At 71.8% G+C, this 44171-nt stretch carries 32 protein-coding genes and 3 rRNA genes; 4 read left to right on the top strand and 31 right to left on the bottom strand.

Going from position 1 to position 44171, the window contains the following annotated elements:
* From murJ to argC, 24 genes are all read right to left on the bottom strand, one after another.
* Positions 1 to 1412 (bottom strand): murein biosynthesis integral membrane protein MurJ (murJ, locus tag ACXJKA_RS17275; RefSeq protein WP_456826441.1); only part of this gene is annotated, 1412 nt, incomplete at its 3' end.
* On the bottom strand, positions 1409 to 2299 hold the full coding sequence (locus tag ACXJKA_RS17270) for a hypothetical protein (protein ID WP_456826440.1): 891 nt from the start codon (positions 2297 to 2299) through the stop codon (positions 1409 to 1411). The genes ACXJKA_RS17270 and murJ, both read right to left, overlap by 4 nt.
* Positions 2296 to 3327, bottom strand: a complete 1032-nt coding sequence (locus tag ACXJKA_RS17265) for a copper transporter (protein WP_456826439.1) — start codon at positions 3325 to 3327, stop codon at positions 2296 to 2298. The genes ACXJKA_RS17270 and ACXJKA_RS17265 overlap by 4 nt, the downstream gene beginning before the upstream one ends.
* A gap of 67 nt (positions 3328 to 3394) precedes the next feature.
* On the bottom strand, positions 3395 to 4573 hold the full coding sequence (gene steA, locus ACXJKA_RS17260; protein WP_456826438.1) for a putative cytokinetic ring protein SteA: 1179 nt from the start codon (positions 4571 to 4573) through the stop codon (positions 3395 to 3397).
* Positions 4574 to 4579: 6 nt separating this feature from the next.
* Entirely contained in the window at positions 4580 to 6310 is a 1731-nt protein-coding gene (gene recN / locus ACXJKA_RS17255; protein WP_456826437.1) for a DNA repair protein RecN, read from the bottom strand.
* Complete coding sequence (locus ACXJKA_RS17250) at positions 6307 to 7200, bottom strand: NAD kinase (RefSeq protein WP_456826436.1); 894 nt, start codon at positions 7198 to 7200, stop codon at positions 6307 to 6309. Before ACXJKA_RS17250 ends, recN begins: the two co-directional genes overlap by 4 nt.
* Positions 7197 to 8009 carry a TlyA family RNA methyltransferase gene (locus tag ACXJKA_RS17245; RefSeq protein WP_456826435.1) on the bottom strand — a complete coding sequence of 271 codons (813 nt, stop codon included), beginning with the start codon at positions 8007 to 8009 and terminating at the stop codon, positions 7197 to 7199. The genes ACXJKA_RS17250 and ACXJKA_RS17245 overlap by 4 nt, the downstream gene beginning before the upstream one ends.
* Positions 8010 to 8015: 6 nt before the next feature.
* The gene (locus ACXJKA_RS17240; protein WP_456826434.1) at positions 8016 to 8228 is read right to left on the bottom strand and encodes a hypothetical protein; all 213 of its coding nucleotides are present in this window, start codon (positions 8226 to 8228) and stop codon (positions 8016 to 8018) included.
* A gap of 270 nt (positions 8229 to 8498) precedes the next feature.
* The gene (locus ACXJKA_RS17235) at positions 8499 to 9539 is read right to left on the bottom strand and encodes an HAD-IIA family hydrolase (RefSeq protein WP_456826433.1); all 1041 of its coding nucleotides are present in this window, start codon (positions 9537 to 9539) and stop codon (positions 8499 to 8501) included.
* Positions 9536 to 10804, bottom strand: a complete 1269-nt coding sequence (locus ACXJKA_RS17230) for a hypothetical protein (RefSeq protein WP_456826432.1) — start codon at positions 10802 to 10804, stop codon at positions 9536 to 9538. Before ACXJKA_RS17230 ends, ACXJKA_RS17235 begins: the two co-directional genes overlap by 4 nt.
* A gap of 1968 nt (positions 10805 to 12772) precedes the next feature.
* Positions 12773 to 12889 (bottom strand): 5S ribosomal RNA (gene rrf, locus ACXJKA_RS17225).
* 79 nt (positions 12890 to 12968) lie between these two features.
* Positions 12969 to 16084: ribosomal RNA gene (locus tag ACXJKA_RS17220) — 23S ribosomal RNA — on the bottom strand.
* A 449-nt stretch (positions 16085 to 16533) separates the two neighbouring features.
* Positions 16534 to 18055 (bottom strand): 16S ribosomal RNA (locus ACXJKA_RS17215).
* The 16S, 23S and 5S rRNA genes sit together here, the layout of an rRNA operon.
* A gap of 648 nt (positions 18056 to 18703) precedes the next feature.
* Entirely contained in the window at positions 18704 to 19966 is a 1263-nt protein-coding gene (tyrS, locus tag ACXJKA_RS17210; protein WP_456826431.1) for a tyrosine--tRNA ligase, read from the bottom strand.
* Positions 19967 to 20066: 100 nt separating this feature from the next.
* Positions 20067 to 20771, bottom strand: a complete 705-nt coding sequence (locus ACXJKA_RS17205) for a DNA-3-methyladenine glycosylase (RefSeq protein ID WP_456826430.1) — start codon at positions 20769 to 20771, stop codon at positions 20067 to 20069.
* Complete coding sequence (locus tag ACXJKA_RS17200; protein WP_456826429.1) at positions 20768 to 21385, bottom strand: uridine kinase family protein; 618 nt, start codon at positions 21383 to 21385, stop codon at positions 20768 to 20770. The genes ACXJKA_RS17205 and ACXJKA_RS17200 overlap by 4 nt, the downstream gene beginning before the upstream one ends.
* Positions 21370 to 22767: an argininosuccinate lyase gene (argH, locus tag ACXJKA_RS17195; RefSeq protein WP_456826443.1), complete on the bottom strand. Its 1398-nt coding sequence runs from the start codon at positions 22765 to 22767 to the stop codon at positions 21370 to 21372. The genes ACXJKA_RS17200 and argH overlap by 16 nt, the downstream gene beginning before the upstream one ends.
* 64 nt (positions 22768 to 22831) lie before the next feature.
* Positions 22832 to 24070, bottom strand: a complete 1239-nt coding sequence (locus ACXJKA_RS17190) for an argininosuccinate synthase (RefSeq protein WP_456826428.1) — start codon at positions 24068 to 24070, stop codon at positions 22832 to 22834.
* A 49-nt stretch (positions 24071 to 24119) separates the two neighbouring features.
* Entirely contained in the window at positions 24120 to 24650 is a 531-nt protein-coding gene (locus ACXJKA_RS17185; protein WP_456826427.1) for an arginine repressor, read from the bottom strand.
* Positions 24647 to 25579: an ornithine carbamoyltransferase gene (argF, locus tag ACXJKA_RS17180; RefSeq protein WP_456826426.1), complete on the bottom strand. Its 933-nt coding sequence runs from the start codon at positions 25577 to 25579 to the stop codon at positions 24647 to 24649. The genes ACXJKA_RS17185 and argF overlap by 4 nt, the downstream gene beginning before the upstream one ends.
* 105 nt (positions 25580 to 25684) lie before the next feature.
* Positions 25685 to 26974, bottom strand: coding sequence for an acetylornithine transaminase (locus tag ACXJKA_RS17175; RefSeq protein WP_456826425.1), 1290 nt, complete (start codon positions 26972 to 26974; stop codon positions 25685 to 25687).
* Positions 26971 to 27945 carry an acetylglutamate kinase gene (argB, locus tag ACXJKA_RS17170; RefSeq protein WP_456826424.1) on the bottom strand — a complete coding sequence of 325 codons (975 nt, stop codon included), beginning with the start codon at positions 27943 to 27945 and terminating at the stop codon, positions 26971 to 26973. Before argB ends, ACXJKA_RS17175 begins: the two co-directional genes overlap by 4 nt.
* Entirely contained in the window at positions 27942 to 29147 is a 1206-nt protein-coding gene (gene argJ / locus ACXJKA_RS17165; protein WP_456826423.1) for a bifunctional glutamate N-acetyltransferase/amino-acid acetyltransferase ArgJ, read from the bottom strand. Before argJ ends, argB begins: the two co-directional genes overlap by 4 nt.
* An 8-nt stretch (positions 29148 to 29155) precedes the next feature.
* Complete coding sequence (gene argC / locus ACXJKA_RS17160) at positions 29156 to 30220, bottom strand: N-acetyl-gamma-glutamyl-phosphate reductase (RefSeq protein ID WP_456826422.1); 1065 nt, start codon at positions 30218 to 30220, stop codon at positions 29156 to 29158.
* An 83-nt stretch (positions 30221 to 30303) separates the two neighbouring features.
* Between argC and ACXJKA_RS17155 the strand changes: the two genes are divergently transcribed.
* The 3 genes from ACXJKA_RS17155 to ACXJKA_RS17145 are packed head-to-tail and all read left to right on the top strand — an operon-like array spanning position 30304 to position 32515.
* A complete protein-coding gene (locus ACXJKA_RS17155) occupies positions 30304 to 31287 on the top strand; it encodes a quinone oxidoreductase family protein (protein ID WP_456826421.1) in 984 nt (327 codons plus the stop codon).
* Positions 31284 to 32030 carry a DsbA family oxidoreductase gene (locus tag ACXJKA_RS17150; protein WP_456826420.1) on the top strand — a complete coding sequence of 249 codons (747 nt, stop codon included), beginning with the start codon at positions 31284 to 31286 and terminating at the stop codon, positions 32028 to 32030. Before ACXJKA_RS17155 ends, ACXJKA_RS17150 begins: the two co-directional genes overlap by 4 nt.
* On the top strand, positions 32018 to 32515 hold the full coding sequence (locus ACXJKA_RS17145; protein WP_456826419.1) for a GNAT family N-acetyltransferase: 498 nt from the start codon (positions 32018 to 32020) through the stop codon (positions 32513 to 32515). Before ACXJKA_RS17150 ends, ACXJKA_RS17145 begins: the two co-directional genes overlap by 13 nt.
* A gap of 88 nt (positions 32516 to 32603) precedes the next feature.
* On the opposite strand, the gene ACXJKA_RS17140 is transcribed toward ACXJKA_RS17145, so the two are convergent.
* The 7 genes from ACXJKA_RS17140 to rpmI all read right to left on the bottom strand — a co-directional run bounded on the left by ACXJKA_RS17140 (position 32604) and on the right by rpmI (position 43806).
* Positions 32604 to 37517, bottom strand: coding sequence for an ExeM/NucH family extracellular endonuclease (locus ACXJKA_RS17140; RefSeq protein ID WP_456826442.1), 4914 nt, complete (start codon positions 37515 to 37517; stop codon positions 32604 to 32606).
* 207 nt (positions 37518 to 37724) lie between these two features.
* Positions 37725 to 40286 (bottom strand): phenylalanine--tRNA ligase subunit beta, encoded by a 2562-nt coding sequence (gene pheT, locus ACXJKA_RS17135; protein WP_456826418.1) that lies wholly within the window; start codon positions 40284 to 40286, stop codon positions 37725 to 37727.
* Positions 40286 to 41329: a phenylalanine--tRNA ligase subunit alpha gene (pheS, locus tag ACXJKA_RS17130; protein WP_456826417.1), complete on the bottom strand. Its 1044-nt coding sequence runs from the start codon at positions 41327 to 41329 to the stop codon at positions 40286 to 40288. The genes pheT and pheS overlap by 1 nt, the downstream gene beginning before the upstream one ends.
* Before the next feature lie 239 nt (positions 41330 to 41568).
* On the bottom strand, positions 41569 to 42210 hold the full coding sequence (gene thpR, locus ACXJKA_RS17125) for an RNA 2',3'-cyclic phosphodiesterase (RefSeq protein ID WP_456826416.1): 642 nt from the start codon (positions 42208 to 42210) through the stop codon (positions 41569 to 41571).
* The gene (locus ACXJKA_RS17120) at positions 42207 to 43031 is read right to left on the bottom strand and encodes a TrmH family RNA methyltransferase (RefSeq protein ID WP_456826415.1); all 825 of its coding nucleotides are present in this window, start codon (positions 43029 to 43031) and stop codon (positions 42207 to 42209) included. The genes thpR and ACXJKA_RS17120 overlap by 4 nt, the downstream gene beginning before the upstream one ends.
* 133 nt (positions 43032 to 43164) lie before the next feature.
* On the bottom strand, positions 43165 to 43548 hold the full coding sequence (gene rplT / locus ACXJKA_RS17115) for a 50S ribosomal protein L20 (protein ID WP_055921876.1): 384 nt from the start codon (positions 43546 to 43548) through the stop codon (positions 43165 to 43167).
* Positions 43549 to 43611: 63 nt separating this feature from the next.
* Positions 43612 to 43806 (bottom strand): 50S ribosomal protein L35, encoded by a 195-nt coding sequence (gene rpmI / locus ACXJKA_RS17110; protein ID WP_370505309.1) that lies wholly within the window; start codon positions 43804 to 43806, stop codon positions 43612 to 43614.
* An 87-nt stretch (positions 43807 to 43893) separates the two neighbouring features.
* Between rpmI and ACXJKA_RS17105 the strand changes: the two genes are divergently transcribed.
* Positions 43894 to 44171, top strand: a 278-nt coding sequence (locus ACXJKA_RS17105; RefSeq protein ID WP_456826414.1) for a hypothetical protein, incomplete at its 3' end; no start/stop codon positions are given.

Below are 44171 nucleotides of genomic sequence, written 5' to 3'. Positions count from 1 at the left end.
GCGCGCACCAGGCCGGCGGTGGCGGGCCGGCCGGCGGCGCGCCGCAGCAKGACGACCGCCACGGTCCCGCCGACGAGCATGCCGAGCGAGCTGGCCTGGGCCAGCGCGAGCAGCGTTGCGTCCGGGTCGTGACCGGCCGGGGCGAGCGCGGCCGCGATCACGGGGGTCGCCACCGCGACGGTGCCCCACCCGGCGACGTTGGCGGCGATCGCCGACCGGCCGCGCTCGAGGGCGTACAGCGCGCGCGATGCGTGGAACATGAGCGCGAAGCCGAGCAGGCCGGGCATCAACCACGTGATCGTCGCGGTCATGGCGCGCATGCCCGCCCCGCCGTCGGCGATCCCCACGAAGATGTCCGTGACTGCCGGTGCCGCCGCGACCAGGGCCGCGCTGCCCAGCGCCGCCGCCGCCAGGACCGCGCGGGTGGTCCCCGAGGCCATGCGCGCGAACCCCTCGTGCTCACCGGCCGCGGCGCGGGCCGCGAGCCGGGGGAACGTCGAGGTGGCCAGCGGCACGACGAGGACCGCGTACGGCAGCAGGTACACCTGCTGCGACCAGAGGAAGACCGACCAGGTGCCGACGTTCCCCCGGGCGCTGGCGACCACAAGGCTCACCAGCACGGAGAGCTGCTGCGCGACCAGCGAGCCGACCCCCGCGAACGCGAGAACGGCCAGGCGACGGCCGACACCCACCGGGAACCGCAGGGTCGGGCGGATCCGGACGCCGAGGCGGTGGACCGGCACGAACATCGGGAAGCACATCGCGGCGACCCCGAGCGTGGTCCCCCACCCCAGGACGGCGAGCGCCCCGCTGGTGACGGCCGCCGGGTCGTCGAGCTCGCCGTCGGCCAGCGCCGCGTAGACGAGGTACGTGGCGATGACGACGAGCGACGACAGGACGGGCGCGAAGGCTGGCCAGAAGAACCGCTTGTGCGCCTGGAGCACCGCGTAGAGCAGCACCGCGACGCCGTACATCGGCACCTGGACCGCGAAGACCGCGATGAAGTACTGCAGCAGGTCGCGCTCTGCGTCGCCGAGCTGCCCGGGCCAGGCCGAGGCGATCAGCCCGCTGCAGGCCGCGAGAGCAGCGCCCAGCGGGACGAGGACCAGGAGGGTCCAGCCGAACGTGGCCGACGTGATCGCGTCGACATCCTTGCGCAGCGCGCGGGATACCGGCAGGGCGAGCACGGGGACCAGCGCGCCCGCGAGGGCACCACCGGCAGCGACCTCGAAGAGCACGTTCGGCAGCGTGTTGGCCGTGTTGTAGACGCCGCCGATGCTCCCCGCCTGGAACGCGTGCGCCTGGACCAGGTAGCGCGCGAACCCGAGCACCCGGCTCAGGACGGTGACGGCCGCGATCATCGCGGCGGCGCCGCCGAKCCCGGCGAGGGTGCGCCGCGCGGCGGGGCTCACGCGGACCTGTCCACCGGGGTCCCGACCGGCCGCCGACCCCAGCCGTCCACCTCGCGCAGCACCGGGGTGCGCTCGATCACGCGCGTGAAGCTGACCTTCTCGCTCGCCACCGTGAGGCCGAGGACGACCGCCAGAACGGCCAGCCGCACGGGTCGCGAGGCGCTGAGCACGACCGCCGTGCCGAGCGTGGCGCCGAGCGCGTTGGCGCCGCCGTCGCCGAGCATGTCCGCCTCGGCCAGGTCCTGGTCCAGCGCGGCGCCGACCACCCCGAGCACCGAGGMCGCTCCCCCGGCGCCCCCACCCGGTCCGACGGCCAGCGGCGCGGCGACGAGCGTGGCCGCCTTGAGCGCGCGGCCGGGACGCAGGTCGAGCAGGTTCAGCAGGTTGGCGCTCGCCGCGACGAGCGCGCCGGACGCGGTGACGTCGGCGACCCAGCCGAGCCCCGACCGGCGCGTGCCGTCGGCCCGGTGCGTCGGCGTGGCCACGGCGGCCGCGACGAGCGCGCCGGCGCCGATGCCGAGCACCTTGAGGCCACCGGTCGTCAGCTCGCCGCGCGCCAGGGCGCCCAGGTGACCGCGCAGCCCCTTGCGCCGCGACGACGTGTCCTCGCCGAGGTCGTCGACCAGCCCGAACGCCGCACCGGACGCCGTCGCCACCGTGAGGGCCACCGCGCCACGCGACGACGGAGCACCGACGAGCCCGCCGGCGAGCAGGCCGGCGGCGACCGCGGGACCCTCGAGCAGGCTGATCGGCTCACCGCGGTGGTTCGTGCGCACCCAGCGGGCCTGGCCGCCGGGCGCCTGGCTGTCGAGCGCGCCACGCACGACGGCCGTCACCGTTGCGGCGACGGTCCCGGCGAGGGCGCGCCGCGGCAGGCCGACCCTCATCCCTCGGTCCCGCCCGCGTCCGCGCCCTCGAGAGCGCGGGCCGTGCGGTCCACGGGCGGCAGCACGACGGCGGCCGGGATCGGCGTCTCGCCGTCGCCGAAGCCGTAGTGCCCGTTGGTGCCCGCGATGCGGCCGGCCAGCGCGAGCGGCACGTTCACCTGACCGGTGACCAGCTCGACGCCGGAGACCGTGGTGACGGACGAGGCCAGGTCCTGGTCGGCGAGCACGGCGTCCGTGAGGCTGCCCTTGCCGCGCGGCCCGTCGGCGAGCACCGCGCCAGACGAGAGCTCCTGCGCCGCCGTGACCACGGCGAGCTGGGACGCCACGACCGAGTCGGACGGCTCGGGCTCCGGCGTCGCGTTCTCGTCGGGAATCGTCAGCGGGACCCCGACCACGACGATCGCGTCGGCGGGGACCGTGACCGGGTCCGCCACCGTGACCAGCGGGCTGTCGCTCTCGCTCGACGAGAGGAGCTCCAGGAGCACGGACGCGTCGTCGGACAGCGCGTCGGGGTTGGTCGGGTCGGGCGTGACCAGGCCCTGCACCAGGGCCGAGGCGAGCTCGCCCTCGACGCCGGCGTCGTCGGCCGGCACCGGGTCCAGGTACGTGAGGAGCTGCCCGACGAGCGCCTGGCGGAAGGTGCGCGCGTCCGGGTCGGACCAGGTGTCGGTGAGGGTGACGTGCGCCGTGACCGACGCGCCCGACTGGGCGAGCCGCGTGTCGATCGCGGTCCGGGTGGACTCGTCGACCTCGCCGAGGGTGATCACGGCGATCCGACGGTCGCGGAGCGACCCGTCGAGCAGCTGGGGCCCGGCGGCGTCGATGTACGTCTCGGCGTCCTGGAGGTCGCTCGACGTGGTGTCGAGCTCGGCGCGGAGCGCATCCTTCTCCCCGCGCAGCTGCTCGACCTGACCGGTGAGGGTGTCGCCGATCGTCTCCTTGAGCGGCCCTGCCCCCAGCGCGATGCCGACGGCCAGCGCCAGGAAGACCGAGATGAGCGAGACGATGTGGTAGCGGAAGTCGATCACGGTGCGAGGTCTCCGTCGGGTACGTCGCCGGCGGGGGCCGGGACCAGGTGCGAGGGTCGGGCGGCGGTCATCCGAAGAGTCCGCTCACCCACGAGGTGATGTCGTCGATGCGGGCGCCGAGCAGACCGATGAGCGTCTGACCGGCCGCGGTCGAGGCGAGGGCGACGCCGAGCGCCAGCAGGCCGGCGAGGACGAGCAGCGTGAGCTGCACGTTGGAGATCCGGTTGCGGTACAGCCGCGACACGCCCTTGGCGTCGACCAGCTTGCTGCCCACCCGCAGGCGCGTGAGGAACGTGCTTGCCATGCCGGACCGTCCCTTGTCCAGGAACTCCACGAGCGTGGCGTGCGTGCCGACGGCGACGATGAGCTCGGCGCCCTTGTCGTCGGCGAGCAGCATCGCGACGTCCTCGCTGGTGCCCGTGGCCGGGAACACGACGTGCTTGACGTCCAGCTGCTCCACGCGCGCGAGGCCGGGTGCGCGGCCGTCGCGGTAGGCGTGGACGACGACCTCGGCGCCGCAGGTGAGGGCGCGGTCCGAGACGGAGTCCATGTCGCCGACGATGAGGTCGGGCTTCCAGCCCGCGTCGAGGATCGCGTCCGCGCCGCCGTCGACGCCGATGAGCACCGGGCGGTACTCACGGATGTACGGGCGCAGCGTGACGAGGTCCTCCTTGTAGTGGTACCCGCGGACCACGATGAGGACCTGGCGGCCGTCGATCTCGGTCGCGATGTCGGGCACGCCCACGCCGTCGAGGAGCAGGTCACGCTCCCGGCGCAGGTAGTCCATGGTGTTGGCGGCGAACGACTCGAGCTGCACGGAGAGGCCGGCGCGGGCATCCTCCATCGCCGCCTCGACGGTCGCGGCGGTCTGCAGCACGCCCTCGGCGACGAGGGTGTCGCCCTCGTAGACGGCGCCGTCGACGACGCGCAGCCGGTGCCCCTCGGTGATCGCCATGACGTCGGCGCCGAGGTCGTCGATCAGCGGGATGCCCGCCGCGACCAGGATCTCGGGGCCGAGGTTCGGGTACCGGCCGGACGTTGACCGGGCCGAGTTGAGCACGGCGGCCGGCTGGCACGCGACGAGGGCCTCGGCCGAGACGCGATCGAGGTCCAGGTGGTCGATGACCGCGACGTCACCGGGGCGCAGCCGCTTGGTCAGCCCCTTGGTCCGAGGGTCGACACGTGCCGGGCCGGCGACGACGCCGGCTTCGGGCAGGGCGGTGCGTTTGCGTAGGGAGGCTCTCATCGCCGCTCATCGTCCCACGGCCGAGAGCTCGAGCAGCTCTGCGGCATGCGTCCGGGCGGCGTCCGAGTCCTCCTGACCGGACAGCATGCGGGCCAGCTCGCGTACGCGGTCCTCGTTCGTGACCAAGCGCACGTCGGACTCGGTGACCACGTCGACCCCGTCGGCGGTCGACTTCGTCACCACCAGGTGCCGGTCCGCGAACGCCGCGACCTGCGCGAGGTGGGTCACCACGAGCACCTGGCTCCCCTGCGCCAGGGCCGACAGGCGCCGCCCGACCTCGATCGCCGCCCGACCGCCGACGCCGGCATCGACCTCGTCGAAGACGAACGTCCCGGGCCGCGTGGCACCGGGCGCCGTCGCGAGCGCCACCTCGATGGCGAGCATCACGCGGGACAGCTCGCCGCCGGACGCGCCCTTGCCCAGCGGGCGCGCGGGCGCACCGGCGTGGGAGGCCAGCAGCATCTCGACACGGTCGGCGCCGTGCGGGCCGGGCTCGTCCGCGGGCTCGACGACGACGCTGAGCTCGGCTCCGCCCATCGCCAACCCGGACAGCTCGTCGGACACGACGGCCGACAGCCGCTGAGCGCCCTCACGCCTGCCGGTCGACAGCTGCTGTCCGAGCGTGCCGAGCTCGTCGTCCAGGCGCGTCAGCTCTGCGCGCAGGGCCTCGATCCGCTCGTCGCCGCCGTCGAGGTCGAGCAGGCGCCGCCCGGCGGTGTCCGCCCACGCGAGCACCTCCGCGACGGTCGAGCCATAGCTGCGCGTCAGGCTGCCCAGCTCGGCGCGACGACGCTGCGCCGCGTCGAGCCGAAGCGGGTCGGCCTGCAGGTCCTCGAGGTACGCGGCCAGGTCGGTCGACGCGTCGGCCAGCAGGTACCCGGCCTCGGCGACGCGCGTCGCGAGCGCGGCCAGGGCCGGGTCGTGACCGCCCTCGTGCTCGAGGAGCCGCCGCGCCTGCTCGATCGCCCCGACCGCGGCCGCGTCGTCCGTCCCGTCGTCGCTCCCGAYGAGTGCTGCGTGCGCGCTCGCCGCCGCCGTCCGAAGGTCCTCGGCGTGCGAGAGCCGGTCGACCTCCTCGGCCAGCGTGACGTCCTCGTCGGGCTGCGGGTCCACGTGCTCGACCTCGGCCAGCCCGAGCCGCAGCAGCTCCGCCTCACGGGTCCGGTCGCGCGCGCGGTCGACCAGGTCCGTCAGCTCCGCGTCCACCCGGGCACGGTCCGCCCACGCCGCCCGGTAGCGGCCGAGCAGGTCGCCGTGCTCGACCCCGACGAACTCGTCGAGCGCCTCCCGCTGCACCGCCGGCGAGCGCAGCCGCGCCTGGTCCGCCTGTCCGTGCACCGTGACCAGCTCGTCCGCCAGCTCGGCGAGCAGGCCCTGCGGCACCGAGCGACCGCCGACGTATGCGCGCGAGCGCCCCGCCGTGCCGTCGGTGCTGGCGCCGACCGTCCGCAGCAGCACCAGGGAGCCGTCGTCGTCCAGCTCCGCGCCGGCCTCCAGCGCCCGCCCGAGCGCYGGCGCGCCGGCCGCCAGGACGACCCGACCCTCGACCGCCGCCGACGCCGAGCCGACGCGGACGGTCGCGGGGTCGGCCTTTCCGCCGAGCAGCAGGTTGAGAGCCGTCAGCACCATGGTCTTGCCGGCGCCGGTCTCCCCCGTGAGGACGGTGAGCCCCGGTCCGAGCTCCACGTGCGCGGTGCCGATGACCCCGAGGTTCTTGATCCGGATCTCGTCGATCACGGTGTCGTCTCCGAGCTGTCGGGGTACGTCGGGCGCGGCGCGCTCGGCCGGCCGCGCCACCCGTCGACGGGGAGGTCGAACTTGTTGACCAGCCGCGTCGTGAACGGCGCCGGCGTCAGTCGGGCGAGACGCACGGGGACGTCGCTGCGGGTGACCTCGACGCGAGCGCCCAGCGGCACCTCGAGCTTGCGGCGCCCGTCGAGCGTGACCAGCCCCGCCGCGGGCGAGCGCTCGAGCACCTCGACCGCGAGCCGACTGCGGGGGCCGACGACCAGCGGCCGGGCGAACAGCGCGTGCGCGGAGATGGGCACCAGGATCATGCCGTCGACGTCCGGCCACACGACCGGTCCGCCGGCCGAGAACGCGTGCGCGGTCGACCCCGTCGCCGTCGCGGCGACGATCCCGTCGCACCCGAAGGACGACAGCGGGCGCCCGTCGACCTCCAGCAGCACCTCGAGCATGCGCGAGCGGTCGACCTTCTCGAGCGCGGCCTCGTTCAGGGCCCACCCGGTGCTGACGGTCCCGTCCGGTCGGATCACGCGGACGTCCAGCGTGCCGCGCTCCTCGACATCGAACTCGCCGGCGGTCAGCCGGCGCACGGCCTCGCCGACGTCGTCGCGCTCGCTCTCCGCCAGGAACCCGACGTGCCCGAGGTTCACGCCGAGCAGGGGCACACCCGTGCCGCGCGTGAGCTCGGCAGCCCGCAGGATCGTGCCGTCCCCGCCGAGCACGATCGCCAGCTCGAAGGACGGCAGGTCGGCCGCGTCGGCGTCCTCGGCCGGGAGCACGGGCTCGACGCCGGCGCGCTCGAGCTCGCGCACGACCTCGTGGGTGGCCGCCACGGCCTCCTCGCGCCACCGATGGGCGACGACGAGCGCGCGCCGGGTCATCGGTCTGCCCCGAGCACGGCCGCGGTGATCTGCTCGACCGGGACGTCGACCGCCGAGCCGCCGGCCGGACGACGGAGCCACAGGAAGAACTCGACGTTGCCGCTCGGCCCGGGCAGCGGGCTGCGCACGACGTCGAGGACGGCGAGCCCGAGGTCCGCGGCCGCCCGCGCGACGCCGACGACGGCATCAACCCAGAGCCCGGGCACCCGCACCACGCCGCCCGAGCCGAGCCGCTCCCGGCCGACCTCGAACTGCGGCTTGACCATCACCAGCAGGTCGGCGTCGACGGCGGCCACCGCGACCAGCGCGGGCAGCACCAGCGTGAGGGAGATGAACGAGAGATCGGCGACGACCAGCCCGGGCGCGGGATCGACGTCCCCGCGGCTCAGGGACCGGACGTTGACCCCCTCGCGGACGTCGACGCGCGGATCCGCCCGGAGCTCGTCGACCATCTGGTCGTGACCGACGTCGACCGCGACGACGTGCGCGGCGCCGCGGCGCAGCAGCACGTCCGTGAACCCGCCGGTGCTCGCCCCCGCGTCGAGGCAGCGCCGCCCGGCGACCTCGGGCCCGCCCGCACCCAGCGCGTCCAGCGCGCCGGCGAGCTTGTGCCCGGCGCGGGAGGCGTAGCCGGGATCGTCGAGGTCGGGCTCGACCGCGACCAGCAGCTCGTCCGTGACCTGTGCTGCGCTGCGCGAGGCGGCTGCTCCGTCGACGGTCACCCGACCGGACGCGATCAGCTCCCCCGCGTGCCGGCGCGAGCGCGCCAGTCCGCGACGCACCAGCTCGGTGTCGAGGCGTGTGGTCACCGCGGGTCAGCCCTCCGCGTCCGCGAGCCGGTCCTGCAGGGCACCGTGCACGGCGTCGAAGACGGCGACGTGCGCACGCAGCGGCTGGTCCTCGAGGCCGACGAGCCGCGAGAGCGCCTCGTCGACGGCATCGTCGGACGTCGTCGCCGCCTCGTCCGCCGTCACCGGCGTCTCGGTCTGGCGCACGGCTGCATCACCGGCGTCCGGGGTCCCGCTCACTGCACCGCCTCCACACGCTGTTCGTCGTCCTGCCAGCCGTCCGCGTCGACAGGTCGCGCGCCGACGGCCCGGCTCCGGGCATCCGGGCGGACTGCTGTGCCCGGGACCGCGCCCACGCTACCTGCCGCGGGCGGCACTGCACGGCCGCCACACACAAGCCGGTGCGAGCGCCCCCGCCGCATCACCGCAGTCGGCCCGCTGGTGCCACAACGCTTCGGCCACGACGGACGACGCCGTTGACCGACGGCAGCACGACGCCGCCGGCACACGTCATGCGGAGGCAGGTCCTGACGCCAGCTCCGGCACGGAGGCTGGGTCGATCTCGGCGCCGTCGTCCACCGCCGCCCACGCCGCGGCGCACGCGGCCCGGATGACGTCCACGTGGTCCTCCACGGACGACGGATCCCCGCGACCGATCTCCAGAGCGCCGTCGACCACCCGAGCCGACGCGTCCCGCACCGTCCACCACCCCTCCGCGCCCTGCGCGGGCTCGGGGTGCGAGACGAGCAGCGACCGCAGGTCGGCGCCGATGAGGTGCGGACGCTCCCCCGGGATCGCGAGCACGTCGTCGCGCGCCGAGCTGACGCCGGTGAGCACGTGCAGGCCGATGTACCCGCCGGCGCGCGCACCGGCCAGGTCGGTGTCGAGCCGGTCGCCGATCACGAGCGTCTCGCGGGCGCCCACGCGCTCGACGGCCATCTTGTACATCGTGGGTGAGGGCTTGCCCGCGCTGTCGGGCTCGACGCCGGTCGCGGCGCGCACGGCGCCGACGAGCGACCCGTTCCCGGGTGCGAACCCGCGAGCGGTCGGCAGGCTGAGGTCGAGGTTCGACGCGACGTGCCACGCACCGCGGCCGACGGCGTACGCCGCCTCCGCCAGCTGCGGCCACCCGACCTCGGGTGCGAAGCCCTGAGCGACGGCGGCCGGCTCGTCGTCGGCCGAGTGGACGACCTCGTACCCGGCGGCACGGACGGCCGTGACCAGCCCCGCGCCGCCGACCACGAGCACCTTCGCGCCACGCGGCAGCCGGGTCCGCAGCAGCTGCGCCGCCGCCTGCGCCGCCGTCATGACCTCCGACGCGTGCGTGACGATGCCCAGGTCCGTGAGCTGGTCAGCGACCGACTCCGGCTCCCGCGACGCGTTGTTGGTGACGAACACCAGCCGCATGCCGCGCTCCCGCGCCGACGTCAGCCCCTCGGCCGCACCGTCGATCGGGTCGTGCCCGCGGTAGGCCACCCCGTCGAGGTCGACCAGCGCGAGGTCGAACCGGTCGGCGAGCGGGGTCGAAGACCCGACGAGCCCGCCGCTCACCGACCGCCCTCCGCCTCGTCGCCGCCCGACGCCTCGACGTCCTGCCCGACAACGTCACCCGCGTCGGCGTCGGGGGCCGCAGCCTCGGGCTCGTCGCCGGGGTTCACGTCACCCGCCGACGAGTCGTCGGCATCCGCGTGCTCGGTCACGACGACGCTGTCGTCGGCAACCGCCGCGTCGCCGCTCTCGTCGTCATGGGGCCCGTCCGACTCCGCGCCGACCGCGACCTCTGACCCGTCGGCGTCGACCTTGCCCTTGGCCTCGTCCCGCGGCGCATCGTCGACAGACTCGTCCTCGCCCACCCCGGCCGAGGCGACGGGAAGGTCGTCCGACTGCTCCTCGTCTTCGTCGACCTCGGTCGAGACGGCGTGCGGCTCCTCGGGCTCGTCCTCGAGATCGTCGATCTCAGCCGAGGCAACCGGCAGGTCGTCCGTCTCGTCCTCGTCGACCTCGAGTGACGCCTGCGGCGCATCGTCCAGCTCGTCCTCGTCCGACTCGTCGACCCCGAGCGAAGCCTCCGGCGCGTCGTCCAGCTCGTCCTCGTCCGACTCGTCGACCTCGAGCGAAGCCTCCGGCGCGTCGTCCGCCACGTCCTCGTCGTACTCGCCGTCCTCGTCGAACTCACTGAGGTCGAAGGCGACGACGTCGTCCTCGACCTCGACGTCACCGGCGGCCTCGTCGAGCTGGTCCTGCGTGTACGGCGCCAGCTCGGCCGCGGCCTCGTCAGAGAGCCCCGCCGCCTCGAGGGCCGCAGCCCGCGCCTGCGCGACGCGCACGGCGACGAGCCCGGTCCCGGCCCGAACGGCCACGGTGGACAGCGCCGCCACGGCGGCCTCCGCCTGGCCGAGGTCGAGCCGCGCGCCGCTGACGACGATCGCGAGCTCGATCTTGGTCTCCGCGTCGAGAGTCTCTGCCTCCGGCTCCTGAGCCAGCGCGAGCGCGCGCTCGGGCCGGCCCAGGCCACGCTCGCAGTCCGCCATGATCGCGAGGTGCTCCGACGAGCCGTTCAGCCGCCGCACCGTGCGCAGCTCGCGCAGGGCCTCGGCGTACCGGCCCGTGCGGTAGGCGGCCAGGCCGGCAGCCTCCCGGACGACGTCGACGCGACCGGCGCGACGGACGGCCGCCTGCGCGTGCTCGTAGGCGAGCTCGGGCTGCGTGTCGAGCAGCAGCCCCACCATCACGAGGTGTCGCCCGACGCCCTCGGCGTTGTCCTTGCTCAGCGTGCGCAGGCGTCCGCGGACCGAGCGGTCGAGGTCGCTGAACACGACCTCGTCCGGGATCTCGGGCGCGGCGACGCGCTCGTCCTGCGGCGGACGGGTCAGGCGACGGTCGTCGCTGCGCTCCCCACGATCCGGAGCCGAGGAGTACCCGCCACGCGCACCGCCGTGACCGGACCCACCACCGGGGGGCCGACGATCGCCGGTGGCCGGCCGGTCGGCACGGTTGCCCCCGGCGGGCGGCCGCCCGGAACCGCTACGGGCAGGACGGTCGGCGGACGTCGGGCGCCCAGTGCGGTCACCGGACGACGGACGCGAGCCACCGCTGCGGTCGCCTCCACCCGAACGATCACCGTAGGAGGGACGGTCGCCACCGGAGCGGCTGTCGTACGAGCTTCGCTCGGGACGGTCACCGTAAGCGGGTCGCTCGCCACGGCTGCGGTCCCCACCGCCGGAGCGGTCACCGTAGGAGGGACGATCGCCAGCGGGCCGCCCGGTCGAGGGACGGTCGCCGCCGGAACGGCTGCCGTAGGAGCTGCGCTCGGCACCGGGACGATCGCCGTAGGAGGGGCGGTCACCTGAGGGCCGGCCCGACGACGGACGGTCGCCCCCGGGGCGATTGCCATAGGCACCGCGGTCGCCACCACCGGACGGACGGTCACCGTACGCGGGACGGTCGCCGGACGGGCGGTCACCGTACGAAGGTCGACCACCCTGAGGCCGGCCACCGGACGACGGACGGTCACCACCGGAGCGGTTGCCGTACGAAGAGCGCTCGCCCGACGGCCGATCACCGAAGGAGGGGCGCTCGCCCCGGCTGCGGTCGCCACCGCCAGAGCGGTCGCCGTACGAGGGACGGTCACCCGAGGGACGGTTGCCGTACGAGGGACGGTCACCACCCGGACGGTCACCGTACGAAGGGCGGTCGCCCCGGCTACCACCGGAACGCTCCCCGTACGAGGGACGGTCGCCAGAGGGACGGCTGCCGTAGGACGGACGGTCACCCGAGGGACGGTTGCCGTAGGAGGGGCGGTCGCCTGAGGGACGGCTGCCGTAGGAGCTGCCGCCGGGACGGTCGCCGTAGGAAGGACGGTCGCCACGGCTGCGGTCGCCACCACCGGAACGGTCCCCGTACGACGGACGGTCGCCGGAAGGCCGGTTGCCGTACGAGGGGCGGTCTCCACCAGAGCGGTTGCCGGACGGACGGTCGCTAGAAGATCGGTTGCCGTAGGAGCTGCGCTCGCCACCGGACCGGTCACCATACGAGGGACGGTCGCCGCGGCCGCGGTCGCCACCACCGGAACGGTCGCCGTACGACGGACGGTCCCCCGAGGGACGGTTGCCGGAGGACGGACGGTCACCGCCGGAACGGTTGCCGCCGTAGGAGCCACGCTCGCCGCCGGAACGATCGCCGTACGAAGGTCGGTCGCCGCGGCTGCGGTCGCCACCACCCGAACGGTCCCCGTACGACGGGCGATCGCCAGAAGGCCGGTTGCCGTAGGTGCTCCCGCCGGGTCGGTCGCCGTACGAAGGTCGGTCACCAGACGGTCGAGAACCCCGATCATTACCCGCGCCATAGGACGGGCGGGCACCACGCTGATCGCGAGATCCGCCACTGGAACGCGGGCGGTCGCCGGAACGGGAACCACCGTCGCGGTCGCCAGAGCCGGAACGCGGTGCATTCCCACGACCCTGCGAATCACGCGCGCCCCGGGACGAGCTGTTTCCGCGGTCGGGCCGACCACGGTCCGCTCCACCCGACCGACCACGGTCGTCAGGTGTGCCCCCGGCAGGATTCTCGCTGTTCATCTGTGTGCTCTCCTCGTCGCGATCGACCGCCCCATCGTCTCATCCCCTGCTCCGGGCGCCGAACGGCGACCGTGGGGCCGCGCCGGCGAGCGGAGCGGGGACGACACTGCGGTGAAACTGCTGATCAATACGCCCGACGCTGCGCGCAATAAATAGTCCTGGAAACAGAAGAAGCCACCCCCGTAGGGGTGGCTTCTCCTGAATGATGTCCGGCGGCGTCCTACTCTCCCACACCCTGGCGAGTGCAGTACCATCGGCGCTGAAGGGCTTAGCTTCCGGGTTCGGAATGGGACCGGGCGTTTCCCCTTCGCTATGACCGCCGTAACGTTGTCGAGTTGTCAAACGGGTTCCCGTTCGTCTCTCGGGAACCGCACAGTGGACGCGTAGCAAAGCWRTGAATGAAGTGGTGAAGTTGTCGGCTTATTAGTACCGGTCAGCTGCAAGGGTCTTGAGTCCCCTCTTCCACATCCGGCCTATCTACCCAGTGGTCTAGCTGGGAGCCTCTCACCCCTCGAGGGGGCATGGAAACCTCATCTTGAAGCAGGCTTCCCGCTTAGATGCTTTCAGCGGTTATCCCTTCCGAACGTAGCTAACCAGCCGTGCTCCTGGCGGAACAACTGGCACACCAGAGGTTCGTCCGTCCCGGTCCTCTCGTACTAGGGACAGCCCTTCTCAAGTTTCCTGCGCGCGCAGCGGATAGGGACCGAACTGTCTCACGACGTTCTAAACCCAGCTCGCGTACCGCTTTAATGGGCGAACAGCCCAACCCTTGGGACCTACTCCAGCCCCAGGATGCGACGAGCCGACATCGAGGTGCCAAACCATGCCGTCGATATGGACTCTTGGGCAAGATCAGCCTGTTATCCCCGGGGTACCTTTTATCCGTTGAGCGACGGCGCTTCCACAAGCCACCGCCGGATCACTAGTTCCGACTTTCGTCCCTGCTCGACCTGTCAGTCTCACAGTCAAGCTCCCTTGTGCACTTGCACTCGCCACCTGATTGCCAACCAGGCTGAGGGAACCTTTGAGCGCCTCCGTTACATTTTAGGAGGCAACCGCCCCAGTTAAACTACCCACCAGGCACTGTCCCTAGTCCGGATCACGGACCGAGGTTAGATATCCAGAGCGACCAGAGTGGTATTTCAACGTTGACTCCACCGACACTGGCGTGCCGGCTTCACAGTCTCCCACCTATCCTACACAAGCCGCACCGAACACCAATACCAAGCTATAGTAAAGGTCCCGGGGTCTTTCCGTCCTGCTGCGCGTAACGAGCATCTTTACTCGTAGTGCAATTTCGCCGAGTTCGCGGTTGAGACAGCGGAGAAGTCGTTACGCCATTCGTGCAGGTCGGAACTTACCCGACAAGGAATTTCGCTACCTTAGGATGGTTATAGTTACCACCGCCGTTTACTGGGGCTTAAATTCTGAGCTTCGCCTTGCGGCTGACCCGTCCTCTTAACCTTCCAGCACCGGGCAGGCGTCAGTCCGTATACATCGTCTTGCGACTTCGCACGGACCTGTGTTTTTAGTAAACAGTCGCTTCTCCCTGGTCTCTGCGGCCCTTCACGCTCCCCGAGCAAGTCGGTTCACGCTTCAGGCCCCCCTTCTCCCGAAGTTACGGGGGCATTTTGCCGAGTTCCTTAACCACGATTCTCTCGATCGCCTTGGTATTCTCTACCTGATCACCTGAGTCGGTTTGGGGTACGGGCGGCTAGAACCTCGCGTCGAGGCTTTTCTTGGCAGCATAGGATCACCAGATTCCCGCTAATGCGGTCACCGTCAGCTCTCAGGCTATGTGAGGTGCGGATTTGCCTACACCTCGCCCTACGACCTTGGACGTGGACTACCATCGCCACGCTTGGCTACCTTCCTGCGTCACCCCTGTTAATACGCTTACCTACTACCGGTTCGGGTCACGCGCTCCCTCCCGCGGTGTCCCCGAAGGGACGATGCGGGAGCTCGGGCGTTTAGCATCACCGGGCTCGGTATGGGCGGTTCTTCGCCGGTACGGGAATATCAACCCGTTGTCCATCGACTACGCCTGTCGGCCTCGCCTTAGGTCCCGACTTACCCAGGGCGGATTAGCCTGGCCCTGGAACCCTTGATCATTCGGCGGACGGGTTTCTCACCCGTCATTCGCTACTCATGCCTGCATTCTCACTCGTGTGGCGTCCACCGCTGGGTTCCCCCGCGACTTCACTCGCCACACGACGCTCCCCTACCCATCCACACGCCTGAACACACCCGRAGGTGCGCTGAGCTGATATGTGAATGCCACAGCTTCGGCGGTATACTTGAGCCCCGCTACATTGTCGGCGCGGAATCACTTGACCAGTGAGCTATTACGCACTCTTTCAAGGGTGGCTGCTTCTAAGCCAACCTCCTGGTTGTCTGTGCAACTCCACATCCTTTCCCACTTAGCATACGCTTAGGGGCCTTAGCTGGTGGTCTGGGCTGTTTCCCTCTCGACTACGGAGCTTATCCCCCGCAGTCTCACTGCCACGCTCTGGCTTACCGGCATTCGGAGTTTGGCTAACGTCAGTAACCTGGTGGGGCCCATCGGCTATCCAGTAGCTCTACCTCCGGCAAGAAACACGTGACGCTGCACCTAAATGCATTTCGGGGAGAACCAGCTATCACGGAGTTTGATTGGCCTTTCACCCCTAACCACAGGTCATCCCCCAGGTTTTCAACCCTGGTGGGTTCGGTCCTCCACGCGGTCTTACCCGCGCTTCAACCTGCCCATGGCTAGATCACTCCGCTTCGGGTCTAGAGCACGCGACTGAATCGCCCTATTCGGACTCGCTTTCGCTACGGCTTCCCCACACGGGTTAACCTCGCCACGTACCACTAACTCGCAGGCTCATTCTTCAAAAGGCACGCTGTCACCCCTGCTAGGGAGGCTCCAACGGATTGTAGGCACACGGTTTCAGGTACTATTTCACTCCCCTCCCGGGGTACTTTTCACCTTTCCCTCACGGTACTTGTCCGCTATCGGTCACTAGGTAGTATTTAGGCTTACACAGTGGTCTGTGCAGATTCACTCCAGGTTTCTCGGGCCCGGAGCTACTTGGGATCCCCTTCGGGAGGCCACGCCATTTCGTCTACGGGGGTCACACCCTCTGTGCCGGGCCTTTCAATGCCCTTCGACTATGACGCGACTTTCTGACTCCCTGCTGATTCGGCAGAACCAGCTGAAAGGTCCCACAACCCCGTGCACGCAACGCCTGCCGGCTTGAACACGTACACGGTTTGGCCTGATCCGCTTTCGCTCGCCACTACTCACGGAATATCTCTTCCTGGCGGTACTGAGATGTTTCACTTCCCGCCGTTCCCTCCACACACCCTATATATTCAGGTGCGGGTCACACGACATGACTCGTGCGGGGTTTCCCCATTCGGACATCCTCGGATCACGGTTCGTTTGCCAACTCCCCGAGGCTTATCGCAGGCTACAACGTCCTTCTTCGGCTCCTAGTGCCAAGGCATCCACCCTGTGCCCTTATAAACTTGACCACAAAAATCATTCAAAAAAGATGCTCGCGTCCACTGTGCAGTTCTCAAGCTACGACCGGTCACCAGTACCCTCACCCCAGCGCCTACCCCCACCCCGATGCTTGCGCACCGACRCGTTRGCGGTTCGTCTGAGCGGTACCAGCCCGCAGCCACCCGAGCCCAGCCCCCACCCGCAGGTGAGCACCAGACTCGTAGCGACCCTGAACGAACAACCTTCCGGCTGTTCCCTCAGGACCCAACAGCGTGCCCAGCCAACCCCTCCCCAGCAGCCAACCGTTCCCACCCAGAAACCCGAAGGCCCTGGCGTACTAGGTCGCCACCAGCTCGAAAGCCGGCCACAGTCGATGTTCCACCCTCGAGCACCGTCCCCCACTCGTTCGGCAGGGACAACGGGCCTGGACACCACAGCCACCCCATGACAGGACGACCTGATGCCAGATGCTCCTTAGAAAGGAGGTGATCCAGCCGCACCTTCCGGTACGGCTACCTTGTTACGACTTAGTCCCAATCGCCAGTCCCACCTTCGACAGCTCCCCCTCTTACGAGTTGGGCCACTGGCTTCGGGTGTTACCGACTTTCGTGACTTGACGGGCGGTGTGTACAAGGCCCGGGAACGTATTCACCGCAGCGTTGCTGATCTGCGATTACTAGCGACTCCGACTTCATGGGGTCGAGTTGCAGACCCCAATCCGAACTGAGACCGGCTTTTTGGGATTCGCTCCACCTCGCGGTATCGCAGCCCTTTGTACCGGCCATTGTAGCATGCGTGAAGCCCAAGACATAAGGGGCATGATGATTTGACGTCATCCCCACCTTCCTCCGAGTTGACCCCGGCAGTCTCCCATGAGTCCCCGGCATAACCCGCTGGCAACATGGGACGAGGGTTGCGCTCGTTGCGGGACTTAACCCAACATCTCACGACACGAGCTGACGACAACCATGCACCACCTGTACACCGACCTTGCGGGGCAACCATCTCTGGAAGTTTCCGGTGTATGTCAAGCCTTGGTAAGGTTCTTCGCGTTGCATCGAATTAATCCGCATGCTCCGCCGCTTGTGCGGGCCCCCGTCAATTYCTTTGAGTTTTAGCCTTGCGGCCGTACTCCCCAGGCGGGGCACTTAATGCGTTTGCTGCGGCACGGAACTCGTGGAATGAGCCCCACACCTAGTGCCCAACGTTTACGGCATGGACTACCAGGGTATCTAATCCTGTTCGCTCCCCATGCTTTCGCWCCTCAGCGTCAGTTGCGGCCCAGTGACCTGCCTTCGCCATCGGTGTTCCTCCTGATATCTGCGCATTCCACCGCTACACCAGGAATTCCAGTCACCCCTACCGCACTCTAGTCTGCCCGTACCCACTGCAAGCCCAAGGTTGAGCCTTAGGTTTTCACAGCAGACGCGACAAACCGCCTACGAGCTCTTTACGCCCAATAATTCCGGACAACGCTTGCRCCCTMYGTATTACCGCGGCTGCTGGCACGKAGTTAGCCGGYGCTTMTTCTGCAGGTACCGTCACTTTCGCTTCTTCCCTGCTGAAAGAGGTTTACAACCCGAAGGCCGTCATCCCTCACGCGGCGTCGCTGCATCAGGCTTGCGCCCATTGTGCAATATTCCCCACTGCTGCCTCCCGTAGGAGTCTGGGCCGTATCTCAGTCCCAGTGTGGCCGGTCGCCCTCTCAGGCCGGCTACCCGTCGTCGCCTTGGTAGGCCACTACCCCACCAACAAGCTGATAGGCCGCGAGCCCATCCCAGACCGATAAATCTTTCCAGACGCCACACATGCGTGTGCGTCTCGTATCCGGTATTAGCCATCGTTTCCCATGGTTATTCCAGAGTCTAGGGCAGGTTGCTCACGTGTTACTCACCCGTTCGCCACTGATCAGACCAGCAAGCTGGCCATCACCGTTCGACTTGCATGTGTTAAGCACGCCGCCAGCGTTCGTCCTGAGCCAGAATCAAACTCTCCGTAAATGTCTACATGGCACCCCACCACCCAAAGGCAGCGAAGCAACCGACACACGAAACGGTCCCGATAAGGACCAATCAGATTCGGCTGAATTGTGGCACCGCCTTCCACGGAGGTAGAAGAAACGGCACCAATCTCAACCAAGACCCACCACCTCAGCACCCACACCCCAAACAGGGCATGACCACCTCTGATAGCGAGCCATATGGCATCGACTATTTGGCACACTGTTGAGTTCTCAAGGAACAGACGCGCATCTCCTCGAGATCTTTCGATCTCATCCGAGAGGCTTTGTCGTTCTGAATCCTACCTGGCTTTTCGGCCGCTTCCCGCCACCCTCTCGGGCAAGCTGTCCGCGGGCCTGGAGCCCGTCCCCGTCCGGCTTCAGGGCGCACGAAGCGCCTGTGAGCACGAGCGGGGGTGGCCACCCTAGGGACCAGCCACCGTGGTTCGATCCGCGGTGTCCGTTCCTCCCTCTCGGGCGACATCGAGAACATTACGCGGGTGTTGCGGCGGGTGGCAAATCCCGCCGCGGTGACCCCCGTCACCAGACCGGCTCCCAGGGGTCGAACGCCTGGTCAGGGGCCGGAAACGGGACGACGAACCCCCGCGGCCCGGGTGGGCGCGGGGGTTCGTCGGGCGGTATGCCGGGATCAGGCGTGGGCATCGACCACCGCGAGGGTGCGCTTTCCGCGGCGCAGGACCGCCCACCGCCCGTGCAGGAGGTCGTCCGGCGCGAGCACGGCGTCCTCGGAGGCGACCCGCACGTTGTTGACGGAGGCTCCGCCCTCGGCGATCGCACGGCGCGCGGCGCCCTTGCTGGCGACGACCCCGGTGGCCGCCAGGAGGTCGGCGATGCCGTCGCCGGCCGCCCCCGCTGCGGACGGCAGCTCGGCGACGGCGGCGGCGAGCGTCGCGGCGTCGAGGTCGGCGAGCGAGCCACGGCCGAAGAGCGCCTGGCTGGCGGCGACGACCTGGTCCGCGGCGTCCGACCCGTGCACCAGCGACGTCACCTCGTAGGCGAGGGCACGCTGGGCCTCGCGTGCGGCCGGGCGGGCGGCGACTGCCTCGGCAAGGTCGTCGATCTCCTCCCGCGAGCGGAAGGAGAAGACCTTGAGGTAGCCGACCACGTCGGCGTCGTCGACGTTGAGCCAGAACTGGAAGAACGCGTACGGGCTGGTGAGCTCCGGGTCGAGCCAGACGGTCCCCGACTCGGTCTTGCCGAACTTGGTGCCGTCCGCCTTGGTGATGAGAGGCGTGGTGAGCGCGTGCACCGACACGCCCTCGGCCTTGCGGATCAGCTCGACGCCCGACAGGAGGTTGCCCCACTGGTCGCTGCCACCGGTCTGCAGCGTGATCCCGTGCCGGCGGTGCAGCTCGAGGTAGTCCATCCCCTGCAGGATCTGGTAGCTGAACTCGGTGAAGCTGATGCCGGTGTCGCTGTTCAGGCGGCGGGCCACGGTGTCTTTGGCCAGCATGGTGCCCAGGCGGTAGTGCTTGCCGATGTCCCGCAGGAAGTCGATGGCCGACAGCGGCGCGGTCCAGTCCAGGTTGTTCACCATCGTGGCCGCGTTGGCACCGTCGAAGCGGAGCAGGGGTTCGATCTGCTTGCGGATGCGCTCGACCCAGCCCGAGACGACGTCGCGGTCGTTGAGCGTGCGCTCCCCCGCCATCTTCGGGTCGCCGATGAGTCCGGTGGCGCCGCCGACCAAGCCGAACGGCGTGTGGCCGGCGTCCTGCAGGCGGCGGACGGTGAGGATCTGGACGAGGTTGCCGATGTGCAGGCTCGGCGCGGTGGGGTCGAAGCCGCAGTAGAGCGACACCGGGCCGTCGGACAGTGCGGTGCGCAGGTCGTCGAGGTCGGTGGTGTGGGCGATGAGCCCGCGCCACTCGAGCTCGTCGAGGATGTGGTTCACGAGGTCTCCAGGCAGTAGGCCGGCGTCAGCACGGCGAGGAAGTTGGCAAGGAAGGTGGCAAGGAAGGTGGTCGGAGGCGTCGTGCCGGCGTCGTCGTCCCTCACGGGACGTCTACCGACGCCGGCGCGCGATACGCCGGGCGGTACGCGGAGACCGTGCGCTCGTCGGTGAGCCAGTAGCGCCAGGGGAACCGGGTGCCCTCGCCGCCCGAGCCCGAGACGCCCACCCGTGGGCCGCTCTTGTGGGTCGGCTGGGCGACGACCTGGTGGCGGTGCAGCACGATGTCGCCGCCGGCCTCGGTGATGTCCGCGCCGTTCGCCCGCATGTCGAGCCCCAGGGCGACCGCGAGTCGGGCCGGGCCGCGCGCGAGCTGGCGCTCCGAGTCGACGACGCCGACGGCCTCGCGGCGCTTCCAGGCCAGGTCGATGCCCTCGACGATCTCGCCCGCGCGCAGGAGGACGGCCGACGGGCTGCCGGTCGGCTCGGTGACGATGTTGAGGCAGTGGTGCAGGCCCAGGTGGCGGTAGACGTACAGCCGGCCGGGCTCCGCGAACATCACCGCGTTGCGCGAGGTGCGGCCGCGGTACGCGTGGGAGCCCGGGTCGTCGGCACCGCCGTACGCCTCGACCTCCGTGATCCGGAGCGTGACGTCCCCCTCCGGCGACCGCGCCGTGAGGTAGGAGCCGAGCAGGTCGCGGGCCACCGCGTGCACCTCGCGGCTGAACCAGACGCGCGCCGGGACCGCCACGAGCGCGCGCGGCTCAGCGGCGTCCGGGGTCTCGAGCGGTTCCGACGACGTGCTCACGCGTCCATCCTGCCGTACGCCTCAGGCCGCTCGCTCCCGGAAACCAGGGTGCCGAACGCATCGAGCCGGATGTCGGCCCGCTCGCGTGTGCGCTCGCGAGCGAAGTGCGCGGCCTCGTCGGTCATCCACGTGAGCCAGTGCGCGCGGGCGTCGGCTCCGTCGCGCGCGAGGCCCCGCTCGAGCCGGAGATCGGGCGGCGCCTCGACCCAGACCCGCACGACGGCGACGTCGTCGGCCGCGCGGCGGGCTGACCCGCAGCCCTCGAGGACGAGCAGGTCGGGGACCGGCACGTCGACCCACTCCGCGAAGGCGCCGGTGGGCCAGTCGTAGCGCTGGTAGCGCCCCGGGCGGCCGCGCCGCAGCGGTTCGAGGACCTGCGCCGACAGCCGTGGCCAGAGCGAGCCCTCGAGGCCCGACCAGCCCTCGTAGAGGTCGTCGAGGTGCAGCACGGCGCACGTCGGGCCGGCGGCCGCGGCGATCGCGGCCGCCGCCGTCGTCTTGCCGGAGCCCGCGGGCCCGTCGACGCAGACCAGCCGGACCGGGCCGAGCCGTGGGGGGCTGGCGGCGGCGGCCGCGTTGACCCGCTCGGCCGGCGACGTCAGGCGGTTGTCCACGCCCGGAGGTCCTGCGCCCGGCTGCGCGCGTTCACCAGCTGCGCGGCGACCGCAGACGGTGCCGTGCCGCCGACCGCGGACCGGGACGCGAGCGACCCCTCGACGGTCAGCACGTCGCGGACGCCCGGCGTCAGGTGCGGCGAGATCGCCGCGAGCTCGTCGTCGGTCAGGTCCCACAGCTCGATCGCCGGCTCGTGCTCCTCACAGGCCCGGACGCACGCGCCGGCGACCTCGTGGGCCACGCGGAACGGCACGCCCTGGCGCACGAGCCACTCCGCGATGTCCGTCGCGAGCGAGAAGCCCTGCGGGGCGAGCGACGCCATGCGCTCGGTGTCGAACGTCAGCGTCTCGATCATCCCGGCGAACGCCGGCAGCAGGATCGAGAGCTGGTCGACCTGGTCGAACACCGGCTCCTTGTCCTCCTGGAGATCACGGTTGTACGCGAGCGGGAGGCCCTTGAGCGTCGCGAGCAGGCCGGTCAGGTCGCCGATGAGCCGCCCGGCCTTGCCCCTGGCCAGCTCGGCGACGTCCGGGTTCTTCTTCTGCGGCATGATGCTCGACCCCGTGGAGTAGGCGTCGTGCAGGCGCACGAACCCGAACTCCTTGGTCGACCAGAGGATGACCTCCTCGGCGAGCCGCGAGACGTCGACGGCGAGCATGGCCGCGACGAACGCGAACTCCGCCACGACGTCGCGCGAGGCCGTGCCGTCGATCGAGTTCTCGACCGGGCCGACGAAGCCCAGCTCCTCGGCCACGGCGGCCGGGTCCAGGCCCAGGGACGAACCCGCGAGCGCACCGGAGCCGTAGGGCGAGAACGCCGCCCGGCCGTCCCAGGAGATCCAGCGGTCGACGTCGCGCATGAGCGGCCAGGCGTGGGCCAGCAGGTGGTGCGCGAGCAGGACCGGCTGCGCGTGCTGCAGGTGCGTGCGGCCCGGCATCGGTGCCTCGCCGGCGGCGGTGKCCTGCGCGACGAGGGCGTCGACGACGTCGAGCACGAGCCCGGCGAGGGTGCGGGCCTCGTCACGCAGGTACATCCGCACGAGCGTGGCGATCTGGTCGTTGCGGGAGCGGCCCGCGCGGAGCTTGCCGCCGAGCTCGGCGCCCGCGCGCTCGATGAGCCCGCGCTCGAGGGCGGTGTGCACGTCCTCGTCCTCCAGCACGGGCAGGAAGTCGCCGCTGGCGACGTCCGCGCGCAGCCGCTCGAGCGCGTCCACCATGCCCGCGAGCTCGTCGGCCGTCAGCAGCCCCGCAGCGTGCAGGACGCGGGCGTGCGCGACGGAACCGGAGATGTCGTGCCCGGCGAGCCGCCAGTCGAAGTGCGTCGACTGCGACAGCGCCTGGAGCGCCTGCGACGGGCCGCCGGCGAACCGGCCGCCCCACAGCGAGACGCTGCCCGGCGCCTGAACCGCGGCGCCGGACGTCGTCGTGACCGCCTCGGGCTGCTGGTCAGCCACTGATCCCGCCCTGCGTGCCGAGGTCCACGCCGTTGCCGAACCGCACGTCGCGCGCCGCGGCGAGCTTGGAGGACAGTCCGTAGATCTCGATGAAGCCCTTGGCGGCGGCCTGGTCGAACGTGTCGCCGGTGTCGTACGTCGCGAGGTTGAAGTCGTACAGGCTCGCGTCCGAGCGGCGGCCCGTGACGGTCGCGCGCCCGCCGTGCAGGACGATCCGCACGTCGCCGGACACGTAGCGCTGCGTGTCGTCGACGAACACGTCGAGCGACTTCTTCAACGGCGAGAACCACTGGCCGTCGTAGACCAGCTCGGTCCAGCGCTGCTCGACGCCCCGCTTGAACCGCGCCTGCTCGCGCTCGACCGTGACGTTCTCCAGCTCCTGGTGCGCCGCGATGAGGGCGATCGCGCCGGGGGCCTCGTAGACCTCGCGGGACTTGATGCCGACGAGCCGGTCCTCGACGATGTCGATCCGGCCGATGCCCTGTGCGCCGGCGCGGCGGTTCATCTCCTGGATCGCCTGCAGCGGCGTGACCGGGATGCCGTCGAGAGCGACCGGGACGCCCGCCTCGAACGTGATGACGACCTCGTCGGCGACCGGCGGGAACGTCGGGTCGTCGGTGTACGTGTAGACGTCCTTCGTCGGGCCGTTCCAGATGTCCTCGAGGAAGCCGGTCTCGACAGCGCGGCCCCAGACGTTCTGGTCGATGGAGAACGGGTTGTGCTTCGTCGTCTCGATCGGGAGCGCGTTGCGCGTCGCGAACTCGATGGCCTTGTCGCGCGTCAGGGCGAGGTCCCGGACCGGCGCGAGGCAGGTGAGGTCGGGTGCCAGCGACGTGATGCCGACCTCGAAGCGGACCTGGTCGTTGCCCTTGCCGGTGCAGCCGTGGGCGACCGTCGTCGCGCCGAACTGGCGGGCAGCGCGGACCAGGTGCTTGACGATGACCGGGCGGGAGAGCGCCGAGACCAGCGGGTAGCGGTCGAGGTAGAGCGCGTTGGCCTTGAGGGCCGGCATGCAGTACTCGGTGGCGAACTCGTCGCGGGCGTCGGCGACGTACGCCTCCACGGCGCCGCAGTCGAGGGCGCGCTGACGGATCACGTTGAGGTCCTCGCCGCCCTGGCCGACGTCGACCGCCACGGCGATCACCTCGGCACCGGTGGCCTCGGCGATCCAGCCGATGCCCACGGAGGTGTCCAGGCCGCCGGAGTAGGCGAGGACGACGCGCTCAGTCATGTTCTTCTCTCTTCGATGTGTGCGTGCTGCAGGAATGAAGGTCTGGGGGTCAGTCTGACGGACGGCCGCGCGACGGCGCGTCGGTGGCCAGCGCGAGGAAGCGTGCGGCGAGCGCCGTACCGGTCTCGCCCTCGCGGGCGATGACCAGGACCGTGTCGTCGCCGGCGATCGTGCCCAGGATCGCCGGCAGGATCGAGTGGTCGATGGCCGAGGCGAGGAACTGCGCGGCGCCCGGCGGCGTGCGCAGGACGACGAGGTTGCCCGACGCCTCCGCGGTCACCAGGAGCTCGGCGCACAGCCGGGCKAGGCGGGCGGCGAGCATCTCGTCGTCCGGTCCCGCCGCCGGGGTGCGCAACCCGCCCTCGGCCGGCACCGCGTACGCGAGGGCGCCGGACGGCGTGCGGATCTTCACCGCGCGCAGCTCGACCAGGTCGCGCGAGAGCGTCGCCTGCGTGACGGTGACGCCCTCGGCGGTGAGCAGCTCGGCGAGCTGCTGCTGCGAGTGGACCGTGCCGCGCGTGAGCAGCGCGGTGACGAGCGCGTGCCGCGCGGCCTTGGTGTGCGGGACCGTGACGCTCACGCGCTCTCCACGAGCCAGCTGAGCAGGGCCTTCTGGGCGTGCAGACGGTTCTCCGCCTCGTCCCAGACGACCGACTGCGGACCGTCCAGCACCTCGGCGGTGATCTCCTTGCCCCGGTAGGCGGGCAGGCAGTGCAGGACGAGCGCGTCCGGCCGCGCGAGGGCCATCGCGGCCGCGTCGACCCGGAACGGCACGAACGGCGTCTCCCGGTCGGCCGCCTCGGCCTCCTGGCCCATCGAGACCCAGGTGTCGGTGGCGACGACGTCCGCGCCCGTCACGGCCTCGGCGATCGAGTGCACCACGGTCACCGACCCGCCCGTGCCGCGGGCGATCGCGGCCGCGTCCGCGAGGATCGACGCGTCCGGGAGGTAGCCCTCGGGGGTGCCGATCCGCACGTGCAGCCCGGCCGTCGCGCCGCCGAGCAGGTACGAGTGCGACATGTTGTTGGCGCCGTCGCCGACGTACGCGAGCGTGCAACCCGGCAGCCCCGCGACGCCGCCGCGGTGCTGCGCGATCGTCGCGAGGTCGGCGAGGATCTGGCACGGGTGGAAGCTGTCGGTCAGCGCGTTCACCACGGGCACGCCCGCGTGCTCGGCCATCTGCTCGAGACGGTGCTGGGAGAACGTCCGCCAGACGATCGCGGCCACCTGCCGGCCGAGCACCCGCGCGGTGTCCTCGATCGACTCGCGCTCGCCGATCCGGGCGAGCTTGCCGTCGACGCTCAGCGGGAAACCGCCGAGCTCCGCGATGCCGGCCGTGAACGAGACCTGGGTGCGCAGGGTGGGCTTGTCGAAGATGACCGCGACCGCGCGCGGGCCCGTGAGCGGCGTCCGGATGAAGCGGTCGTCGCGGAAGGCGAGCGCGAGCTCGAGGATCTCGCGCTGGTCGCGGGGGCTGAGGTCGTCGTCGCGGAGGAAGTGGCGGGTCACGCGAGGTCACCCCCGACGAGGTCGCGAGGAGCACAGTCGTCGCGGAGGAAGTGGCGGGTCACGCGACGTCACCCCCGACGAGGTCTCGGAGAGCACATGGACGGCTCATGACAGGTCCCGCGGGAGGCTCGCGAGGAAGTCGACGAACGTGCCGGCCTGGTCCTCGGTGAGCAGGAAAGGCGGCGCGAGCCGGATCGTCGTCGGCGTGCAGGGGTTGACGATGAACCCGGCCTCGAGGGCGCGCGCGGCGACCTCCGCGGCGACCGGCGCCGTGAGCTCGATCCCGATGAGGAAGCCTTCACCGCGGACCTCGCCGACGAGCGGGTGCCCGAGGCCGGCGATCCTTCCGCGCAGGGACGCCCCGAGCTCCGCGACGTGGGGCAGCAGGCCGTCGCGCTCGATCACGGCGATCGTGGCCAGACCCGCCACGGACGCGACGGGGTTGCCGCCGAACGTGGTGCCGTGCTGACCGCGGCCGAGCAGCGTCGCCGTCGGTTCGCCGTACGCGATGAGGGCGCCGACGGGGAACCCTCCGCCGAGCCCCTTCGCCACGGTCACGGCGTCGGGCACGATGCCGCCGCCGATGTGCGGGTGCTGGTGCGCGAACCAGGCGCCGGTGCGGCCCATGCCGGTCTGCACCTCGTCGAGGATCAGCAGGGCGCCGTGCTCGGCCGTCAGCCTCCGGGCGAGCGCCAGGTAGCCGGCCGGGAGCGGCCGCACGCCGGCCTCGCCCTGGAGCGGCTCGACGAACAGGGCCGCGACCCGATCGCCGTCCTGCGCGAAGGCCGCCTCGAGTGCGTCGGCGTCGCCGAACGGCACGAACTCGACACCGCCGGGCAGGGGTTCGAACGGCTCGCGGTACGCGGCCTTGTGCGTGAGCGCCAGCGCGCCCATGGAACGCCCGTGGAACGAGCCCTCGAGCGCGAGGATGCGCGGCCGATCGGTGCCGCCGTTGCGGCGGGCGAGCTTGAACGCGGCCTCGTTGGCCTCCGTGCCGGAGTTGGTGAGGAACACGCGCGAGCCGGCCGGGGCGCCCGCGAGGCCGAGCAGCCGCTCCGCGAAGGCGATCTGCGTGGGGCTGGCGAAGAAGTTGGAGACGTGGCCGAGCGTGCCCAGCTGCGCGCTGATCGCCGCGGTCAGCGTGGGGTGCGCGTGGCCGAGGGAGTTCACCGCGATGCCTCCGAGGAGGTCGAGGTACCGCTTCCCGTCGGCGTCCCACACGTAGGCGCCCTCGCCGCGGACCAGCACGCGCTGYGGCGCACCGAACGTGTCCATCAGCGCGTGCGTGTAGCGGTCGGTCCACTGGGCGACCGAGCCGTCGGTCGCGGGCACCGGGAGCGTCGCGTCGGGGGCCTCGGGCGACCGGTGCCTGGCCCGGACGTTCTCGACGGTCATGCGGTCACCTCGGGATCGTGGGGAATGACGGGGATCGGGGCTGTGAAGGGGGCGTCGGCGGGCTCCTCGTCGGGCAGGACCATGGTGCCGATGCCGTCGCTGGTGAACACCTCCACCAGGATCGAGTGCGGGGAGCGGCCGTCGATGACGTGGGCACGGCCGACGCCCCCCTCGACCGCACGCCAGCAGGCCTCCATCTTCGGGCGCATGCCGGCGTCGAGACCCGGCAGCATCTCCGCGAGGGAGCTGGCGCTCAGGCGGCGCACGAGCGAGCCCTTGTCCGGCCACCTGGTGTACAGGCCCTCGACGTCCGTGAGGACGATGAGCTTGCGCGCGCCGAGGGCCACCGCGAGCGCGGCCGCGGCGGTGTCGGCGTTGACGTTGAGCACGGTCGTCGGGTCGTCGAGGTCGGGCGCGACCGTGGAGACCACGGGGATCCGTCCGGCGTCGAGCAGGTCCAGCACGGCGCCCGGGTTGACCTTGACGACGTCGCCGACGAGGCCGATGTCGACGTTCTCGCCGTCGATCACCGCGGTGCGACGCCGGGCCTGGAAGAGGCCGCCGTCCTCCCCCGACAGCCCGACGGCGTGCGGGCCGTGGGCGTTGAGCAGCCCGACGAGCTCGCGCGAGACCTGTCCGGTGAGCACCATCCGCACGACGTCCATCGCCTCGGGCGTGGTCACGCGCAGCCCGCCGCGGAACTCCGACTCGATGCCGAGGCGGTCGAGCATGGCGTTGATCTGCGGTCCCCCGCCGTGCACGACGACCGGCTTGAGCCCGACCTGGCGCAGGAAGACCATGTCCTGCGCGAACGCCCGCTTGAGCTCCTCGTCGATCATCGCGTTGCCGCCGTACTTCACGACGACGAGCGCGCCCGCGAACTTCTGCAGCCACGGGAGGGCCTCGATGAGGACCTCCGCCTTCTGGTCGGCGCGCAGGTCCGTGCGGGTGTTGAACGTGAAGTCGGTCATGTGGAGTACGCGCTGTTCTCGAGGACGTAGTCGTGGGTGAGGTCGTTGGTCCAGACCGTGACCAGCTCGGACCCCGCGTGCAGGTCGATGAGCACGCGGACCTCGCGGCTCGCGGCCAGGTTCACCTCGGAGCGGGGCCGGAACGCGGCACCCGCCTTGCACACCTGGACGCCGTTGATCGAGACGTCGAGCCGGTCGGGGTCGAACGCGGCGACGCTCTCCGGCACGGTCCCGACCTGCGCCAGKACGCGGCCCCAGTTGGGGTCGTTGCCGAACATCGCCGCCTTGAACAGGTTGGACCGGGTCACGGCCCGGGCGACCGCGAGCGCGGCGTCCTGGGTCTCCGCGCCCATGACCGTCACGGCGATGTCGTGCGTCGCGCCCTCGGCGTCGGCCACCAGGGCGCGCGCGAGCTCGCCGCACACCTGGGTCAGCGCCGCGGTGAAGCCCGCGGGGTCGGGGACCGAGCGGCTGGCGCCCGAGACCAGGAGCGTCACGGTGTCGGACGTCGACATGCAGCCGTCGGAGTCGATGCGGTCGAAGGTCTCGGACGTCGCCGTGCGCAGCGCGGCCGCGGCGGTCTCGGCGTCGATGACGGCGTCCGTGGTGATGACGCAGAGCATCGTGGCGAGGCCGGGGGCGAGCATCCCCGCGCCCTTGGCCATGCCGCCGATGGTCCACTTCCCGCGGTCGCCGTCGATGTGCATGTGGGCGGTCTTGGGGACGGTGTCGGTGGTCATGATCGCGATCGCGGCGTCCGGGCCGCCGTCGGGCGAGAGCGCCTCCACGGCGAGGTCGACGCCGGCGAGCAGCGTGTCGATGGGCAGCCGCTCGCCGATCAGGCCGGTCGAGCAGACGACGACGTCGCCGGCCGAGATCTCCAGGGCTGCGCCGACCTTCTCGGCCGTGGCGTGCGTGTCCTGGAAGCCCTCGGGCCCGGTGCAGACGTTGGCACCGCCGGAGTTGAGGACGACCGCGCTCACGACGCCGTCCGCGACGGCCTGCCGGGACCAGACCACCGGGGCGCCGACGACGCGGTTCGTCGTGAATACGGCGGCGGCCGCCTGCGACGGTCCGTCGTTGACCACGAGGGCGAGGTCGGGACGGCCCGATCCCTTGAGCCCGGCCACGACGCCGGACGCACGGAATCCCGCCGCGGCGGTGACGCCGGGCGACGGCAGGTCGACTGAGTCGTTAAGCACGTCCACGCTCACGGTGAAACTCCGTCCAGAGGGAGGCCAAGCGTCTCGGGCAGCCCGAGCGCGAGGTTGAGGGACTGCAGGGCGCCACCGGCGGTGCCCTTGACCAGGTTGTCGATCGCCGTGACGGTGACGACGCGGCCGGCGCGCTCGTCGACGGCCACCTGAACGAGCGCGGTGTTGGCCCCCAGCGTCGCAGCCGTCGTCGGCCACTGCCCCTCGGGCAGCAGCTGGACGAACGGCTCGTCGGCGTAGGTCTCCTCCCACGCCGCGCGGACCGCGCTCGGGTCGACGCCGGCGGCGAGGCGGGCCGTCGCCGTCGCCAGGATCCCGCGCGCCATCGGCACGAGCGTCGGCGTGAACGAGATGGTCACCTCGTCGGCACCGGCGGACCGCAGGTTCTGCGCGATCTCGGGGATGTGCCGGTGGGTGCCGCCGACCGCGTACGGCTGCGCGGAGCCGAGCGCCTCGCTGGCCAGCAGGTGGGTCTTGAGCGACTTCCCCGCGCCCGAGTAGCCGTTCGCCAGCACGGCGACGAGGTCGGTCGGCTCGAGGAGCCCGGCGGCCACGCCCGGCTGCAGACCGAGCGACACGGCGGTGACGTTGCAGCCGGGCACCGCGATCCGCCGCGCGCCGGCGAGGACCGCTCGCTGAGCCTGCGCCGTCCGCTCGCCCGGGTGCAACAGCTCGGGCAGGCCGTAGGGCCAGGTGCCGGCGTGCGCGCTCCCGTAGAACGCCTCCCAGTCGGCGGCGTCGACGAGCCGGTGGTCCGCACCGAGGTCGACCACGACGGCCCCGTCACCGAGCGCCTCGAGCTCCGCGGCGATCGCGCCGCTGGCTCCGTGCGGGAGGGCGAGCACGACGACGTCGTGGCCCGCGAGCGCGTCGACACCCGTCGGCTGCAGCACGCGGTCGGTTAGCGAGCGCAGGTGCGGCTGGTGCGCACCCAGCAGGCTGCCCGCGTTCGAGTGCGCGGTGAGCGTCCCGATGCGGGCCTCGGGATGGGCGAGGAGCACGCGGAGCATCTCGCCGCCGGCATACCCGCTGGCACCCGCGACCGCGACCGTGAACGTCATGTGCATGAACATACACGCGCGTGTACGAAGATACGAACCCCGTGTCCGGGAATGCGGATCGGACGCCGCCGCGTTGCGCCACCGTGCGCGCGATCCAGGCCACCGCCCCGGGCGGTCCCGACGTCCTCCAGCTGGTCGACCTCCCCGACCCCGAGCCGGCCGCCGACGAGATCCTCGTCCGCGTCGCCGCCGCCGGCGTCAACTTCATCGACACCTACCGCCGCTCCGGCGCGTACAAGATCCCGTTCCCGCACCTCGTGGGCTCGGAGGGCGCCGGCGTGGTCGTGGCGACGGGTACCGAGGTCAGCGAGATCGCCGTCGGCGACCGGGTCGCGTGGTCGGCCTCGCCGGGCTCGTACGCCGAGCTGCTGACCGTTCGCGAGTCGCAGGCGCTGCTCGTGCCCGAGGGCGTCTCCGACCACGTCGCCGCCGCGCTCCCGCTGCAGGGCATGACCGCCCACTACCTGGTCACCTCGACGTTCCCCGTGCAGCAGGGGCACGACGTGCTCGTGCACGCCGCGGCCGGCGGCGTGGGTCTGCTGCTCACCCAGCTCGCCTCCCGCCGCGGCGCCCGCGTCATCGCCACCGTCGGCAGCGTCGAGAAGGAGCGGCTCGCGCGCGAGGCCGGGGCCGCCGACGTCATCCGGTATCGCGAGCTGGACGACCTGACCCGCGACCTGCCCGCCGAGGTCCGCGCCCTGACCGCCCGCCGCGGGGTGCACGCCGTCTTCGACTCCGTCGGCAAGGACACGTTCGACGCCTCGCTGGCGTCGCTGCACCGCCGCGGCACGCTCGTCCTGTTTGGCGCCTCCTCCGGCGCCGTCCCGCCGCTCGACCCGCAGCGGCTCAACGCCGCGGGGTCCGTCTTCCTCACCCGACCCAAGCTCGACGACCACACGGCCACCCGCGAGGAGCTGACCTGGCGCTCCCGGGAGCTGTTCGACGCGGTCCGCGCGGGCGAGCTCGACGTGCGCGTCGGCGCCACCTACCCCCTGGCCGACGCGGCCGAGGCCCACCGCGCGCTCGAGTCGCGCTCCACGACCGGAAAGGTCCTGCTGCTCCCGTGACGATCCCTGTCCTGTCCCCCGTCCGCACGCTGAACGTGGAGGTCTGGTCCGACATCGCCTGCCCGTGGTGCTACATCGGGAAGCGCCGCTTCACGACTGCCCTGGCCGACTTCCCGCACCGCGACCACGTCGAGGTGACCTGGCGCTCGTACGAGCTGTCGCCGAGCACGCCGGTCGGGCCCGGGCGGCCCGAGATGGACGCGCTGGCCGAGCACAAGGGCATCCCGATCGACCGGGTGAAGCAGATGTTCGCCCAGGTCACCGCGGTGGCCGCGGGCGAGGACCTGGCCTACGACTTCGACCGGGCGCTCGCCGTCAACACCTTCGCGGCGCACCGCCTGGTGCACCTCGCGCGGGAGACCGGCGGCGCCGAGCTGGCCGAGCGCACGCTCGAGGCGCTGTTCTCGGCGCACTTCGAGCACGGCGCGGACCTKGGCGACGACGAGACCCTCGTGCGGCTCGTCACCGGCGCCGGGCTCGACGCCGATGCCGTGCGGACCGCCCTGGACGGCGGCGCGCACGCGGACGCCGTGCGCGCCGACGAGGACGAGGCGCGCGCGCTCGGCGTGACCGGTGTGCCGTTCTTCGTCGTCGACCGTCGCGTCGCCGTCTCCGGCGCGCAGCCCGCCGAGGTCTTCACGCAGCTGCTCGAGGCCGGTTGGCGCGAGGCGAACCCGCTCCAGACGCTCGCCACCGCGGACCCCGACGCGGCGGCCTGCGTCGACGCCTCGTGCGCGATCTGACCCTGCGACGGGTCGCCGCGTCGGACCTGCCCGCGCTGGCCGAGCTCAACGACGCCGCCGTGCCCGCGGTCAACGCCCTCGGCCTGGAGGGGCTCACCGCCCACGTCCCGGTCTGCGACCTCGCGCTCGTCGCCGAGATCGACGGCGTGGCCGCCGGCTTCGTCCTCGCCCTGGCGCCGGGCGCCGAGTACGCGAGCGAGAACTACCGCTGGTTCTCGACGCATGTGCCGGGCTCGCTGTACGTCGACCGGATCGTGGTCGCGCCCGACGCGCACGGGCGCGGCATCGGTCGCTCGCTGTACGCGGCGGTCGAGGACCGGGCGCGCGAGCTCGGCCTGGGCGTCGTGACCTGCGAGGTCAACCTCGAGCCGCCGAACCCGCAGTCGCTCGCGTTCCACGAGCGGCTCGGCTTCCAGCGCGTCGGCGAGCAGGCGACCAAGGGCGGCTCCGTCGTCGTCGCGCTGCTGTCCCGCGAGGTCGGCTGAGCCGGCGCTTGGCAATACGTGCCCACGACTACGTCTAGAGACACGAAGGCCCGCGCCCGGTGCCGGGCGCGGGCCGTCGTGCGTGCGATCAGCGGGTGCTGACCGGCGCGCTCGTGCTCGGCGACACGTTGGCCGTGTCGGCAGGGACGAACGTCGCCGTGTAGGTGTGCTTACCCGACGGGACCGTGCCGACGGCGATGCCCAGCACCACGTTCAGGCGCTTGACGACCGTGCTCCCCTCGCGGATCTCGATCGTGCCGGACGGGACCCGACCGATGTCGGACGAGACCGTCGCGAAGGCGATCGACGGGATGAACAGGACGCCGCGCGTCACGGACAACCCGGTCGTCGTCGTCACCTTGTTCACCACGACGGTCACCGGCGCCGACTCCGAGCCGGTCACGGTGTCGTCGCCGGCGAACCGCGCGACCACGTCGTAGATACCCGCGGGTGTCGTCGACGGGAGCCGCAGCGTCGCGGTGCCGCCCTGCAGCGGCGCCGAGCCGAGCACGGTGTCACCCGCGACGAACTCCACGGACCCGGTCACGGCGACGTCGGCCGAGACCGCCGCGGTGAGCGTGACCCGCTGCGACGACCCGAACACCTGGCTCGGCGACGAGGCGGTGAGCGTGGTGGTCGACGACGGGATGTCCGCCTCGACGGTGAGCGGGAGCGTCACAGTGGTGCCGCTCGGGCTCGCCACGAGCGTGAGGGTGTGCGCCCCCGCGTCCGTGGCCGCCGGGATGGTCACCGAGACGTTCGCGTTGCCGCCGCTCACGGCTGCGGTCCCGATGGACGTGCCGTCGAGCCGGACGTCCAGGCTGGTGTTCAACGGCGAGCCGAGGCTCGTCAGGTCCAGCTTGGTCACCGGGAACGCCAGCGTGTCGCCGGCCGTGACCGTCGACGGCACCGTCGGCACGCCGACCGCCTGGCGGGCGAAGTCCGGGGTCAGGCCCGGGTGCGCCTGCAGGTAGGCGATCCAGCCGTCCCGGTCGACGAGGCCCGAGTCGCGGGCGTCCGTGCCCTGGGCCACGACGCGGAAGTTGTCGCCACCCGTCGTCAGGAACGAGAAGGTGCCGACCCGGTAGCTCGCCGCCGGGTCGATCGGCTTGCCGTTCACCGTGATGGACGTGATGTGCGATCCCGCGGCTGCTGCGGCGTCGTACGTGTACGTCACGTTGTCCGACAACCCCAGCTGGAGGTACGGCCGCGTCGGGATGGTGCCGTCCGCGTTCGTCTGCCACTGCTGCTCGAGCATCACCTTGAACTGGGCGCCCGTGAGCGACGTCGTCCAGAGGTTGTTGACGAACGGCAGCACGCTGTTGGCCTCAGCCGTCGTGACGACGCCGTCCGGGGCGTAGTAGAGCTCGGCCCGCAACCCACCCGGGTTGACGACGCCGATCTCGGCGCCGCCCAGGTTCGCCGGGGCGAGGGTGTCCCGCAGCGCGTTGGCGACGAGGTCGCCGAGGCTCGACTCGCTGGCCCGGTCGTCACGCGCGGTCGTCGGGGCCGTGTAGCCCGTCGGACCGTAGGTCCCCCCGGTGAAGGCGGTGGTGATGTCGGCCTTGACCGAGCCCACCGGGACCGACCCGACCGTGCTGGCGTACGCGAGCGCTGCCGTGACGATCTTGTCCACCTGCGCGACGCGCGGGTACGCGGCGACCAGCTGCGCGGCGAACGCCGCCTCGGAGGTGCCGGTCGGCGGGGCCAGGCGCGGCACGTTCTTCTGCGTGTGCGCCGTGACCTCGCCGGTGCTCGGGTCGAACGTCAGCACGACCTCGCCGATGTACTCGCCGTAGCTGCCCGTCTGCAGGACCGGGCGGGTCTTCCCGGGCTCGCCCGGGACCGGTCCGGCCCACGCGTACTGCTGGTGCGTGTGACCGGTGAAGATCGCGTCCACGCTGGCCGCCGTCTGGTCGACGATCTTGGCGAACGCTCCGCCCTGGGCCACCTCGTCCTCGAGGGTGCCCGTGGGCAGACCCTCGCTGGCGCCCTCGTGATAGCTGGCCACGAGGACGTCGGCCTCGCCGTTGGCCTCGTTGCCGTCGCTGAGCTGCGCGGCCACGCGGTTGACGGCGTCGACCGGATCACCGATGTCGATCTGCGTGATGCCGCCGGGGCTGACCAGCGACGGGGTCTCCCCCGTCACCGCGCCGATGACGCCGACCTTGACGCCGTCCATGTCGAGGATCGAGTACTCCGGCAGCGCCGGCGTCGTGGTGCCCTTGAGGTAGACGTTCGCTCCGAGGTAGTCCCACTTCGCGTTCTTCATGACGCGGTCCGTGAGGTCCGTGAACCCCTTGTCGAACTCGTGGTTGCCCACCGCCGACGCGTTGAGCTCGAGCGCGTTGAGCACGTCGATCGTCGGCTGGTCCTGCTGGACGGCCGAGGCGAACAGCGACGCGCTGATGTTGTCGCCCGCGGAGACGAACGCCACCGGGCCGCCGGCCGCGACGGCCGCCGCCTTCTCCTTCTCCACTGTGCCCGCGAACTTCACCGTGTTGGCGTCGATGCGCCCGTGGAAGTCGTTGATGTCGAGCAGCGTGAGGTTGACGGGCTTGGCCGCACCGTTCACCAGGCCGACGACGACCGGGTCGTGGTCGGAGGACCGGTACGCGTCCGGCGCGTAGTAGAGCGTGCCGTGGTAGTTGTACCGGTCGTACTCGAGCGCGATGGACTCCTCGGCGTTGATCTCCCAGATGTCCGCGCCCGTGGCCCGCTTCAGGGCGGGGCCGTTGAGCAGCACGTGGTCGAGCGAGCCCGTCAGGCCACTGAACGAGTACGAGTACTGGCCGTCGGCGAGCGCCGTCGCGGCGTCGGTGTAGCCGGCGTCGTACAGCGTCTGCAGCGGGTCCTCGAGCGTGTACGAGTTGAAGTCGCCGACCAGCGCGACCGACGTCGCGGCGCCCTGCACCGTCGGGATCCAGTCGCGCAGCGCCTCGGCCTGACGGACGCGCGACTCGTTCGAGGCGCCCTGCCCGTCACCGGTGTCGGCGTCGCCCGGCCACGGACCCGCCGAGCCCTTGGACTTGAAGTGGTTGACGGCGACGAAGAACGGCTCGCCCCCGCCGACCGGCGTGAAGACCTGGCCGATCGGCTCGCGCGCGTTACCGAACGCCTCGTTGTCATCGCTCTGGTCACCCAGGGCACGCGACTCCCCCGTCCGCTCGACCGCGGCGGGCTTGTAGATCAGCGCGTTGGTGATGACGTCCATCTCGGCGGCCGGGGGCAGGTCCGTCGACGACGGGACGAACGCCCACACGTCCGAGCCTGCTGCCTTGTTCAAGGCGGCGACCAGCGTGCCGAGCGCCTCGTCGGCCACCCCGTCGACGGTCGCCGAGTTCTCGATCTCGAGGAGGCCGACGACGTCGGCGTCGAGCGCGTTGATCGCGGCAACGATCTTGTCCTGCTGCCGCTGGAGGTCCGCCGGGTCCCACGCGCCGCGCGGCGCGCAGCCCGTGTTGACGGTGACGGGGTCGCCGGTGCGGTCGTTGTACGACGTGCAGCCGGCGGTCGTCGCGCCCAGGGTCGTGAAGTAGTTGAGCACGTTGAACGAGGCGATCTTCAGGTCACCGCCGACCGCCGCCGGGGCCTTCGTCCGGTCGTTCTCGAACGTGACGGCCGCCGGCCCCGGCTGCGTCGGGTTGAGCTTCCAGACGTTGTTCCGGTAGTCGACGACGACCGGGGCGGTGATCGTCGCGGCCGCGCCCACGCGGACCGGGTTGGTCAGCGAGACGTACGGCGGCGTGAGGCCTGAGTTGGCCGCCGACAGGAAGTTGGTGGACGACCCGTCGTCGAGCACGACGCCGCGGGCTGCGTTGTCCGCGACGGCGGCGGCCGCCTCGGCCGAGCCCGGACGGCCGACCTCGGTGGGCTGGATCAGCGGGAGCGTCCCCGCCGCGAGGCCCACCTCGCCGTACTGGTTCGTGGAGTACGTGTTGGAGATCGTCAGGTCGCCGGTGGGCTGGAACAGCATCGACTCGAGCGCCTCGCGCGCGGCGTCGGTGGTCGGCCACGTGCCCGAGACCGGCGTCACCGCGGCGGCGGGGTCAAGCTTCACGAGGCCTGTCGCCGCGGCGACCGTCACCTCCGTGAGCCCGTTGAACTCGGAGACGGCGCCGGTCACCTGGACGTGGTCACCGATCGCGACCGAGCCGGCCGTCGCGGACGAGAAGACGAAGACCGCGTCGGACGCGCCCGGCGTCGCGTCGCTGGCGCCGCCCGAGCCCGGAGTCTGGATGACGTAGCCGCTCAGGCCGCCCGTCGGGTAGGCCGCGGTGACGACGCCGTCCGTGGTCACGGTCGTCCCGGCGAGCGGCGAGGTGGCGCCCGGGCCCTGGATCTCGGCGATCGTCGCCGCCGTCGGGGTGGCCGGCGGGATGCTGCCGACGACGCCCGGTGTAGGGGCGGCCGCGGCGAAGTCGGCCGCGTTGTCCGCCGTGTTGGTCAGCGTGGCGTTGCGTGTCACCGCCTGGGTGTTGGAGGCACCGAGCGCCGGCCCGCTGCCCGCGTACCCGGTGGCGGCCGAGCCGTATCCGACGAGGTCGACGACGGGAGCCAGTGCCGCGCACTCGACGCCCCCGCACGCCAGGGCCGTCGTCGAGGACACGAGCGCGACCTTGCCCGCCGTCCCGCTCATCGGGATCGTGCCCGTCGCGCTGCCGGTCACCGGCGTCGTCCCGGCCGCACCCGCGGCCTCCACGACGACGTAGGCGGCGCCGGGGGCGATCACGCCGGTCAACGGCGTCGTCTGCCAGATCACGCCCGCCGAGGACGCGTACTGGACCGACCAGCCCGTGACGTCCACCGGCTCGGGGCTCGCGTTCACCAGCTCGATGAAGTCGTTGGTGAAGGTGGCGCCGTTGTTGCCGCCGCCTCCGTACACCTCGTTGATCAGGACCCGTGGCGTCGTGCCGACCGAGGCCTGGGCAGAGCCGGCCACGATCACACCGCCCGTCAACGCGAGAGCGAGGGCTGCGACGCCCCCGCTGAACGACTTCATGGCACGGCGCACGTGGAGGTCTCCTTCGTCGGGACACGTCAGTGGCCGCTCGTAGCGGCCTCGGACCACCTTCCGGGATCGTCCGATTTGCCGCAACTACTCGCAGGTAACTATTGCGTGAACTCGTCCCATGACAGCGGTCGTGGGGCCTCCGACGCGCCGAGGCCTCCGCGACCATGGGGTCGCGGAGGCCTCGGTCTGCTCGGGTCAGGCGCGCAGCGTCGCCCCGAACCTGCGGTTCGCCTCAGCGACGACCGCCTCACGGACGGCGGCGGTCTCCTGCGCGGTGAGCGTCCGGTCGTCGGCACGGAGGCGCAGCGAGAACGCGAGCGACTTGTGGTCGTCGCCCACCTGTGAGCCGGTGTACACGTCGAAYAGCCGGACCTCCTCGACCACGTCGCCGGCCGGGCTCGCCGCCGCGCCGACCCGCACGGCGTGCAGAACGTCGGCCGCGGGCACGCTCGAGTCGACCACCAGGGCGACGTCCTCCTTGGCGACGGGGAACGTCGACACCGGAACGGCCTGCAACGGCTCGGGGGACGCCGCGGCCAGCAGCACGTCGAGGTCGAGCTCGAACGCCGACGCGCGGGTGGGGAGCCCGACGGCCGTCACCACGTTCGGGTGCAGCTCGCCCGCGTGGCCGACGAGCGTGCCGTCGACCGTGCTCAGGCGCGCGCACCGCCCGGKGTGCCACGGTGCGTGCTCGGCATCAGCCGCGGCGACCAGCTCGACGCCGACCACGTCGGCCACGAGCCGGGCGAACGCGATGGCGTCGGTGTGGTCGGCGCGCCGCCCCGCCCCCCACCAGCCCGCGGGCTCGCGCAGGCCGGCGAGCACGCCCGCGACCCGGCGAGGCTGCGGTGGCACGGCCGCGTCGAGGGCGGCGAGGTCCTCATCGGACGGCCGGACGCCGCCGGGCAGCTGCGGAGCCGCCGGCGCGTCGACGACCGGCCGCGTGACCAGGCCGAGCTCGAAGACCGCCACGTCGCCGGCACCACGGGCGACGTTGCGACGCGCCGTGTCCAGCAGCGTGACCAGCAGGTTCGTCCGCATGAACGGCTGCTCGTCGGAGATCGGGTTGACCAGGCGGACGGCCCGGCGCCGGTCGTCGTCCGCCGGCAGGCCGAGCGCGTCCAGCTGGGCGGCGCCGACGAACGGGTAGCTGAGCACCTCCACCAGACCCGACTCCGCCAGGGCGCGCGCGACCGAGCGACGGGTCCGCTGCCCCGCCGTCAGGCCGGCGCCGGCCGGCGCCGCGGGCACGATCGACGGGATTGCGTCGTACCCGCGCAGCCGGGCAACCTCCTCCACGAGGTCGACGCCGACGACGAGGTCGGGCCGCCACGACGGCGGCTGCACACGGACGGCGCCCGGCCCGGCGTCCTCGACGATGCACCCGATCGACACGAGCGTCTCGCGCACCTCGTCGGCCGTGTACTCGACGCCGACGAGCCGCGCGGGCAGGGCGAGGTCGAGCTCGAACGCCGGCACGGGCACGCGCTCGTCGACATCCGTGAGGTGCGGGTCCGCGACGCCGCCGCCCAGCTCCACGAGGAGCGCCACCGCGCGCGCGACGGCGACCGGCGGCAGCGCGGGGTCCGCGCCGCGCTCGAACCGCTTGGCCGCCTCGCTCGGCAGCTTGTGGCGGCGGGCGGTGCGCGCGACCGTCGTGGGGTCGAAGTGGGCCGCCTCGATCAGCAGATCGGTGGTCCCCGCGCCGACCTCGCTGTCCCCGCCGCCCATGACGGCCGCGAGCCCGATGGGTCGGGACCCCCGCGCGCCGTCGGGGCTGTCGGTGATGAGCAGGTCCTCGGGGTCCAGGACACGGTCGACGTCGTCGAGGGTCCGGATCCGCTCGCCCGGGATGGCGCGCCGCACGACGATCGGCTCGGCCAGGTGGGCCAGGTCGTAGGCGTGCAGCGGCTGGCCCAGGTCGAGCATCACGTAGTTGGTCACGTCGACCGCGAGCCCGATCGGCCGCATGCCGACCTGCTGCAGGCGGCGCTGCATCCAGGCGGGCGACGGGTCGTTCGCCCGCACACCGCGCACGACCTGCGCGACGAACCGGTCGGCTCCGGGGACGCCGTTCAGCGGAGCGGCGTCGTCGATCTCGACCGCGAAGCCGCCGCCCACGGGGGGCAGGTCCGTCGTCGGCAGGCCGTGGTCGGTGAAGGCGGCGCCCGTCGACAGGCTGTACTCGCGGGCCACGCCGCGCATCGAGAAGCAGTACCCGCGGTCGGGCGTCACGTTGATCTCGAGCACCTCGTCGCCGAGGCCCAGGAGCTCACGCGCGTCGGTGCCGATCTCGGGGTCGAGCCCGAGGGTGGCCAGCACGATGATCCCGGCGTGGTCCTCGCCCAGCCCCAGCTCGCGGGCCGAGCAGATCATGCCGTCCGACACGTGCCCGTACGTCTTGCGCGACGCGATCGGGAACGGCCCGGGCAGCACCGCCCCGGGCAGCGCGACGACGACCTTGTCGCCCACGACGAAGTTGTGCGCGCCGCACACGATGCCCCGGGGGTCGCCGCCGGCCTCGTTGTGCTCCGGTCCCACGTCGACCCGGCACCAGTTGATGGTCTTGCCGTTCTTCTGCGGCTCCGGCGTGACCTCGACGACGCGACCGACAACCAGCGGACCGGACACGGCAGCCGGGTGGATCGCCTCCTCCTCGAGCCCGACGCGGACCAGGTCCGCCGCGAGCTGCTCGGCCGTCAGCCCCGCAGGGAGCTCGACGTGCTCGGCGAGCCACGTCAGGGGGATGCGCGGCATCAGATCTCCGTCCCGAACTGCGTGGAGAAGCGGACGTCGCCCTCCACCATGTCGTGCATGTCAGCGATGCCGTGGCGCAGCATCAGGGTGCGCTCGATGCCCATGCCGAACGCGAAGCCCGAGTAGACGTCGGGGTCGACCCCGCACGCACGCAGCACGTTCGGGTTGACCATCCCGCAGCCGCCCCACTCGATCCAGCCGGCCCCGCCCTTCTTCTGCGGGAACCAGAGGTCCATCTCCGCGCTGGGCTCGGTGAACGGGAAGAACGACGGCCGCAGGCGCGTGCGAGCCTCGGGCCCGAAGATCGCCTGCGCGAAATGGTCGAGCGTCCCCTTGAGGTGCGCCATCGTCAGGCCCTTGTCGACCGCCAGGCCCTCGACCTGGTGGAAGACGGGCGTGTGCGTGGCGTCCAGCTCGTCGGTGCGGAACACCTTGCCCGGGCACGCGATGTAGACCGGCAGGTCGCGCTCGAGCAGCGTGCGCGCCTGCACAGGTGACGTGTGGGTGCGCAGCACCAGGCCGGGCCGATCGACGAAGAACGTGTCCTGCATCTGCCGGGCGGGGTGGTCGACGCCGAAGTTCAGCGCGTCGAAGTTGAACCACTCCGCCTCGACCTCGGGGCCCTCGGCGATCTCCCAGCCCATCGACACGAAGATGTCGGCGATGCGCTCGGACAGCGTCTCCAGCGGGTGCCGCGCGCCGCGCGGACGCCGGTCGCTCGGCAGCGTGACGTCGACGGACTCCTCGACGAGCACGCGCAGATCGCGCTCGGCCTCGAGCTCGGCCTGCCGCTCGGCGAGCGCGGCCGCGAGGCGACCTTTGGCCTGGCCCAGCAGCTTGCCGGCCACGGCCTTGTCGGCGGGGGCGAGGCCACCGATGGCACGGTTGGCGAGCGCGACCGGGCTGCGCTCCCCCACGTGCTCGAGCCGGGCGGACTTCAGAGCGTCGAGGTCATCGGCGGCCGCGAGGGCCTTCAACGCGTCCTCGACGGCGGACTCGATGCCGGGGCCATCGAGCGGGGACAGGGCGGTGTCGTCGGACATCCTGACCTTCCAGTGCGTTCTTGGGCGGCCGGCACACGGCGCGGCCGAGGCCCGCGCGCGAGGGCGCGCCGACCAGCGGACAAGTCTAGGGGCGCCCGATCCGGGACTGTGCGGCCTGTCCAGCGGCGGACGGCCTGCTCAGGTGCGCGTCAGCGCGGCCCGGGAACGGGCCCGGGAAATCGGCGACCACCGGCCGCCTGCGCACGCGATGTCATGGGCTCATCCTGCCACGGTCACGGCTACCGGCCGAGCGCAAAGGTCTCCACCGTCTCGTACAGCGGGCCGCCACCGCGACCGGCGCCCGGGCGCGACGACACCAGCAGCAGGTGGTCGACCTGCCACCGCGGGCCGTCGTACACGGCGAGTGCGCGCACCAGGCCGGCGGCGACTCCCTCGTCGTCGGGACCGTGGCCGTCCGGTCGCTGGCCCGGGCGGTCGGAGCGCGACGACCGACGGCGCGGTGGACCGCTACCGGGACGCACTCGCCCGACGGTGAGGTGCGGGCGGTCCCGGGCGCGGTTGTCGGGGGCGGCGCCCGCGCTCTGTCCCGCCTCGACGCACCCGACGCTCAGCGCGCGCTGTCCGGCGAGGTCCCCGGCGACGCCGACCCAGAGGGTCCGGTGCGAGAACACACCCGCACCGTGCAGGGCGAGCTCATACGGCTCCGTCCGCGCGGCCACCTCGGCCAGGTCGGCGGACAGGCCCGGCACCGCGCCGTCGGGCAGGTCCCCGTAGAACGCGACCGTGAGGTGCCAGGTCTCGCGGGCAGACCAGCGCACGGCCGACGGCAGCCCGGACGGGGCGCCGCGCACGGAGGCGAGAGCGAGGTCGAGGTGATCGAGCACGTGCTCGGGCGGCAAGACGGCGGCGAACAGCCTCACCGCTGCGCCCGCGAGCTCGCGTAGAGGCAGACGGTCGCCGCGGTCGCCAGGTTGAGCGACTCGGCACGACCGCGGATGGGCACCCGCACCACGGCGTCCGCCAGCGCGCGGTCCTCGTCGCGCAGGCCCCACGCCTCGTTGCCGAACACCCACGCCGTGGGTCGCGTCAGGTCGGGCACCCCGTCGGGCGCGTCCCCGGCGACGTCGAGCAGGTCGTCCAGGTCGTGCGTGCCGGCCCCGTCGGCGGCAAGGATCGTGAGGCCGGCGGCGCGGAGCGCGTCGAGCGCGGGCGCGAGGTCCGCCCCCGTCACCACCGGCAGGTGGAACAGCGACCCCGCCGTCGACCGGACCACCTTGGGGTTGTGCACGTCGACGCTCTGCGCGGTGAGCACGGCGGCATCGGCACCGACGGCGTCGGCAGCGCGGATCACGGTGCCGGCGTTCCCGGGGTCGCGCACGTGCGCGAGGACCGCCACGAGCCGCGGCGCGTCGGCGAGCACGGAGCCCAGGGTGTGCGAGGTCAGCGCGGCCACAGCGACGACCTGCTGGGCGTCGGGGCTCATCGCGTCGACGACCTCGGCGGTCGCAACGTGCACCCGGATGTGGCGATCGCGCGCTGCGCCGACGATCTCCGGGTAGCGCTGCGCGGCCGCCTCGGTGACGTACACGTCGTGCACGTCGGCCGCCAGCACGGCCTCGCGAACGGACTGCGGACCCTCGACGACGAACCGCCCGGCCCGCTGACGGACGGACCGCCCGGCCAGCGCCCGCACGGCCTTGACGCGCTCGGCGCGGGGGTTGGTCAGGATCTCGTCAGCCACGGGGACATCATGCCTGGGTGCGACGAAGCCCCCGCGAGTCGAAGGGACTCCGGGGGCTCCGGGTGCACCGAGCCGCCGCCCGGCCCCGCGGCGGCGGGGCGATCGGGCGGTCGGGCTCAGCGGCTGACGAGGGTCACGCAGCCTTCGGCGCGTTGACGTCCTCGGGCAGGGCAGCCTTCGCGGCGGCCACGAGCGTGTTGAACGTCGCGGCGTCGTTGACGGCGAGGTCGGCCAGCACGCGGCGGTCCACCTCGATGCCCGCGAGCTTCAGGCCCTGGATCAGGCGGTTGTAGGTCAGACCCTGCTCGCGGGATGCCGCGTTGATGCGCTGGATCCACAGCTTGCGGAAGTCCTGCTTGCGCACCTTGCGGTCCCGGTACGCGTAGACGAGGGAGTGGGTGACCTGCTCCTTCGCCTTCCGGTACAGGCGCGAACGCTGGCCGCGGTAACCCGCAGCGCGCTCAAGGGTCGTACGGCGCTTCTTCTGGGCGTTGACCGCCCGCTTCACGCGTGCCACGTGATGCTCCTTGCTTGTCTCAGGCTCGGGCCGAGTGACCGGGGCGCCAGGGCGCCCCCGGGATCACTTACCGAGCAGCTTCTTGATCTTCGGGGCGTCTGCGGCGGAGACGACGACGTCGCCGGCGATGCGGCGCGTGCGACGGCTCGACTTGTGCTCGAGCAGGTGGCGACCGCCGGCCTGCTCGCGCATGACCTTGCCGGTCCCGGTGACCCGGAAGCGCTTCTTGGCACCGGAGTGCGTCTTGTTCTTCGGCATGGCTGCCGTGTCTCCTTGTCGTTCACATCGCACGGGTTCGTACGACTCGTCTGGTGCGGTCCGACCGGTGGGCCGGGCCGTCCGTTCGTGCTGGTTCAGCTGGCCTCTTCCGAGGCCGTCGTGCTGGTCTGTGCCTTCGCCGGGCCCGGACGCGGCGCGGGCCGCGGCGTTCCTGCCGGCTTCGGCGTGGCCGGCTTCGGCGCGGCTGCGGCCGGGGCTGCAGCTGCGGGCGTCGCGGGCTTGGGCGTGGTCGCGGGACGCGGGGCCGAGGCCGGACGCGGCGTCGTCGCACGGGGTGCGGCGGCGGACGTCGGTCGCGGCGCGGCCGGACGCGAGGCAGCCGGGCGAGGCGCAGCGGCCGGACG

Source organism: Cellulomonas sp. P5_E12 (assembly GCF_054049315.1).
This window is presented reverse-complemented; position numbering and strand designations above follow the sequence as displayed.

Excerpts from the sequence above, each read along its gene's own strand:
- steA (WP_456826438.1), bottom strand. The coding sequence starts at position 4,573 with ATGAGAGCCTCCCTACGCAAACGCACCGCCCTGCCCGAAGCCGGCGTC.
- ACXJKA_RS17250 (WP_456826436.1), bottom strand. The coding sequence starts at position 7,200 with ATGACCCGGCGCGCGCTCGTCGTCGCCCATCGGTGGCGCGAGGAGGCC.
- ACXJKA_RS17190 (WP_456826428.1), bottom strand. The coding sequence starts at position 24,070 with ATGACTGAGCGCGTCGTCCTCGCCTACTCCGGCGGCCTGGACACCTCC.
- argB (WP_456826424.1), bottom strand. The coding sequence starts at position 27,945 with ATGACCGACTTCACGTTCAACACCCGCACGGACCTGCGCGCCGACCAG.
- argC (WP_456826422.1), bottom strand. The coding sequence starts at position 30,220 with ATGACGTTCACGGTCGCGGTCGCGGGTGCCAGCGGGTATGCCGGCGGC.
- ACXJKA_RS17140 (WP_456826442.1), bottom strand. The coding sequence starts at position 37,517 with ATGAAGTCGTTCAGCGGGGGCGTCGCAGCCCTCGCTCTCGCGTTGACG.
- pheS (WP_456826417.1), bottom strand. The coding sequence starts at position 41,329 with ATGTCCGACGACACCGCCCTGTCCCCGCTCGATGGCCCCGGCATCGAG.
- rpmI (WP_370505309.1), bottom strand. The coding sequence starts at position 43,806 with ATGCCGAAGAACAAGACGCACTCCGGTGCCAAGAAGCGCTTCCGGGTC.